The organism is Lactobacillus sp. UMNPBX16, from assembly GCF_002553775.1.
Taxonomy (GTDB): domain Bacteria; phylum Bacillota; class Bacilli; order Lactobacillales; family Lactobacillaceae; genus Lactobacillus; species Lactobacillus crispatus.
In genome coordinates this window covers 1-57,671 of the sequence record NZ_PCYU01000022.1, presented here as the reverse complement: position 1 = coordinate 57,671, position 57,671 = coordinate 1, and the positions used below count along the sequence as shown (strand labels likewise).

The 57,671-nt window shown below is 37.8% G+C and carries 56 protein-coding genes, 1 tRNA gene and 5 pseudogenes; 39 read left to right on the top strand and 23 right to left on the bottom strand.

Features of this window, described 5'->3' with window-relative positions:
* The first annotated feature begins 35 nt into the window (after positions 1-35).
* The 7 genes and pseudogenes from CP367_RS06435 to CP367_RS06400 all read left to right on the top strand — a co-directional run bounded on the left by CP367_RS06435 (position 36) and on the right by CP367_RS06400 (position 5,123).
* Complete coding sequence (locus CP367_RS06435) at positions 36-1,346, top strand: NCS2 family permease (RefSeq protein ID WP_013087079.1); 1,311 nt, start codon at positions 36-38, stop codon at positions 1,344-1,346.
* Positions 1,347-1,512: 166 nt separating this feature from the next.
* Complete coding sequence (locus CP367_RS06430) at positions 1,513-1,779, top strand: type II toxin-antitoxin system RelB/DinJ family antitoxin (RefSeq protein ID WP_005720719.1); 267 nt, start codon at positions 1,513-1,515, stop codon at positions 1,777-1,779.
* Positions 1,769-2,101, top strand: a complete 333-nt coding sequence (locus CP367_RS06425) for a toxin MazF (RefSeq protein ID WP_089145731.1) — start codon at positions 1,769-1,771, stop codon at positions 2,099-2,101. The genes CP367_RS06430 and CP367_RS06425 overlap by 11 nt, the downstream gene beginning before the upstream one ends.
* A gap of 279 nt (positions 2,102-2,380) precedes the next feature.
* Positions 2,381-3,047 (top strand): annotated as a pseudogene (locus CP367_RS10980) (SDR family NAD(P)-dependent oxidoreductase).
* 41 nt (positions 3,048-3,088) lie between these two features.
* Positions 3,089-3,400 carry a hypothetical protein gene (locus tag CP367_RS06410; protein WP_089145732.1) on the top strand — a complete coding sequence of 104 codons (312 nt, stop codon included), beginning with the start codon at positions 3,089-3,091 and terminating at the stop codon, positions 3,398-3,400.
* Positions 3,401-3,403: 3 nt separating this feature from the next.
* The gene (locus tag CP367_RS06405; protein ID WP_089145733.1) at positions 3,404-3,781 is read left to right on the top strand and encodes an AraC family transcriptional regulator; all 378 of its coding nucleotides are present in this window, start codon (positions 3,404-3,406) and stop codon (positions 3,779-3,781) included.
* Between the two features lie 127 nt (positions 3,782-3,908).
* Entirely contained in the window at positions 3,909-5,123 is a 1,215-nt protein-coding gene (locus CP367_RS06400) for an ATP-binding protein (RefSeq protein WP_180706825.1), read from the top strand.
* A gap of 37 nt (positions 5,124-5,160) precedes the next feature.
* Here the strand turns inward: CP367_RS06400 and CP367_RS06395 are convergent, their stop codons facing one another.
* Positions 5,161-5,934 carry a Cof-type HAD-IIB family hydrolase gene (locus tag CP367_RS06395; RefSeq protein ID WP_089145734.1) on the bottom strand — a complete coding sequence of 258 codons (774 nt, stop codon included), beginning with the start codon at positions 5,932-5,934 and terminating at the stop codon, positions 5,161-5,163.
* Positions 5,935-6,086: 152 nt separating this feature from the next.
* Between CP367_RS06395 and CP367_RS06390 the strand changes: the two genes are divergently transcribed.
* From CP367_RS06390 to CP367_RS06355, 8 genes are all read left to right on the top strand, one after another.
* On the top strand, positions 6,087-7,397 hold the full coding sequence (locus CP367_RS06390) for an NCS2 family permease (protein ID WP_089145735.1): 1,311 nt from the start codon (positions 6,087-6,089) through the stop codon (positions 7,395-7,397).
* 126 nt (positions 7,398-7,523) lie between these two features.
* Positions 7,524-7,751, top strand: coding sequence for a hypothetical protein (locus CP367_RS10975; protein WP_233186474.1), 228 nt, complete (start codon positions 7,524-7,526; stop codon positions 7,749-7,751).
* 142 nt (positions 7,752-7,893) lie between these two features.
* Positions 7,894-8,250 carry a helix-turn-helix domain-containing protein gene (locus tag CP367_RS06380; protein ID WP_060462121.1) on the top strand — a complete coding sequence of 119 codons (357 nt, stop codon included), beginning with the start codon at positions 7,894-7,896 and terminating at the stop codon, positions 8,248-8,250.
* A gap of 10 nt (positions 8,251-8,260) precedes the next feature.
* Positions 8,261-8,989, top strand: coding sequence for a DUF4097 family beta strand repeat-containing protein (locus CP367_RS06375; protein WP_089145304.1), 729 nt, complete (start codon positions 8,261-8,263; stop codon positions 8,987-8,989).
* Between the two features lie 116 nt (positions 8,990-9,105).
* Complete coding sequence (locus tag CP367_RS06370; protein ID WP_089145736.1) at positions 9,106-9,546, top strand: CopY/TcrY family copper transport repressor; 441 nt, start codon at positions 9,106-9,108, stop codon at positions 9,544-9,546.
* A gap of 15 nt (positions 9,547-9,561) precedes the next feature.
* On the top strand, positions 9,562-9,939 hold the full coding sequence (locus tag CP367_RS06365; protein WP_089145737.1) for a cupredoxin domain-containing protein: 378 nt from the start codon (positions 9,562-9,564) through the stop codon (positions 9,937-9,939).
* Positions 9,939-10,226 (top strand): cupredoxin domain-containing protein, encoded by a 288-nt coding sequence (locus CP367_RS06360; RefSeq protein ID WP_089145306.1) that lies wholly within the window; start codon positions 9,939-9,941, stop codon positions 10,224-10,226. The genes CP367_RS06365 and CP367_RS06360 overlap by 1 nt, the downstream gene beginning before the upstream one ends.
* Positions 10,226-12,166: a copper-translocating P-type ATPase gene (locus tag CP367_RS06355; RefSeq protein WP_089145738.1), complete on the top strand. Its 1,941-nt coding sequence runs from the start codon at positions 10,226-10,228 to the stop codon at positions 12,164-12,166. The genes CP367_RS06360 and CP367_RS06355 overlap by 1 nt, the downstream gene beginning before the upstream one ends.
* On the opposite strand, the gene CP367_RS06350 is transcribed toward CP367_RS06355, so the two are convergent.
* Entirely contained in the window at positions 12,158-12,802 is a 645-nt protein-coding gene (locus tag CP367_RS06350) for a Crp/Fnr family transcriptional regulator (RefSeq protein WP_005720745.1), read from the bottom strand. The genes CP367_RS06355 and CP367_RS06350 overlap by 9 nt on opposite strands.
* A gap of 92 nt (positions 12,803-12,894) precedes the next feature.
* Between CP367_RS06350 and CP367_RS06345 the strand changes: the two genes are divergently transcribed.
* Complete coding sequence (locus CP367_RS06345; RefSeq protein ID WP_005720746.1) at positions 12,895-13,449, top strand: hypothetical protein; 555 nt, start codon at positions 12,895-12,897, stop codon at positions 13,447-13,449.
* 125 nt (positions 13,450-13,574) lie between these two features.
* Positions 13,575-14,939 carry an MFS transporter gene (locus tag CP367_RS06340; RefSeq protein ID WP_005720747.1) on the top strand — a complete coding sequence of 455 codons (1,365 nt, stop codon included), beginning with the start codon at positions 13,575-13,577 and terminating at the stop codon, positions 14,937-14,939.
* A gap of 56 nt (positions 14,940-14,995) precedes the next feature.
* Here the strand turns inward: CP367_RS06340 and CP367_RS06335 are convergent, their stop codons facing one another.
* The 9 genes and pseudogenes from CP367_RS06335 to CP367_RS06295 form a co-directional block, all read right to left on the bottom strand.
* A complete protein-coding gene (locus CP367_RS06335; RefSeq protein ID WP_003624933.1) occupies positions 14,996-15,148 on the bottom strand; it encodes an SPJ_0845 family protein in 153 nt (50 codons plus the stop codon).
* A 60-nt stretch (positions 15,149-15,208) separates the two neighbouring features.
* Positions 15,209-16,318, bottom strand: coding sequence for a hypothetical protein (locus CP367_RS06330; RefSeq protein WP_013087090.1), 1,110 nt, complete (start codon positions 16,316-16,318; stop codon positions 15,209-15,211).
* 125 nt (positions 16,319-16,443) lie between these two features.
* Positions 16,444-17,213: pseudogene (locus CP367_RS06325) on the bottom strand (IS982 family transposase).
* Positions 17,214-17,292: 79 nt separating this feature from the next.
* Positions 17,293-17,676 carry a cupin domain-containing protein gene (locus CP367_RS06320; protein ID WP_061205015.1) on the bottom strand — a complete coding sequence of 128 codons (384 nt, stop codon included), beginning with the start codon at positions 17,674-17,676 and terminating at the stop codon, positions 17,293-17,295.
* On the bottom strand, positions 17,676-18,581 hold the full coding sequence (locus tag CP367_RS06315; protein ID WP_013682702.1) for an ROK family protein: 906 nt from the start codon (positions 18,579-18,581) through the stop codon (positions 17,676-17,678). Before CP367_RS06315 ends, CP367_RS06320 begins: the two co-directional genes overlap by 1 nt.
* Positions 18,582-18,695: 114 nt before the next feature.
* Positions 18,696-20,054, bottom strand: coding sequence for an MATE family efflux transporter (locus CP367_RS06310; protein WP_012845486.1), 1,359 nt, complete (start codon positions 20,052-20,054; stop codon positions 18,696-18,698).
* 79 nt (positions 20,055-20,133) lie between these two features.
* Positions 20,134-21,474: an MATE family efflux transporter gene (locus CP367_RS06305; RefSeq protein ID WP_089145739.1), complete on the bottom strand. Its 1,341-nt coding sequence runs from the start codon at positions 21,472-21,474 to the stop codon at positions 20,134-20,136.
* 126 nt (positions 21,475-21,600) lie between these two features.
* A pseudogene (locus CP367_RS06300) lies at positions 21,601-21,897 on the bottom strand (helveticin J family class III bacteriocin); the annotation flags it as partial.
* 22 nt (positions 21,898-21,919) lie between these two features.
* A pseudogene (locus CP367_RS06295) lies at positions 21,920-22,553 on the bottom strand (transposase).
* Between the two features lie 183 nt (positions 22,554-22,736).
* Between CP367_RS06295 and CP367_RS06290 the strand changes: the two are divergent.
* A complete protein-coding gene (locus CP367_RS06290) occupies positions 22,737-23,108 on the top strand; it encodes a helix-turn-helix transcriptional regulator (protein WP_005721887.1) in 372 nt (123 codons plus the stop codon).
* Positions 23,086-23,511, top strand: coding sequence for an ImmA/IrrE family metallo-endopeptidase (locus tag CP367_RS06285; protein ID WP_005720757.1), 426 nt, complete (start codon positions 23,086-23,088; stop codon positions 23,509-23,511). The genes CP367_RS06290 and CP367_RS06285 overlap by 23 nt, the downstream gene beginning before the upstream one ends.
* A gap of 109 nt (positions 23,512-23,620) precedes the next feature.
* On the opposite strand, the gene CP367_RS06280 is transcribed toward CP367_RS06285, so the two are convergent.
* The 8 genes from CP367_RS06280 to rpmH form a co-directional block, all read right to left on the bottom strand.
* Positions 23,621-25,180 (bottom strand): ClC family H(+)/Cl(-) exchange transporter, encoded by a 1,560-nt coding sequence (locus tag CP367_RS06280; protein ID WP_013087091.1) that lies wholly within the window; start codon positions 25,178-25,180, stop codon positions 23,621-23,623.
* 101 nt (positions 25,181-25,281) lie between these two features.
* The gene (gene gndA / locus CP367_RS06275) at positions 25,282-26,685 is read right to left on the bottom strand and encodes an NADP-dependent phosphogluconate dehydrogenase (protein ID WP_089145740.1); all 1,404 of its coding nucleotides are present in this window, start codon (positions 26,683-26,685) and stop codon (positions 25,282-25,284) included.
* Positions 26,686-27,470: 785 nt separating this feature from the next.
* Positions 27,471-29,279, bottom strand: a complete 1,809-nt coding sequence (spxB, locus tag CP367_RS06265; protein WP_089145741.1) for a pyruvate oxidase — start codon at positions 29,277-29,279, stop codon at positions 27,471-27,473.
* A gap of 368 nt (positions 29,280-29,647) precedes the next feature.
* Positions 29,648-31,546 carry a tRNA uridine-5-carboxymethylaminomethyl(34) synthesis enzyme MnmG gene (gene mnmG, locus CP367_RS06260; protein ID WP_035442900.1) on the bottom strand — a complete coding sequence of 633 codons (1,899 nt, stop codon included), beginning with the start codon at positions 31,544-31,546 and terminating at the stop codon, positions 29,648-29,650.
* Between the two features lie 7 nt (positions 31,547-31,553).
* A complete protein-coding gene (gene mnmE, locus CP367_RS06255) occupies positions 31,554-32,939 on the bottom strand; it encodes a tRNA uridine-5-carboxymethylaminomethyl(34) synthesis GTPase MnmE (RefSeq protein WP_089145742.1) in 1,386 nt (461 codons plus the stop codon).
* 110 nt (positions 32,940-33,049) lie between these two features.
* Positions 33,050-33,925 carry a membrane protein insertase YidC gene (locus tag CP367_RS06250; protein ID WP_005721891.1) on the bottom strand — a complete coding sequence of 292 codons (876 nt, stop codon included), beginning with the start codon at positions 33,923-33,925 and terminating at the stop codon, positions 33,050-33,052.
* A 1-nt stretch (position 33,926) separates the two neighbouring features.
* Entirely contained in the window at positions 33,927-34,295 is a 369-nt protein-coding gene (rnpA, locus tag CP367_RS06245) for a ribonuclease P protein component (protein WP_005726675.1), read from the bottom strand.
* Positions 34,296-34,346: 51 nt separating this feature from the next.
* A complete protein-coding gene (gene rpmH, locus CP367_RS06240) occupies positions 34,347-34,487 on the bottom strand; it encodes a 50S ribosomal protein L34 (RefSeq protein ID WP_003549412.1) in 141 nt (46 codons plus the stop codon).
* Positions 34,488-34,962: 475 nt separating this feature from the next.
* Between rpmH and dnaA the strand changes: the two genes are divergently transcribed.
* From dnaA to CP367_RS06155, 17 genes are all read left to right on the top strand, one after another.
* Complete coding sequence (gene dnaA / locus CP367_RS06235; protein ID WP_035442826.1) at positions 34,963-36,330, top strand: chromosomal replication initiator protein DnaA; 1,368 nt, start codon at positions 34,963-34,965, stop codon at positions 36,328-36,330.
* 174 nt (positions 36,331-36,504) lie between these two features.
* On the top strand, positions 36,505-37,635 hold the full coding sequence (gene dnaN / locus CP367_RS06230; protein WP_061205007.1) for a DNA polymerase III subunit beta: 1,131 nt from the start codon (positions 36,505-36,507) through the stop codon (positions 37,633-37,635).
* Between the two features lie 216 nt (positions 37,636-37,851).
* Positions 37,852-38,073, top strand: a complete 222-nt coding sequence (gene yaaA / locus CP367_RS06225; protein WP_005721893.1) for a S4 domain-containing protein YaaA — start codon at positions 37,852-37,854, stop codon at positions 38,071-38,073.
* Positions 38,074-38,081: 8 nt separating this feature from the next.
* Positions 38,082-39,209: a DNA replication/repair protein RecF gene (gene recF / locus CP367_RS06220; RefSeq protein WP_013085587.1), complete on the top strand. Its 1,128-nt coding sequence runs from the start codon at positions 38,082-38,084 to the stop codon at positions 39,207-39,209.
* Positions 39,210-41,174 carry a DNA topoisomerase (ATP-hydrolyzing) subunit B gene (gyrB, locus tag CP367_RS06215; protein ID WP_089142923.1) on the top strand — a complete coding sequence of 655 codons (1,965 nt, stop codon included), beginning with the start codon at positions 39,210-39,212 and terminating at the stop codon, positions 41,172-41,174.
* A gap of 9 nt (positions 41,175-41,183) precedes the next feature.
* Positions 41,184-43,664 (top strand): DNA gyrase subunit A, encoded by a 2,481-nt coding sequence (gyrA, locus tag CP367_RS06210; RefSeq protein ID WP_013085588.1) that lies wholly within the window; start codon positions 41,184-41,186, stop codon positions 43,662-43,664.
* Positions 43,665-43,881: 217 nt separating this feature from the next.
* Complete coding sequence (gene rpsF / locus CP367_RS06205) at positions 43,882-44,178, top strand: 30S ribosomal protein S6 (protein WP_005729269.1); 297 nt, start codon at positions 43,882-43,884, stop codon at positions 44,176-44,178.
* 49 nt (positions 44,179-44,227) lie between these two features.
* A complete protein-coding gene (gene ssb / locus CP367_RS06200; protein ID WP_013085589.1) occupies positions 44,228-44,746 on the top strand; it encodes a single-stranded DNA-binding protein in 519 nt (172 codons plus the stop codon).
* Positions 44,747-44,773: 27 nt separating this feature from the next.
* Positions 44,774-45,010 carry a 30S ribosomal protein S18 gene (rpsR, locus tag CP367_RS06195; protein WP_003549366.1) on the top strand — a complete coding sequence of 79 codons (237 nt, stop codon included), beginning with the start codon at positions 44,774-44,776 and terminating at the stop codon, positions 45,008-45,010.
* A 163-nt stretch (positions 45,011-45,173) separates the two neighbouring features.
* Positions 45,174-47,195: a DHH family phosphoesterase gene (locus tag CP367_RS06190; RefSeq protein WP_089145743.1), complete on the top strand. Its 2,022-nt coding sequence runs from the start codon at positions 45,174-45,176 to the stop codon at positions 47,193-47,195.
* Positions 47,196-47,206: 11 nt separating this feature from the next.
* Positions 47,207-47,662, top strand: a complete 456-nt coding sequence (rplI, locus tag CP367_RS06185; protein WP_005721048.1) for a 50S ribosomal protein L9 — start codon at positions 47,207-47,209, stop codon at positions 47,660-47,662.
* 19 nt (positions 47,663-47,681) lie between these two features.
* Positions 47,682-49,073, top strand: a complete 1,392-nt coding sequence (dnaB, locus tag CP367_RS06180) for a replicative DNA helicase (protein WP_005729251.1) — start codon at positions 47,682-47,684, stop codon at positions 49,071-49,073.
* 167 nt (positions 49,074-49,240) lie between these two features.
* Complete coding sequence (locus tag CP367_RS06175) at positions 49,241-50,176, top strand: phosphate/phosphite/phosphonate ABC transporter substrate-binding protein (protein ID WP_013085593.1); 936 nt, start codon at positions 49,241-49,243, stop codon at positions 50,174-50,176.
* Between the two features lie 109 nt (positions 50,177-50,285).
* Positions 50,286-51,215: a DegV family protein gene (locus CP367_RS06170; RefSeq protein ID WP_089142919.1), complete on the top strand. Its 930-nt coding sequence runs from the start codon at positions 50,286-50,288 to the stop codon at positions 51,213-51,215.
* Between the two features lie 115 nt (positions 51,216-51,330).
* Positions 51,331-52,209 carry an ROK family protein gene (locus tag CP367_RS06165; RefSeq protein ID WP_089145744.1) on the top strand — a complete coding sequence of 293 codons (879 nt, stop codon included), beginning with the start codon at positions 51,331-51,333 and terminating at the stop codon, positions 52,207-52,209.
* Between the two features lie 147 nt (positions 52,210-52,356).
* A complete protein-coding gene (locus tag CP367_RS06160; RefSeq protein WP_023487829.1) occupies positions 52,357-52,548 on the top strand; it encodes a CsbD family protein in 192 nt (63 codons plus the stop codon).
* 50 nt (positions 52,549-52,598) lie between these two features.
* Positions 52,599-52,856 (top strand): GlsB/YeaQ/YmgE family stress response membrane protein, encoded by a 258-nt coding sequence (locus CP367_RS06155; protein WP_060462105.1) that lies wholly within the window; start codon positions 52,599-52,601, stop codon positions 52,854-52,856.
* A 59-nt stretch (positions 52,857-52,915) separates the two neighbouring features.
* Here the strand turns inward: CP367_RS06155 and CP367_RS06150 are convergent, their stop codons facing one another.
* Both CP367_RS06150 and CP367_RS06145 read right to left on the bottom strand, forming a co-directional pair.
* On the bottom strand, positions 52,916-54,145 hold the full coding sequence (locus tag CP367_RS06150; RefSeq protein ID WP_089145745.1) for a DUF2974 domain-containing protein: 1,230 nt from the start codon (positions 54,143-54,145) through the stop codon (positions 52,916-52,918).
* 97 nt (positions 54,146-54,242) lie between these two features.
* Positions 54,243-54,944: an MgtC/SapB family protein gene (locus tag CP367_RS06145; RefSeq protein WP_061205003.1), complete on the bottom strand. Its 702-nt coding sequence runs from the start codon at positions 54,942-54,944 to the stop codon at positions 54,243-54,245.
* A 174-nt stretch (positions 54,945-55,118) separates the two neighbouring features.
* Here CP367_RS06145 and CP367_RS06140 point away from each other — a divergent pair.
* Both CP367_RS06140 and CP367_RS06135 read left to right on the top strand, forming a co-directional pair.
* Positions 55,119-55,191 (top strand) — tRNA-Thr (locus CP367_RS06140).
* A 255-nt stretch (positions 55,192-55,446) separates the two neighbouring features.
* Positions 55,447-55,941, top strand: a complete 495-nt coding sequence (locus CP367_RS06135; protein ID WP_089142916.1) for a hypothetical protein — start codon at positions 55,447-55,449, stop codon at positions 55,939-55,941.
* A gap of 312 nt (positions 55,942-56,253) precedes the next feature.
* On the opposite strand, the gene CP367_RS06130 is transcribed toward CP367_RS06135, so the two are convergent.
* Positions 56,254-56,469 (bottom strand): hypothetical protein, encoded by a 216-nt coding sequence (locus tag CP367_RS06130; RefSeq protein ID WP_089142915.1) that lies wholly within the window; start codon positions 56,467-56,469, stop codon positions 56,254-56,256.
* 461 nt (positions 56,470-56,930) lie between these two features.
* Entirely contained in the window at positions 56,931-57,290 is a 360-nt protein-coding gene (locus CP367_RS06125) for a hypothetical protein (RefSeq protein ID WP_089145746.1), read from the bottom strand.
* 220 nt (positions 57,291-57,510) lie between these two features.
* On the opposite strand from CP367_RS06125, the pseudogene CP367_RS06120 reads away from it, so the two are divergent.
* Positions 57,511-57,671 (top strand): annotated as a pseudogene (locus tag CP367_RS06120) (IS256 family transposase); the annotation flags it as partial.

Below are 57,671 nucleotides of genomic sequence, written 5' to 3'. Positions count from 1 at the left end.
TGAATGTTCATATTATACAGACTATGGAGGAATAAATGAATTCTATCAGTAAGTTTTTTCATCTAAAAGAGAACAATACCTCTTTTAAAACAGAATTATTGGCTGGTCTTACTACTTTTGTAAGTATGTCATACATTCTGTTCGTTAACCCAAACGTCCTAGGTGCCAGCGGTATGGATAAAGGTGCTCTATTCACCGTTACTGCATTGTCGGCTGCCTTTACCTGTATCGTAATGGGGCTTATCGCTAACTACCCAATTGCTTCCGCACCAACTTTGGGCTTAAACGCCTTCTTTACCTATACTGTTTGTTTAGGCATGAAGGTTAAGTGGCAAACTGCTTTAGCAGCTGTTTTCGTTGCATCAATTCTGTTCATTTTGTTAACTGTCTTTAAGGTACGTGAAATGATCATTGATGCCATCCCTGCCGATATTAAATATGCTATTTCCGCAGGTATCGGCTTATTCATCGCCTTTATCGGTTTGCAAGGTGGTAAGTTGATTCAAAACAGTGATTCTACCTTAGTTACTATTGGTAGTCTCAACAACCCTACTGTTTGGATCACTATCTTTGGTTTAATCATTACTATTTTCTTAATGATTGCCAGAGTTCCAGGTGCCATCTTCATCGGAATGATCGCCGCTGCTGTTTTTGGCATAGTGACTGGTCAAATTCCCATGCCTAAAGGCGTTATCTCTTCAGTTCCAAGCATTGCTCCAACTTTTGGTCAAGCAGTCTTCCATATTGGCGATATTAATACCGTTCAAATGTGGATCGTTGTCTTTACATTCTTACTTGTTACTTTCTTTGATACCACTGGTACCTTAATTGGTTTGGTTCAACAAGCAGGTCTGATGAAGGACAACAAGATGCCACGTGCTGGTGAAGCTCTAGCAGCTGATTCCAGTGGTATGTTGGTCGGTTCTGTTCTTGGTACCTCACCTGTCGGTGCCTTCGTTGAATCAAGTTCTGGTATCGCTGTTGGTGGTCGTACCGGTTTAACTGCCGTTTGGGTTGGTATTTTCTTCCTTATTTCAACTATCTTCAGTCCAATTTTGAGTGTTTTCACTACCCAAGTTACAGCACCCGCTTTAATTATTGTTGGGGTATTAATGGCCGAAAACTTGGCACACGTTCACTGGACTAATCTTGAAATTGCCATCCCATGTTTCTTAATCGCATTGGGAATGCCTCTTACATACTCTATTTCAGACGGACTTGGCTGGGGTTTGATTGTCTACCCTGTATCAATGATCGCAGCCAAGCGTTTCAAAGAAATCACGCCAATGATGTGGATTTTGTTTATTGTTTTCGTAATCTACTTCGTTGTGCTGAATGTAAAATAATTCTATCTTATAAACCCTATCTTAATTTTACATTAATAGATACCCCCATCTAACCAAGTAGCATGTCTACTTGGTTTTTATTCTAAAAAGATGTCTGTTAATAGTATGGATGATGACAGCAGATTCTATTAGATGATATAATAATCAAAGAAAGGCTGTGACTAAAATGAAATCATATAAAAAAATTCAAGCTAATGTTGACTCCTCACTAGCACTTCAAGCAGAAGGAATTTTTCAAGATATAGGGCTCAATACCACTACCGCAATAAATGTGTTCTTAAAGAAAGTTGTGGCAACTGGTGGTATCCCATTTGAATTAAAAGAAACTCCTGAACAAAAAGCCTCAAGAGAATTAATTCAAAGCATCTCAAAAATCCCCCACAAAGAAGCTAAAACCAAAAAAGAAATTGAGGATTGGCTAGATGAGGACTAATGATATTGTAGATATTTATGTTGCTTACATTGATAAGCCTGGAGGAAAAAATAGGCCTGTATTAATAATTAAATTACTAAACAGTAAAGCTTGGCTGCTAAAAATTACTTCAAAATATAAAGAAAAAAGTGAAAATATCCGAAAGCATTACTTTCCCATTTTTGACTGGAAAAAATATAATTTAGATAAACCATCATACATTGATACTAAAAATTATTTAATAGTTAATATTAGTGATTTAAATATCGAAAAATACCGAGGCCATTTCTCAATAGCAGATTTACGCAAATTAAAAGATTTTATTGACGAAAATTTAAACTAAGAATTAAACTATATGATTTAGTTCCTAAACACAATCTCAAATATGAGATTGTGTTTTTATTTATCCAAATGGCATCTTTTGATAATCATTTGACGCTTTATGATGTTCGGATTCTTCTAAATTGCCGCTATACTATTTTCAACAAATCAAGTTATGAAAGATTTATTTAGGAGGAACAATTATGACAACTCAAGAAGGAAAAACTGCTTTAATTACTGGTTCATACGGTGGGATTGGTAGCCAATTCGTTAACATTCATGCTTCACACGGGGGTGACTAATCCTAGTTGGTCGCAATGCTAAGAAATTAGCCGATCAACAAAAAGAAGCCCGTAGAAAGTACAACGTAACGGCGCATATTATCGATGTTGATCTCTCACAACCAGATGCTGCGCAAAAGATCTATGATACTTGCAAAAAGAACGGTTGGACTATTGACTACTTAATCAACAATGCTGGCTTTGGTGGTCAAGGCGAATTCATTAAAAGAAGTATGGAACAAGACATGTCCATGATCGCCGTTAACATTGAAACGCCTACTCGTTTAACTAAATTATTTTTACCTGACTTCGTAAAACGCGGCCGTTATGCCTGACCCACTTCAAGCCGTTTACTACGCTACTAAAGCATACGCTACAAGCTGGTCAAATGCGTTATGGCATGAAGTACAAGGCACAGGCGTTACGGTAAGCTGCTTAATGCCTGGCGCTATGCAAACCGGTTTTATCAATCGTGGTGATTTGAGTTCAACTCAATTATTCGCCCATGCGGTTAGTCCAGAAGGTGTTGCAAAAGCTGGGTATGAAGGAATGATTGAAGGCAAGCTTAACATTACCGCTGGTTTAACTGCAGCCCAAAAACCATTCATGAAATTAGCACCAATGTTACCTAAGAAGATGCTCATGAACAATGTTTATAAGATGCAAGAACAAGGTAGTAGAAAGTAGTCAACTTATCTTATAATATGGATCAAAAGGATGGTATTTGAATGAATCACTTTATCTTAGATGGTCGCTATGAAGACCTACTCTCTCATTATAAATTTAACGTTGAAGAAGCACTTAAAAAAAGCCAATATTCCCTACCCTCTTTTCTAGTTTTATCAGAATTTGCATTTTTAGTGGGACTTTTGCGCAAGACGACCAAAGAAGCTATTTCCCCGCTGAAGATCACAATGACATCCCCCGTCAATGATGAGCAGGTCATTAACTTCTTTGGCTGCAAAATCGAATCGGGTAAACGCAACACCATCACTTTTGCCAAAAAAGACTTGCAGGTCAATTTTATTAGTTATAACTAAGCAATGTGGGATTATTTCAAGCCTGAATTAACTAAACGCTTATCTGAATTATCCGTTGATGATTCAACTAGTGCTAGAGTACGTAGCATATTGACCGAATTACTCCCTAGTGGTGAATTTACAATTGACGATGTAGCTAAAAAGTTAGGTTATTCTAAACAGACTTTACAGAGAAAGTTGAGTAGCGAAAACACTACTTTTCAAAAACAACTGAACTCCACCCGAGAAGTTTTAGCGCTAAATTATTTACAAAACACCGATATGACAACTAGCGATATTGCTTATCTTCTAGGCTATCAGGAATTTAATTCGTTCTTACGTGCCTTCAGCATCTGGAAAGGCATGAGCATTAGCGAATATCGTGAAAAAATGAATAAATAATAAAAAGCAGATATATTTTCTGTTTTTTTACTTTATAAAGGAAATAATATAAAATTTTTGCTATAATTTACTTTATAAAGGAAATAATATGAAAATTGCTAAAAATTTACTTTATGAAGGAAATAATATGCAGTTAAATTTAATTAACCGCCCACAGTATTTAAATCAATTACTTCAATTTCAAAATACAGAATTCATCAAAGTACTGACGGGAGTACGAAGATCAGGCAAATCTTATATTTTAATGCTTTATCGTGAATATTTACTCAAACACAACATAAATGAAAATCAAATCATTTATATTTCTTTTGAAGACTTTGATAATATAGATCTTTATGAACCTAAAAAGCTTTATTCATACTTAAAAGAACGAATTATTAGTGACCAAAGAATGTACATTCTACTTGATGAAATCCAATATGTATCAGATTGGCAAAAAGTAGTAAATAGCCTTCGACTTAATCCTCTACTTGATATCACAATTACTGGCAGTAATTCCAATCTATTAAGTGGAGAATTAGCAACCTTACTATCAGGAAGATATGTAGAAATACATGTTTATCCTCTTTCTTTTAAAGAAATGCTAGATTTTAAACATATTTCTGAACCATCAGAGCGTCAGATTGATAACTTATATGATGAATACATTAAATATGGTGGTTTCCCCGCGGTAGTGTTAGCAAAAGAAGAATTAAAACAAACTATTCTTTCTGGAATTTACAATACCATTATTGTCAATGATATCGGCTACAAAAATGGATTAAGAGAACCAGAATTAGTTGCATTAGTAGCTAAATATCTAGCAGATTCGATTGGTCAATTAATTAATCCGAACAAGATTGTAAATACACTAAAATCAGCAAATTTTGATATCTCTTATAACGCTGTGCAGCGTTACCTTAAATATTTTGAAGAAGCATATCTTTTTTATAAATCTAGTCGTTATGATATTAGAGGGAGAAAGATTCTTTCTACTCAAGGTAAGTATTACATTGTAGATACTGGTTTGCGTACCCAAGCTTTAGGAGAAAGAAATAATGACCGCGGTAGTGTTTTAGAAAATATAGTTTATGTCGAATTACTTCGCCGGGGCTACACAGTTCAAATTGGTAAATTAGATAATAAAGAAATTGATTTCATCGTTTCCAAGGTAAATGATAAACAATATATTCAAGTAACCTACCAGCTTCCAGAAAATTCTACTAGAGAAACTGATAATTTACTTCAAATTCCAAATAACTACAAAAAAATAGTCATCACTGGCCGATATGAAAATGAAGAAATGATTTCCGGTATTCCAATAATCAATATTAAAGATTGGTTATTAAGCTCTAAAAACTGATCAAAATAGGATCGACTAACTCATGTCGATCCTATTTTTAAATTAAATTATGTTTTTTACAATAAGTAAAAATTCCGTCATCTTGCACGCTGCCACAGATGTCATCAGCAATTTCCTTCACATCGTCTGTTGCGTTCTCCATTGCAACGCCGTGACCAACAGTCTTTAACATTTCAATATCGTTGCCGCCATCACCAAAGGCTATTGCTTCGCTCACAGGGATTTGATAATAATCTAACACTTTTTCAATTGCTACACCCTTACTACCAGTAGCTGGAATAATATCTGCTGCTCTATCCCACCAAGCTGTTACCTTAGCATTTTGCGTATTAGCTACAAGTCTGTCATAATCTTTTTCACGACAGCCTACCATTATTTGATAAACCGTATCCTGATCGACAACCACATCAAAATCTGGCGCCACTTTCAAATCCGTTCCACCAATAGCAAAGTATTCCTTTAAATCCTCATCAACACCATTAGCTGCAATCCGTGTTTTGGTAGCTACAGCTAACGGCCGATTTATTTTCTGAGCATTTTGAATCACCTGCAAGACATCTCCTTGCCTTAACGGATTATCAAAAACAATGTCTTGATCGTTATAGCAGTAAGAACCATTAAAAGTTAAATATGCATCAAAATCTACACCCAACTTAGGCAGTTGCACTGGTGGTCTGCCTGATGCAATACAAATCATAATGCCGTTGTCTTGTAAAGCATGCAGTGTCTCTAGCATTTTAGGTGTAATTGATTTTTTCTTTTCAATTAAAGTACCATCTATATCAAAAAATATTATCTTAGGTTTGCTCATTATTTTTACCTTCTAAAGAATTTTCTACTAATATTATACTTTAACCGATATTTCCCAGGAAATATTAAAATTGAGCTCTCTTCCTCAACATCTGTGCTAAACTAGATTCAATTAGTTTCTTTAAAAGTTAATAGTTACGGAGGAATTTTTAAATGCAGACATTGGAAAAAGTCTTTCATTTACAAGATGCTCATACCACTGTTAAACGTGAGTTAATCGCTGCTTTAACCACTTTTGTCAGTCTCTCCTACATCTTATTCGTTAACCCAAACATTTTGCACGCAGCTGGTATCCCTAAAGGTGCCGCTTTTACTGTAACAGCTCTTGCCACAGCAGTTGGGTGTTTTTTAATGGGTTTTATTGCTAATTATCCGATTGCCTTAGCTCCAACCTTAGGTAGCGGTGCCTTTTTCGCTTATAACGTATGTGTTGGGATGCATATTTCTTGGGAAACAGCTTTGGCTGCAGTCCTTGTTGCTTCAGTTTTATTCATTTTAATTACTGTCTTTAAATTACGCGAATTAGTGGTTAATGCCATTCCACAAGATATGAAGTATGCTATTTCAGCAGGAATTGGGTTATTCATCGCTTTTATCGGTTTAAAAAATGGTCAATTAATTGTTAACAGTGCCTCAACCTTAGTTACTTTAGGAAAATTTAGCACCCCAGCAGTTTGGATCACATTATTTGGCTTAATTTTGACTGTTGTATTAATGGCATTAAACGTGCCTGGTTCTATCTTTATTGGAATGATTGTTACTGCCATCTTCGGTATGATCATTGGTCAAATTCCATTGCCACACAGTATTATCTCTGGTGCACCAAGTATTGCGCCAACTTTTGGTCAAGCTGTCTTCCATATTAAAGATATTAATACAGCCCAACTATGGATGGTTGTACTAACCTTCCTGCTGGTTACTTTCTTTGATACTGCCGGTACTTTAATTGGGATGACTGAACAAGCTGGCATGGTTGATAAGGATGGCAAGATTCCACGGATCGGTCGCGCCTTTTTAGCCGACTCAACTGCCATGGTTGAAGGTGCCGTCTTTGGTACTGCCCCACTTGGAACTTCTGTTGAATCTAGTGCTGGTATCGCTATGGGTGGTAGAACTGGACTTACTGCGATTTTTGTTGGTATTTTCTTCATCATCAGTATGATTTTTAGTCCACTTTTGCAAGTAATTCCAACTACTGTAACGGCTCCTGCTTTAATTATCGTTGGTGTACTGATGGCCAGCAACTTAAAGAAAATCGATTGGGAGAAGTTTGAGATTGCTTTTCCTGCCTTCCTTACTGTGGTGGGGATGCCATTAACCTACAGTATTTCAGATGGTTTGGCATTAGGCTTGATTGCATATCCAATCACAATGATTGCTTCTAAGCGTTATAAAGAAGTTAGTCCTATGATGTATATCCTGTTTGTGGTATTCGTCATCTTCTTCTTGGTTACTAATTTATAACATGATATTACGACTCATTCTTTTAATTAAGAATGAGTTTTTTCTTTATAATAAAATATAGGTAGTTTCACATGAAACACACATACGAGAGGTATAATCATGAAGTTAAACAAAAAAGCACTTTGAATCATCGGAACTTTAATATTATCTGCCATTACTGGTATCTTTTTCTATTTAAATGGACATAGTGCATCTGCCACCGCTATTGGAGTTATCTTAGCGGGAATAACTTTATATTTTCTATTTCAGACTGGTCAATTGTATAAAAAGATCTGGATTAAGATCTTAGTTTATCTTATTGATGCAGTTTGGATTTTAATTGTCTTGCTCACAATTAGCTTATTTATTCATTAACTTCCTTTTTCACCCCCAAAAAATAGCCTAAGTTGACAAAAAGCAAACACCATTTGACAAGATTCAGCCAAGATTTGCTCGACATTTTTAGCTAAAAAAGCCAATATTAAACTATAAATTTTCAAACGAGGAGTGAAAATGAATGATAGATATTCAAGCAATTGGTCAACGCATTAAGAGTTACCGCGAAAATGCTAAGCTAACTCAAGATAATCTTGCACAAAAGTTAAATGTTTCTCGTCAATCAGTTTCTAAATGGGAAAAAGGTGGTTCTTTACCAGATATTGACCGTTTAGTAACTATGAGTGAATTATTTGACATCTCTCTAGATAAGTTGATCTTAGGTAAAGACAAAAATGTTCAAAAAGTCGTTCTGGAAAAATCGCCCTCTACCCATCTTAATTTTTGGGATTTTTTAGCAAAATATTGGTGGATCATTCTTATTCTTTTACCATTAATCGGTGATGCTATTTCTGAAATTATTGAAGCTTTTTCGTAGGAGTTAAAAAATGAAAAAACAAATCTTCTTAATTACCTTATTATTCACAATATTAGTTAGTTTATCTGGCTGTCAATTTATCCCACATCATTACACTAATATCGGACCTACAATCAAGAAAAACATGACTCAACAAAATTTCAATGAGATTGATGCCGATGTAAGTTTATTAGACTTCAATTTACAAGTAAGTGATCATCCTAAGGTCATCTATCATGGTGGTAAAAAAATAATGCCCATAGTTAAAGTTAGAAATGGGAAATTAATTATTCGTGATCACCACCATGTTTTAATTAATATTAACAGCAACGAAAATAACTATTTGACTATCTATCTACCTAAAAAGCAATTAGCTAAAATCAAGATTAATACCGATGATGGCGATATTACTTGTTACGGGCAAGTGAAAACCAAAAAGCTAGCCTTCCATAGTGATGACGGAGACATCAACGCTGACTACTTTAATGTGACAAATGGTTCTGTTAGTTCCGATGATGGTGATATACAAATTAAGGATTTACGTTCACTTGCCGGATTCAAAGCGACATCTAGTGATGGAAATATTTCAATCAAAAAATGTGATGCTTCAGGCGTAGATCTGAATTCCGACGATGGAGATGTTATCTATCATCGTCATAATTATAACAATGATGATGGTGGCTCTTACCAACACAACTTGCATAGTAAAAATGTCTTAATTGCAAATAGCGATGAGGGCGACATTAAAGTAAACAATTAATAATTACGATTCTAAAATGAGAAGCATGGATGAAAACATGCTTTTTTTGTTGCTTTATCGTTTACAACCGTAAATTTAAGTGGTATAGTTACATATGTAAACGATAGGAGGAAAAAATGGTTAAACTGCAAGAAAAAGAGAGCACAATTTCTGACAGTGAGTGGGAAATCATGCGAATTATCTGGACGATAGAACCCGTGAGCTCTACTAAAATAATTCAAGAACTTCAAGCTAAGAAAGATTGGTCTGAATCAACGATCAAAACCCTACTACGCCGTTTAGTTAATAAAAACTTATTGAATACTACTAAGGAAGGTCGTCATTTCGTTTACTCGGCTAAAGTTAATCAGGCGCAAGTAATGACTGAAGCAGCACAAGAATTGTTAGATCGGATGTGCAATATGCATAAAGGAGAAGTTATCCTGCAACTACTTGCAGATTCTCCTATTTCTAAAAGTGATTTAGCTAAAATGAAGCAGATCATTGATCAAAAAGAAAAGACTGCCCCTGAAACGGTGCCATGCAACTGTCTACCAGGGAAAGAGCATCTGTGCTAAAGGAAGGAAAATAAAATGGAAATTTCACAAATTATTACATTAGTTGTAGCCATCCTACTAATTGGTTTTATCCTCTGGTGGTTCTTTGGTAAACATACAGAAGCCGTTGGGACCGCTAATGTAGGTCAAGGCTCGCAAGAAGCAGATATCGTTGTTAAGGGCGGTTACTCTCCTTCAACGATTGTTTTAAAGCAAGGCGTTCCCGCCAAAGTGAACTTCGACATGCAGGACTCAACTGCCTGTTTATCTCATGTCGTCTTTGAACAACTGGGCGTTGATAAAGATTTAACCAAGCAAAAAGTTACTACAATTGATATTCCTACTGATAAAAAAGGCACTTATAATTTTGCCTGCGGAATGGGTATGTTTCATGGAAAGGTTGTTGTTAAATAATGAGTATTTTTTCAAAGAATCAAACTAAAAAAGTTGTTGTTAATGCAGAAAATCATGGTTATAAACCAAACACAGTTACTTTCAAGCAAGGTAAACCAGCTCAATTAAAGTTTATTCCATCAGATAATATGGGCTGCATGAATGAAGTAGTCTCTAAAGATTTAAATCTTGACCAAAAATTAGATGGTAAAAAAGAAGTTACGATTGACATTCCAACTGACAAGCCAGGTACTTACACCTACGCTTGTGGAATGGATATGTTCCGCGGAAAGGTTGTTGTTAAATAATGAAACTTTCAAATATTAAGCGCTTCTGGATTTCATTTATTTTAGCAATTCCAATGCTAATCCAGATGTTTGCCACGCCCTTTCACTGGATGATGCCGGGCTATAATTGGATCGCCTTTATCACGACTACAATCATAATGGCAATTTCTGCTGCGCCTTATTGGAGCAGTGCTTGGTCCGCTTTTAAGCACCATAACGCTAACATGAACACGCTGATAGCCGTTGGTACTTCAATAGCATACTTCTACAGTATCTTCGCCATGTCTACTGGCCGTGAAGTTTATTTTGAAACTGCTGCTTACGTAACCGTCTTCGTTTTACTCGGGGATGCCCTGGAAGAAAAGATGCACAATAACGCTTCAAATGCCTTAGCTAAATTGATTGACCTTCAAGCTAAAGACGCTGAAGTTGAGCGCAATGGCGAGTTTGTTAAGGTACCTCTTGACCAAGTCAAGGTTGGCGATATCATCCGCGTTAAGCCAGGTGAAAAGGTTCCTGTCGATGGTGTAATTGTTAATGGATCATCAACTCTTGATGAATCAATGGTTACTGGTGAAAGTATGCCAGTTACTAAGAAAAAGGGTGACGATGTTGTTGGTTCAACGATCAACACCAATGGTACTTTTACCTTTAAAGCAACTAAGGTTGGTAGCGAGACCATGCTATCTCAGATTGTTGATTTAGTTAAAAAAGCCCAAACCAGTCATGCTCCAATTCAAAATTTGACCGACAAGATCTCTAATATTTTCACACCAGCCGTTTTGATTATTGCTATCCTTACTTTCGTTATCTGGTACATCTTCTTAGGTGCAACGTTAATTAGTGCGATGCTCTTCGCTGTTTCCGTAGTTGTTATTGCTTGTCCTTGTGCTCTTGGGTTAGCCACTCCAACCGCTTTAATGGTTGGTACTGCTCGTAGTGCCAAGATGGGTGTTTTGATTAAAAATGGTGAAGTACTTCAAGAAGTCAGTGACATTAATACCGTTGTTTTCGACAAAACTGGTACGATTACTGTTGGTAAACCGCAAGTTACTAATGTTGTAGGCGATAAAAACAAAGTTTTAGCTATTGCAGCTAGCTTAGAAGAAAATTCCGAACACCCACTAGCAACTGCCGTAGTTAAAACAGCACAAGAAGCCAATATTACAATTAAGCCTGTCAAAAACTTTGCGGCTATCGAAGGCCGCGGGGTTAAGGCTAACTATGATAATCAAGAAGCTTTTGTTGGTAGCGATCGTTTATTAGAAGATATTTCTATTTCCCAGGAAATGAAAGATCAGGCTCTCCAACTTCAAAAAGAAGCAAAAACTGTAGTCTATGTTGGCCTAGGTAATGACATCATTGGCTTAATTGCCATTCAAGATGTACCTAAAGCAAGTTCTAAGCAAGCAATTGCGGAACTTAAAAAGCGTGGTTTAAAGACGGTGATGCTTACCGGTGACAATCAAAATGTTGCCGAAGCTATTGGGCGCGAAGTTGGTATTGATCAAGTTATAGCAGGCGTTTTGCCAACCGAAAAAGCTGCTGAGATTAAGAAATTGCAGGATGAAGGCAATAAAGTAGCCTTTGTTGGTGACGGGATTAATGACGCACCTGCATTGTCTACAGCTGATGTCGGAATTGCTATGGGATCAGGTACCGATATTGCTATTGAATCTGGCGGTATCGTCCTTGTACAGAATGACTTAATGGGCGTAGTTAGAGCGCTTGAGATTTCTAAGAAGACCTTTAACAGAATTAAATTAAACCTCTTCTGGGCTCTGATTTACAACACGATCGGCATTCCCATTGCTGCAGGTTTATTCATGGCCTTTGGCGTGCAGCTTAGTCCTGAACTTGCAGGCTTAGCTATGGCCTTCTCTTCTGTTTCTGTTGTAACTAGTTCACTTTTATTGAATAAAACAAAAATTGCTGGTGAAACAGCTCAAGTTTCAAAGTAAAATAATTCTCCGACCGGATATTTTAATCCGGTTTTCTTTTTGTAAATTTTTCAATTTGCGACTTAAAGTTTCAGCAGTAATACCCAAATATGATGCTAAGTCTTTCTTTTTTAACTTTAATTCCACATTTTTACTCCCCTGTTTTTGAGCTAAGTCTTGCAAATAGGCCATTAAGCGTTCCTGAGCATCCATTGAATTGCGCCGAATAGAGTTAGTTTCGATTGTAACCAGCTGCTCGCCAAAATTATTAAGCAAATTCAATGCTAAATCTGGCGTCTTTTTCAATAACTTTTGAAAATCACGACGCTCAATAGAACAAACATAAGTATCTTGTAAAGCCTGCACAAAGTTTTCCTGGGCATGTTCTTGAAAAAGATTCTGCTGTCCATTAGCATCGCCTTGATTCAGCACACCTAATACGGTCTCTTTACCGTCTTCGTTGAGATTGTAAATCTTGGCACTGCCTTGATCCATAAAAAGCATTCCGTTCTTACCATCACCTGGTTGTCGAATAATACTGCCTTTTGGAAAATATTCTTGATGCGTTGAAATTGGTACTAGTTTTTCTAACATTTCATTTGGCAAATTTTTAAATATGGCTGCTTTGCGAATACAAGCCATGGGTGAATGTTGCATAAAAGCCTCATTTCTTGATCTAAGTCAATTTATTTTTATCTGCATCTTAATACAATGTATTTAACAACTCAAGCAGAAAGGAAATATTAATCATGACTAAATACATCGCACATATTGAGCCTTTAAACGCTGAAAAAATTGGTACCAAGGCACACGGTACTGCCACTTTTGAAGAAAAAGGTGATCAACTACATATTCACGTTGAGATGTTTGATACTCCAGCAAATATTGAACACTGGGAACATTTCCATGGCTTCCCGAATGGTCAAAAAGCTCATGTACCAACTGCAGCTCAAGACGTTAACCATGATGGCTTTATTGATTTACCAGAAACTGAGCCGGTCTCAGGAACTACAATGGTGCCACTTGATGATGCCCCAGAAAACATGAATATTCCTCATGATGGTTATCCTGTTGCCGACAGTAATGGACATTATGAATATGAGATTGATGTCTCATTAACAAAGCTACAAAAGAAATTCAAAGCTGCCTTTGGTAGCGATAAACTACAACTAGACAAGCGTGTAGTTTACGTTCATGGTGTACCTGCAGATCTGGAATTACCTGATACTGTAGGTGGTTGCGTAATGAGTTATGATGCCCATACTACCTTGCCAATCGCAGCTGGTGAAATTGAAAAAGCTTAAGTTAAAAGCCATTCCTTGTGAATGGCTTTTTGCATCCTTTCTTATTTTTTGATAACATAGATATAGATTATGCAAAGTATCTAAGAAAAGGAGATGTTTTATAAGTAGGCTTAGATCCTACTCTTATGGAGAATAACGAAAAAATTATCCAAGAAAAGAAACGCGAAAAATTTATTAAAACTAAAAAGAATTACAAGCGTGCACCACTAATGTCAGTTCACTTAAGAGTGATGATGGCCGTTATCTTAGGTCAAATCGCCTGTGGCTATTCCCTGGGAATTAGTGGTACCGCTCTTTCTAATGCAGCTAAATATATCAACATTAGTGACTTCTGGACTGGATTAATTGGGGCTGGTGCTTTAATTGGCCTTGCTGGTAGTCTTTTGGTCGGTCGACTTTCTGATAAAATCGGTCGCCGTAAACTCTTAATGTGGAATATGTATATATTAGCTGCTTTTTCTTTATTACATCTAATAACCGCTAATTTTAGCTTAACCTTTATCCTCCGTATTGGAATTGGTTTAATGATTGCTGTTGACTATACTGTAGGGAATGCCTTGTTAACCGAATGGCTACCTAAGGGTGAAGACAGCAAGCGCCAGAGTCATTTATTAATCTACTGGACTATTGGTTTTATTTTGTCTTACCTAGCTGGTAGTTTTATCACTGGATTTGATAGTTATACTTGGCAAATAATCTTAGCAACAAGTGCAGTACCTGCACTAGTAACTGCTATCTTCAGAAGTCTTTTCCCACTCCCTGCTTCACCAGGCTGGCTAGCAAGTAAGGGTAAGATTAAGACGGCCAACAAGGTCATTCGTAAGCACATGGGACGCAAATGGAGATTACCTGCCCGCTTTATGAAGCGGAATAAAAAGAAAACGCCTAGAAATATTTCCTGGGCAATTTTATTTTCCAAGCAATATCTGCGACGTACTCTAGTAGGTGGGATTTTCTATGCCTGCCAAGCCTTCTCATTTTTCGGTATTAGTATCTTCTTGCCAATTTTATTACAAAGCATGAATATCACTAGTGGAAATATCTCAGGAATTATCTACAATGGTGGGATGTTCATTGGTGTGCTAATCGGTACCTGGATCTTTAACAAGGTTAGCCGCCGCTTCTATCTTATCAGTAATTTTCTAATCTCAGGTCTGCTAATCGGCATTTTAGCAATAGTACCTAACTTAAATTCAATACTTAAATTAGGTATTTTTACGTTATTTGCGATTATTTTATCAGCTGGTTTGATCCTAGATTATCCTTATCCGACTGAATTATTTGATCTCAAAGTGCGAGCAACTGGTGTAGGAACTTGTATCACAATTAGCCGCATTGGAGCAGCTGCAGGTACTTTTCTTTTGCCTGTTTTAACCAATGTTGGTGGTGCTAGCCTGGCAATGCTAGTTTGTGCGATTGTTTTACTCTTTGCCTTTATCGTTTGCCTCATCTGGGCACCGGAGACCTCACCCCAATTTATGAAAAAATAAAATAATTAATATGCTACACAAAAAGACAGATTACATATGATGCAATCTGTCTTTTCTTATTTCTTATCTTTTTTCTTCTTGTCCTTAGAATCCTTATTTAATAATTCTTCTGGATCCTTATGCTTAGGCGTCTTCTTTGGATCTGGTACAGTCGCAAAGCGATCAAGCATCTTCTGTAAGTTATTAGGGTTGTCAAAAGTTAATCCCATAAAACATCTTCCTTTCGTTTTCTCAATTATATTAAAATTTCAATTCAAATGACAATAATTTTAACCCTCATTATCAATAAATTGTTGCATCTTAATCATTTCTGAACCAGCCAGATCAACACTAATTAAATCACTATAATCATGATCGCTAGTATCTCCTAAACCATATTCAGTTACAATTTTTAGGTCGAAGCCACTATCAGAGCGATCTTCAATTAAGCCTAACCGATCAGGATAATGATAAATTGAATCACTAATTTTCACTATTTGATCTTCGGGCCAATTATCAATAATTTCTGCCGGTGACTGAATTTCATCCCGTAATTTAACTGAACGCTCCAGCCTGTCCGGATCAAAACTGCCATTATTTTTTTGCCATTGAACTAAAAAATTAAAGAAGAGCAAGCGCTCGGAATCTTCAGTAATATGCGTTATATGGCTCCTAGCAATCACTGCAATTGATTCAACCTGCCCTAACTCATTGATGCTCTCGAATACCAGATTATCATCGTCATACTTGAGTACTTTACCAATAGCAAAACTACCATATTGATCATCAAAGGTATAATCAAAATAAATTTCAACCAGATCCAAGTCGTTAGTGAATTCTTGCTTCTGTGATTGCCGCAAATATTGGGTAAATAAGCGATTATCAATGGCATTAGTGTCGACACAAACAATATCGTCAAGTGGTATAACGGTGGCATAATGCTCTAAAGTTAATTCATTGCGTTCTAAAATACGTACCTCTTGCTGATCAAGCTGAGTAATTAAGCCAGTGTAAGTAGCACCTGTATTCACCTCAAAAGTTGTAAAGGGTTGCGCGTCAGCTACGTTAATCAGTAAATCATGCAGATTAGTAAAATCCCAGGCTAACACTGTCTTATTTAATTGCTCTAAGTTAAATGAATCCTTAACTTGGGTAATCATATAATAGCGTAGATTAGGCGTATCGTCTTCAATCTTAGCTACTTGATCTTCTTTAATAAAGACTATTCCACCTAAATTACCGCCTTGATCGACTGATTCAAAGGTAATCCAGCCATGATGTTGCGTGATGATGCGGCCAATATAGTAAGAATTTGCATCAACTACCGTAATACTTGCATCCCCATCTAAGTTATATTTTTCTTGATCAGCCTTAAGCGTGATTTGTACAAGTTTATTCAATTTTTCGCCCCCTCTTTTTTCTTCCGTGAATTTAATTGTCGCCTAATCATTATTTTTCTGCAAGAAAAAAGAAGACGGTATTGCCATCTTCTTTTAGGTAGTTTTTCTAACTAATACGCGTGGTGCTAGTTAAATCGTTCTAGACAATATGCCATATTATAGGTCAAAATGGCTATTTCTAGCCGCTGTTGAAAGCCTGCTAGATTCCTTGCTCGGTTGTTTTCAGTATTGTAATAGCTAAGCAAGAAAAAGTCGCTTTCAATCGTTCTCCTAATTGCCATTAATTAGTGATCGTTATGCTTTTTAGAGCCTTTCATATTTTTGCGATATGGCGTCCAAAGCACATATCCCATACGCTCGTCTCTTTGGCATCATGTACCGACGCCTTAGTAACTGCGTAATCAAGCAGATAGCCATCATCACTCACTATCGCGTGGACCTTGAAGCCATAATAGTAGACTTTTTTGGTGGCTTTATAGCCAATATCGGCTATGCCACGGAAAATTTTAACGCGATAATTGCGAACAGGCTGACAAACTGGAACAGGAAAACTGTCAATAATCAAAAATTCTCCAGCAACCCTTACTTCTTTATTCCAAGCTTGACGGATACAGCGAATTAAAGGCAGGAGCATCCGAGCTCGCCGATTAAAGCGAGAATGAGACAAGCCAACAAAGAATTTACAAAATCTTCGTTGAGACTCAATCCCAATTTCAGTTTGCCAAATGAGCATCGCTAAGATAGAGCTGTCAGAAAGCTTGGTACGATCAACATTTTTGCGATGTTTAAGCTTATCGGGAGCATAGAGTTTATACAGAGAGCGGCAGATTACATTTAAGCGACTAAAACTAACTTGTAAATGGTGAGAGAAACGATTAAGCTTGAGGTAGTTCAATTAGATCAGACTCTTTTCTATTAATTTAAGTTACAGCTTGAGTCTAATCCGATTGGACTTTTTTGATAACTAAAACGATTTAACTAGCACCACGCGTTTGCAGATCAGTAAAACTAGTTGGATCATTGATAGCAATAATCTCCTCACTGATTTGCGGATACAGCCTGCAGACTACACTATACGGAAAAATTATTGATAGAGCTAAATCTTGTTCTCCAGAACGATTTCTAATCGAATGTATTTCCTGAGAATTAACAATAAAGATTTTTCCAGGCTTAGTGTTATATTTTTTACCGCTAATTTGAAAATTATCGATGTTTCCTCTTATCGTATAGCTAAGTTCAATCCCACGATGCCAATGCGGAGCAATATAAAACGGAATTTTATTGTCATGAAAAACGAAATACCATACGTTTAACGGATCGGTAGGAATTACTACTTCGTGAAGATTCTTTTCAGACATTATAGTTTTTCACCATTAACGTGTAGCAACAAGTTGTATAAAGCTCCAAATAAATTTGCATCATTCTTAAATTTAGCTTCAACAATCTTAGGACGAGTCAAAGTCATCTTGTACATTGGCATTTGATCCAAAAATTGATCATATGCACGATTGATTTCTTCAACTAGAATCGGTTGCGCTGAGATTCCACCACCAATCGCAATTGTTGTCAAATCTACTACTGATTGGATATTAACAATGATGCCAACCACATCCCAGCAATAGGAACGTAGTATTTTCAAAGCTTGCTCATTGCCCGAATTGATAGCTTCAAAAGCAGCTAAGCCATCAGTTTCATCCTCATTGCCGATCGCTTTAATGACCTGGCTAACCATGCGAACTGCCGAGCCCATAGTTCCAGCAATATCATCAAAACCCATTTCTTTGGCCATCTTTAAAACCATGAAGCTCAATTCACCGGCTTGGAAGTGAGCACCATTTAATAAGCGACCATTCACAATTATTCCGCCACCTACTCCTGAACCAAGAGTAATAGCAGCACAATTTTGCAAGTCCTTCAAATTTCCTAGCCAATTTTCAGCCAAAACACTAGCCTTGCCATCATTTATTACTGCGACTGGAATGTTGAGATCCTTATATATTTCTGAAAAATCAATCCCATCAAGAAATGGCAATGCGCCACCGAAATGAATCTTCGTGTATTCAATTTTACCTGGTGCACAAAAAGCTAGACCCTTGATATCTTTTTCAGCGTAATTTTTAACTACTTGATCAACTGTCGTCAAGAACTTTTCTTTTTCATGTGGTGATTTTGTTTTGCCCTTTTCAATAATATTGCCGGCATTGTCTAACAAAGCATATTTTAAGTTAGTCCCACCAATATCAATACTTAGATAATTTTTCATCTCATATGTATTCGCTTTCATTATCATTACCACAATTGTACTCAAAGCTCAAAAAGCAAACAAGCCAAATATTGATCATAATTTGGCTTGTTTGACATTATTTAGTTTAAAATTTTACGCTTCTTTTCTAGTTTGTTGGCTGATTAAAGCAAAATCAAGATGACGATAAGCATTCAATAAAACTATGGTACTTAAGAACCAAGTAGCCGGATAAATCCAGTTGGCCATCCGAATATCCTGGAAAAATGGCTTGGTACCTAATAAAACTGCTAACCTTACTACAACCCAGCAAAGCATCATTGCTAACATTGGGATCGTCGCTTTCCCTGCACCACGCATTACTGAAGCAATTAAATGCGTAATCGCAACCAAGAAAAAGAAGAAACCACAAACTCTTGCACGCCCAACACCAAAGGCGACGACCGAAGGCGTCGGATCAAATAGCGCGATCAGTTGCGGCGCAAAGGTAAATACGCTTAAGCCGATTATTTCCGCAATCAGCACTGCCAAAATCACTCCAAACCGAACACCCTCTTTAATTCGCTTAATTTTTCCGGCACCAAGGTTTTGCGCCACAAACGTCGTCAAAGCTAAAGTGAAACTAGTTACTGGTAGAAAAGCAAAACCCTCAACGCGAGTATAGGCCCCGATTCCTGCAACTGCATGTGCACCAAACATGTTGATATATGATTGAATAACCACATTAGACACGGAAATTAACGAATTCTGTAATCCTGATGGTAAACCATAATCAATCGTCAGCTTCAACATCGGCCGATATATTTTAAGATGGCGCAGATCTACCCGACTTGGACCTTTTAGCTTACGCAATTTATTATAAGCAAGACAAGCAGAAAATGTTTGTGCTATTACTGTAGCCAAAGCTGAAAAGCCAACGCTTAAATGAAGCCAATAGATAAAAATAATGTCAAAAGCAATATTTACTACTGATGAGGCAATTAGGTAATACAAAGGACCCTTACTATCACCATTGGCTTGAAGGATACTAATAAAAGTGTTGTACATAACAAAGCCCATTGATCCCAAAAAGTATACTCGTAAGAATTCTACTGATTCAGGCATAATGCTTTTTGGCGTTCCCATTAATATCAGAATTTGTGGAGTCAACACTACACCAATGATTATCAACAAAAAGCCACAAATAAAGCCCACAGCAACCACTGTAGCCACTGCTTCGCGTGTGTGTTGATCAATTTTAGCACCAATACATTGTGCTATTACTACTCCTGCACCCATCGCTAGTCCTTGGAATAACCCGATTAGCAACATGATCAAACTTCCAGACGATGAAACTGCAGCTAAAGCATTCGACCCAATTACATTACCAACTACCAACGAATCGGCAGCACTATACATTTGTTGGAATAAATTTCCCAAAAATAGTGGAATTGCAAATTTAATTATCTGACTTCGATATGAGCCTTCAGTCATTACAATCGCGTCATTATCCACCTAATTCCCCCTTACTTATCCAAACCGTTAAATAAATATCATCTTAACTTATAATTTAATTAAATCACAGGGAAAACAACTATACAAACAGTGACTTGGTTCTCCAAGTACCATGATGCCACCGGTAGATCATCAACATTGCGCGCAAACTTTCATCGATCGCATACGCAATCCATACACCTACTAACCCCATATGAAAGACAATTGCCAATAAATATGAAAATGGCAAGCTAATTAGCCATAGCACAGTTAAACTACATGCAAGCGGAAATCTAACATCCCCACTCGCATTTAATGATCCTACCAAAGTCATATTAACCGCTCTTGCTGCTTCAAGAATAATTTCGACCAAGAAAACCCAGCGTGCCAATTCAATGATTTCAGGTTTATTTGTATAAATATGCATAATTGGCGTAATGAAAATAAAGGTCACGATTGAAATTGAAGTTGAAATTCCCACATTTTGCACCATTGACCGAAAGCCTCTTTGATATGCTCCTTCGAAATCTTTTGCGCCAACAGTACGACCAATAATAATTTGATTTCCTTGACATAAGGCTGAAGCCGTTAAAAATACAAATTGAGTAATCGCTGAAACATACGATTTGGTAATCAATACATTAGTTCCTAAAGTAGCAACAATCATTGTGACTACCACTTGAGCCCCGGAATAAGAGACTGATTCACCTGATGAAGGTAATCCTAACTTAAGAATTTGTTTTAAAAATGGTATCGAAAACCGTTTGAAGTTAACTTTTAACACATTGAGCTTCACATATCGCTTAACTAAATAAATTGCTACAATCCCCGCACAAAATTGGCCAAAGATACCTGAGATTGCAATCCCTCTAACGCCAAAATTAGGTAAGCCGAATGGTGAAAACAGCACCACATAATTCCCACAAACCGCAAGAATATTAGCGATAGTTGGCACAATCAAAGCTTGCAAGGTTAAACCATGCGTTCTCAAGCAGGCTAACATGACAGAATTTAACGCCAAAATAATCGTTCCTGTTCCATACAGCTGCATATAAGGGATCGCAATTGCAATTACATCATCTGGAATGTTCAAGAAGCGTAACAGAGGGTATGGCAAAAGAATAAAAATAGCTCCTAAAAGCAGACCAATTCCAATTGCTCCAAAGATTGCTGTATTCATTACCTTAGGAATCTCTTTGTGTTTTTTGGCACCAAGAAATTGCGCAATCATGATTTGTGTACCTACCGTTACAAACCCATAAACATTATATGACAAGCCAAAAAATTGGTTGCAGGCACCAACAGCAGCTACAGCCACTTCATCAAAGTGAGAAATCATCCATACATTGACGTTTCCCACCATCACATTGAAGAGAAATTCAACAAAAATTGGCCAGCTTAGAATGATTAATTCTTTGTCTGATCGGTTTAAAAACTTCATGGCAATACCGAACCTTACAAAATAAAATTGAAACCGTTTTATTCGATTTGTACATATTTTACTCTATACACATAAAAGGTAAAGACAAAAGCTATACTTTTTTCAATTAATCTTGATATCTGAAATTTAGTCCCAAGCTAATTCATAAACCTTATTTGAAACAGTTTTATTTTTACCGTTAACATTAGCATGGTATGCAACAGTTAAGTAACCGTGATTCTCATCAATGATTTGGATACTTTCAACTTCACTATGTTCACCTGAAATATCTAATCCACCAAATGCACTTAAATTTACATTTTCCCATTGAGATTGGTCATTACGAGCATAAAATGGAATCTTTACAATTTCCTTGTGATAGTATGACCATGAACCATTACTTAAACTTGGTGATTTTTGACTAGTAATATAAATATTACCAGAATTATCTAGATCACGCGTGGTGCTAGTTAAATCGTTCTAGACAATATGCCATATTATAAGCTAAAATAGCTATTTCTAGCCGCTGTTGAAAGCCTACTGGACTTCTTGCTCGATTATTCTCAGCGTTGTAATAACTAAGCAAAGAAAAGTCGCTTTCAATGCTTCTTCTAATTGCCATCATCGCTTACTATTGCGTGGACCTTGAAGCCATAATAATAGACTTTCTTGGTTGCTTTATAACCAATATCAGCTACGCCCCGAAAGATCTTGACACGATAATTGCGAACAGGCTGGCAAACTGGCACTGGGAAACTATCAATAATCAAAAATTCTCCAGCTGTTTTTACTTCTTGATTCCAAGCCTGACGGATACAACGAATTAGAGGCAAGAGCATCCGAGCTCGCCGATTAAAGCGAGAATGAGACAAGCCAACAAAGAATTTACAAAATCTTCGTTGAGACTCAATCCCAATTTCAGTTTGCCAAATGAGCATCGCTAAGATAGAACTATCAGGAAGCTTGGTCTGATCAACATTTTTACGATGTTTAAGTCCATCAGGCGCATAAAGCTTATATAGCGAGCGACAAATCACATTTAACCGATTAAAACTAACTTGTAAATGGTGAGAAAAACGCTTAAGCTTGAGATAGTTCAATTAGATCAGACTCTTTTCTATTTAAATTACTTACAACTTGAGTCTAGTCTAATTGGACTTTTTTATTAACTAAAACGATTTAACTAGCACCACGCGTACTACAAGCTAATTAACTAATTATGTCAACAGCTAAAAGCTAAAAAAGCTAACTTTTTTCGAACAAATATTCATGAAAGGCTTGGTATGATTGAGTTAGAGCGCACAAAAGAATTAGCAAAAAAATACAAAATGAATCTCCGTGAAGTAAATGACAAGGCAGGTTTAGGTAGAAATTCCATCTATAATTGGAAGAATCAAAGACCGGGAATTGATGCACTTAATGCAGTCGCAGATGTACTACATACGTCAGCCGATTATTTAAGTGGTAAGACAAACAATCCTAGCCCGTCACCTAAAGGTGATGAAACTGGTGGTATTTCTATTGATGGTGAAGTACCATATTTCTATCATGGCTACACTATTCCAGAAGACTACCTGAACATAGTTCGTCAACTTATGGAACGTGATATCAAAAAAGGACTTATTAAACGACATGACAACAGCAGATCAGAATAAACAAGAACTCATAGACTGGTTATTAGCCTATGCTAAAAAACGTGATATTATGGTTGAATTAGTTGAAGTAAATCCAACTTACCCATCCATTTCTTTAAAGAACTATAGATTCGCTGTCATTAATACTAATTGGCATCATCAAGAAGAAGTACCATTTTCAATAGGTCATGAGATTGGTCACATTATGCTGACTAATGGTGAAGTAGATTCTCGTCAATATATCACTTTTACAGAACAGAATTCCGAAGAAAGTCCAGCAGACATCTTTTCAATAAAGCTAATCTATAATTACTCCTGCAAAATGGGTGATTGCTTCGAAGATCCAGGTTTATTTATGCAAGCATACGGGATACCAAATCGAGTAGCTGATGCAACTAAAGAGATATTTAAGCGAGCAGCTTAACCATCAACTTCTATATTGATTTGATTACTAAAAGTTTTAGCATTAGTTTTTACACTACTTAAAATCCAATTAAACAAAAAATCGCTACTCAATTGAGTAACGATTTTTTCTATCCATCCAGTTCAACGCCTTGCAAGTCCTTCATCTTGCTATAAACTGCGCCACGTTGACTTGAATCAAACTCCAGAATAAGCATATCTCCGCCGCGAATTACGGTTTGCCCATTTGGTATGATCTCATCCCCATCACGGTGAATAGTTCTCACCCTAGTATCAACCGGCCATTGAACCTCAGAAATAGTTTTATCAACTAGTCTACTGCTCTCATAGACCGGCAGAGCCATTGTATCAGCCTGACCAGTATAGTTAGCCTTATGGTCACTACTCTTGTCCATAGCGGCTGCTAGAAGCCCGTAGATAGGCTTACCGCCAAGAAGTTCATCAACTAATAACGCAATGAAGGCCACCACAGCTAATGGCATCAAGTGAAGTAAGGACCCTACCATCTCAGTAATTAAGATAATTGCCGTAAATGGTGCACGAATGATTGCTGCAAAATATCCTGCCATTGAAAAAATCACTAGGTTAACTACTAAACGCTGCGGTAACAAGCCTAACTGTACCATCATCAGTCCATAAGTTGCACCAATCAAAGCGCCCATTGTCAAAATTGGCAGGAAAATACCACTAGGAAGACCTGAATCATAAGCAACAATGGAGAAAACAATTCTCATGACATAAAAGAATGCCAAAAGGCCGACTAGCCCCCAACCAGTTTTAGTAATCATGTTAGGTAAAGATAAGATTAATCGATTACCTGGACCCGTAATCAGTGGCCAAAAGTAAGCGATCGGAATCAAAATTGCCAAGGGGATCAAACCATGAAGCCAACGGGGCAAAAAGGTGATTTTAGCATAGACCTTCTTTAAACTAAATAAACCAACTTTATATAAATGACCCAATAAGCCTAATAAAATCCCTAAGATAAGCAAGTGCCAGTACAACGAAATCGGAAATGAATAGTTATATTGAATTGCTAGGGCGTGACGAATGCCAAACAAGTTTGAAACGACAAAGTTTGAAGCAATTGCGCCAGCTAAAGCATTCATCCAAACTAATGGTGAAAAGTTATGGAATACTTCTTCTAAGACAAACAAGGCACCACTCAAAGGAGCGCCAAAAGCGGCAGACAAACCACTTGAAGCCCCTGTTGCAAGCAGAATTCTAGTTTTTAATTTGTTCTGCTTGCATCCCTGAGCAACACCTTGACCAATTGTCGAGCCCAGCTGCAATGATGGTCCTTCTGGTCCTAGGAATAGCCCTGTGCCGATAACCAAGATACCACCGATTAATTTCCGCCATAAAATTGGAAACCATTGTAGTGATAGCTTCCCTTGCAGTTGCAATTTTACTTCTGGAATACCAGAACCACCAACATGGGGATATTGTTTAACAAAATAACCAGCAATTACCGCTACCGCAATAAAGCCAATGATAATCGCAATAAACCACAACGGATTCTGGTGCGCTAATTGAAACAAGTATAGCCAAAATCCAGATGTCTTTTCAATTCCAAATCTAAATAAGCCAACTACTACGCCGGTACATATTCCGACAAGTAGTGCTTGGAGCAACAGTTTAATATTAGTTCTGTTTGCCTCGTCTTTCATTACTTTCTCCCTCACAATAAAAAAACGTGTCACAAACTATTGTACAACAAAAAGCCAGCTAGAAATGTTCTAACTGACTTTTTTGTTTCATGTGAAACTAATTATTTTTCTTCATACCATTCGGTGTGGAAGACGCCTTCACGATCATTTCTAAGGTAAGTGTGCGCACCGAAGTAGTCACGTTGGCCTTGGATCATATTAGCTGGCCAGTTTGGATTAAAGATTGATTCCAACCAGTTAAGAGCTGCGCTCAAAGTTGGAGTTGGCACACCACACTTAGTAGCAAACTCAACTGATTTACGAAGCGCTGGCAAGTTTTCTTCCATCAACTTACGGAAGTAATCGTCTTGGAATAAATTCATGAGCTTACCGTTCTTGTCATAGGCTTTTTCAATATCCTTAAGCATTGCGGAACGAATGATACAACCTGCTTCCCAATCTTGAGCAATTGACTTGTATCTTAAGTCCCAATCATAAGCTTCAGCAGCCATAGTCAATTGTTGGAAACCTTGAGCATATGCGACAGCTTGGGCTAATTGCAATGATTTTTCGAACACGTCAACCATATCATCAGGGATTTCACCATTGTATTCAAACTTAGTTGGTTTAACGCCCTTTTCAATTACCAAGTGTGCTTGCTTACTCATGAAACGTGCCATTACAGCCTCGGCTACCACCGTTACAGGAGCGCCAAGTGCAACACCATCTTCGAGCATCCAGTTACCAGTACCTTTGTATGAAGCAACGTTCAAAATGTGATCGATTACGTGATCTGGAGTTAAATCATCTTTTTGTGCCAAAACTTTTGAAGTGATTTCACTAAGGTATGCTTCTACCTTACCGTGATTCCATTTATCAAAAATTGCTGACATCTCATCATCACTCTTGTGAGCAACGTCACGGAGCAAGTTGTAAACTTCTGAGAATTCTTGCATAATTCCGTATTCGATACCATTGTGCACCATTTTTACGTAGTGACCAGCACCTTCAGGACCCATGTAGTATACGCATGGCTTGCCTTCAGTATTCTTAGCAGCAATAGCTTCAAGAATTGGAGCAACTTCCTTATAAGCTGGTTCGTCACCACCTGGCATCAAAGCTGGACCATTTAAAGCACCTTCTTCACCACCGGAAACACCCATACCGATAAAGTGAATCCCATGCTTCTCCATTTCGTGGAAACGACGGTTAGTATCGTGATAATTTGAGTTACCACCATCGATTAAAATATCGCCTTTATCCAAAAGCGGCAGCAATTTTTGCAAAGTTTGGTCCACTGGATCGCCTGCCATAATTTGAATCAAAATCTTGCGTGGCTTTTCAAGTGAGTTTACGAACTCTTCCCAGGTGTAGCAAGGCTTTAATTTATCATCTTCATATTTTGCGAAAGCATCAACTTCTGGCTTGTCGATTGAGAAACCTGAAACGGAAAAGCCGTGGTTTCTAACATTTAAAGCAAGGTTTTTGCCCATAACAGACAAACCAATAACGCCGAATTGTTGCATGTTTAATAATTCCTCCATTAATCAAAGTTCATCAAGTATTATTATACGTTCTAGCACGCAAAAAAGCGAAACCAAAAGGTTCCGCTTTTTAAAATCTAGTTAATAATTTTTTTGTTATTGGGTAAAAGTGTTTCACACACTGCTCGGTAATATTTCCTAGGAAATATTACTTTTATTGATCAATACCCCAAAGTAAAATGTTAAATGCTAATGGTAATGTTAGCTCGGTAATGTATCCATCCTTTTTAGCCTGTTTTAAAGATGCTAGAACAAATTTACGTTGTTGACCCTTTAGCTTTTTGGCTGCTTTAACAGCTAAATTAAAGTCATACTCGTTTTTTCTAATAGCATTTTTTGATAACTATCTTTGCCCACAGAAATAGGTTGAGAATCGGAGTTTACAGTTACAATGTAGCTCCACTTGCTAAGTCGAGGAATATTTTTAATTGTTATAGCTTTATCAAACTTAGCTACTGCAGTTGAATTGCTGTTGTCTGCAGCGTTGGCAGTGACAGACGATGCTGAAGTAAAGCAGTAGCAAGTAAACCAATTAGAGCTTTTTTAGATTTCATAATTTAGCATCTTTTTACACATAGTGCTTATTGGCTAATAAGCATTAATTCATATCCAACACTGTCTATTATAAGCATCTGTATTCTATTTACTAGCCAACAGACTATTTTATATTTGAAATCGTATATAAAATGAGGCTATTTCCCAGGAAATATTTTCCCATACAAAAAAGCGGGACAAACGTCTCGCTTCTTTATAATTACTCAACCAAATTAGTGTTGTGAAGCACCGGAAACTGTATCAGGAGCAGGATCCTCTTCTGGTTCTGATTCTTCATGTTGAGATGCACCTGTTGCAGCGTCAGCTTCTAAGCCGTACTTTTCTGCAAAGTAACTGAATGGCTTCAAGTCTTCAGCTTGATACTTCTTGACAAAGGCTGGGTCATCAAGTGAGTTCAATTCAGTTGAGTAAGGCATTTCGTGAGTGTACTTGACGTCGATCAACATTGGACCGTCCATCTTCTTGAATTCGTCGACAGCATCTTCGAATTCCTTCTTGGTGCGTACAGTAACACCCTTAACATTCATACCTTCAGCAACCTTTGCCCAGTCGTTATCAGGGATAATAACACCAGATAATGGTTGGTTAGATTCATCTTCTTGTTCTGCTTGGATGTAACCCAAAGTTTCATTAGTGAAGACGATGTTCAAAATATGCATGTTGTAACGAGCCATAGTAAGAAGTTCTTGGTTCATCATAGCAAAACCACCGTCACCAGCTAATTGCCATATTTCACGGTCTGGGTAAACAGTTGCTGCAGTAAGAGCAGCTGGAGCACCATAACCCATAGTTGCGTGCAAGCCTGAAGTAGTCCACTTTTGATCATCATGCAAGTTCAAAAGACGGCATGAGTCAACGTTAACGTTACCAACATCAATAGCAAAGATGGCATTGTCATCAGCCTTCTTGTTGATAACATCCCAGATTGGTTCAGGACGTACAGGCATTTCATCTGAGTTCTTAAAGCTTGCTTGCCATGCATCCCAGTTCTCACGGTCTGCAATAGCAGCCTTGTAAAGTGGTGATTCGCTACGTTCTTCACCAGCGTCAATAATTGCTCTCAAAGCCTTCTTAGCATCTGCAAGCATTGAGACATCAGTTGAGTGACGCTTACCAAACTTGGCTGAATCAACATCAATTTGAATAACCTTAGCATCCTTAGGGAACCATAAAACTGAGAATGGTGAGTTGTTACCTACCCAAACAACTAAGTCAGTTGCGCTTTGGACTTCTTGAGCAGCCTTAGGTCCGATACGGCCGATAGTACCCATGTATGCTGGGAATTTGTCTTCTACTACACCCTTGCCCAAGTATGATGACATAATAGGGGTCTTGAACTTTTCAGCAAATTCCTTAACTTCTTCACCAGCATCCTTTGCACCTAAACCAATGTACATGGTTGGGTTCTTAGCTTCTTTCAAAAGCTTAACAGCTTCTTCAACTGAAGCCTTAGTTGGTGCTGGATAATTGTCTGCTGGATGAGCATCCTTGTTTACACGGAAGGTGTCATCAATCTTTTGCCAACCGTAGTCCTTAGGAATAATGATAACTGCAGGACCCTTTCTTGCGTAGGCTTGACGGATAGCTTCATCAGTTAAAATTGGAATTTGTTCAGCGGTCTTAGCTTGGCGGCACCAAACACTAGCGTTCAAGAACCACTTGTCTTCATCAAAAGCTTGGAAGAAGTCAATATCTTGACGGCTAGTTGGAACGTTAGCAACAATTGCTACCATTGGAGTCTTGTCAAACTTAGCATCATACAAACCATTGAATAAGTGGGCAGCACCAGGACCAGCTGAACCGAAACATACACCCAACTTACCAGTTAACTTATATTCTGCAGAAGCAGCTAAAGCACCAGCTTCTTCGTGACGTACTTCAATAAATTTCATCTTATCTCTAAAGTCATAGATAGCGTTCATACTTGAGTCGAATGAACCACCTGGGAAACCGTAGATATGATCAATTCCCCAATCGTAAATAACTTTAAGCATTGCATCAGAACCATTAATTTTTGTCATATAAGTGCATCTCCTTAACTTTTGTTCTTTCATAATGTATTAAAACACTTTTTTTCACATTTGCAAACCGATAAAATCACCGTTATTACGCAAATGAAAACGCTTTTGTAATAATAATCACTTCACAAGCTTTACCAAATTCAATATCTCAAAAAGCTGAATGGTAGCGTTTTATATTGTGATTTGATGAACATTATTATACTAAATTTCACTTATTTTATGTATATTCATTGTTACTTATAGTAAAAATTTAAGAAAAAATTTTTTACAATTTATTTCATAGCTATCCAATTTAGAAAAACGTTATTTTATAATTTTGCGCATAAAAATAACGTAGAATACTATTCCTACGCTATTTTTGTGCTATTCTACTTTTTCACTCTAGAGTAACGCCCATTTTGAATGTAAACACTCAAAATTGCCAAATCAGCTGGGTTAACTCCTGAAATTCGTTCTGCTTGAGCTAAAGTTTCAGGACGAATTTTTTCAAATTTTTGCCGTGCCTCAGTAGCTAAACCTTCGATTTGGTCATAATCAATATCTGCTGGGATTTTTTTGGCTTCTTGTCTCTTTAAGCGAGCAATTCTGGTTTCTTCTTTCTTGATATAGCCAGCATACTTGATACCAATCTCAACTTGTTCTTTAACGTAACGATCGCCTGGAACTTTTTCACCAGTTAACCGTTCAATATCAGCAATAGTAACATTAGGGCGACGCAAGAAAACATCGGCCTTAACACCGGCCTTCATCGGTTCCTGACCAATACTTTGCAAAAATTCCTGCACTTCATCAGTTAAATGAACCGTAATTTCATGCAGTCTCGTCTTTGCATCTTCAATCGCATGCTTCTTTTCTTCAAATCGTGCGAAGCGTTCGTCAGAAATTAAGCCCAGATCATGACCATATTCAGTCAAACGCAAGTCTGCGTTATCATTGCGTAAAATCAAACGATATTCTGCTCTACTAGTAAGTAGACGATATGGTTCATTCGTCCCTTTGGTTACCAAGTCATCGATTAACACGCCAATGTAAGCATCGTTACGGCCTAAGGTAAATCCTGGCTTATCTTGAGCAGATAATGCCGCATTAATTCCTGCAATTAAACCTTGACCAGCTGCTTCTTCATAACCTGATGTTCCATTCATCTGGCCTGCAGTAAATAAATGCTTTACGTTTTTGGTTTCCAAAGTATGCTTCAATTGCCATGGTTCAACCACATCGTATTCAATTGCATATCCTGGTCGCATCATTTCCGCATGTTCTAATCCCGCAACAGAATGAATCATCTTTAATTGAATTTCTTCTGGCATTGAAGTTGAAAAGTCGCCTACATAAACTTCCTTGGTAGTCTTTCCTTCTGGTTCAAGGAAAATTTGGTGGCGATCCTTATCTGCAAAGCGGACAACTTTGTCTTCAATTGAAGGACAATAACGTGGGCCTACACCCTTGATAATTCCAGAAAACATCGGTGCACGGTCAAGATTGTTTCTAATAATCGTGTGTGTGGTTGGATTAGTATAAGTCATCCAACAAGAAATTTGTTTTTGTAAATAATCTTCATCACGACTTTCATATGAAAAGTGCCGTGGGGTTTTATCACCAGGTTCTTCCTCAGTTTTAGAATAGTCAATTGTATTGCCGTTAACACGTGGAGGAGTACCGGTTTTAAAACGACGCAGCTTAAAACCTAACTTTTCTAGATTTTCCGACAGCTTAATTGAAGGAGTAGTGTTATTTGGACCTGAAGAATAAGTCAATTCCCCAATAATAATTTTACCGCGAGCCGCTGTACCTGTAGTCAAAACAACGCTTTTAGCATGATACTTCGCACCAGTATTGGTAATCACACCTTTGCAGACGCCATCTTCAACTACCAATTCATCCACGATAGCCTGACGCAAGGTCAAGTTGGGCGTATTTTCGATCGTATCCTTCATGTGTTCATGATATTGCCACTTATCAGCTTGAGCACGTAGCGCACGCACAGCTGGCCCCTTACCCGTATTTAACATCCGCATTTGGATATAGGTAGCATCAATGTTCTTTCCCATTTGACCACCTAAAGCATCAATCTCACGGACAACTGTCCCTTTAGCTGGTCCACCAACAGATGGATTACATGGCATAAAGGCCACCATATCCAAACCAATCGTAACCAGCAAAGTTTTTTGTCCCATGTGGGCACTTGCCAACGCAGCTTCACATCCAGCATGCCCAGCACCGACAACGATTACATCATATTCATTTGAATCATATGTTTTAACCATTTTCATCCTACTTTCCTAAACAGAATTGACTAAATAATTGCGTGATTAATTCATCTGGGGCACTTTCACCAGTGATTTCACCTAAAGTATCCCAAGCACCAGTAAAATCAATTTGTGCAATATCAACAGGGACACCATCTTCAACTGCTTGAATTACATCTTCCAATTCTTTCTTAGCCTTATGCAATAAGGAAGCTTGGCGTTGATTGGTTACCATAATTTGATCATTAGAATTTTCAATCCCAGCAAAAAATAGCTTATTAATCAATTCTTCAAGCGTATCTAAGTTTTGTTCTTTCAAAATCGAAGTTGAAATAACATCACTACCCGTTAGTTTCTCCATCTCAGTAGTTGTTATTTTTTGACCTAAATCCGACTTATTTAAGATCACGATTCGCTTCTTGTCCTTTGTCGCTTCAATTAAGGCTTGATCTTCAGCTGTTAATGCTTGACTAGCATCGATTAACAACAAGACCAGATCTGCTCGCTCCAAGGCCTTTTTTGATCTTTCTACACCAATTTTTTCCACCTTATCTTCAGTGTGGTGGATTCCAGCAGTATCAATTAGCTCTAGCGGTACTCCTTTTACAGACACATATTCTTCTAGCGTATCACGCGTTGTTCCAGCCACATCGGTCACAATCGCTTTGTCGCTTTGAGTCAGATAATTCAATAAAGAAGACTTTCCCACATTAGGACGACCAACAATTGCAGTAGCCAAACCATTGCGCAAGATTTTTCCTTCTTGTGCTGTCTTCAATAAGCGATTAATTTTATCAATTACTGATCTAGATGTGTCTGCCATCTGTTTTGCGGTAACAGTATCTGCATCATACTCTGGATAATCGATATTAACCTCAACGTTAGCCAAAGTATTCAGAATTTCCTGCCGCATTGCCTGAATCTTGTGTAACAATCCACCAGCTAATTGACCAACAGCCACTTGTCGTGCCTTATCCGTCTTGGCCCGAACGATATCCATCACACTCTCAGCTTGAGTTAAGTCAATTCGTCCGTTCACAAAAGCACGTTTAGTAAATTCACCAGGATCAGCCATTCGCGCACCGTGACTCAGCAACAATTGTAAAATATGATTAGTTACCACGATTCCGCCATGGCAATTGATTTCTACAATATCTTCACGTGTAAAGGTCTTGGGCGCACGCAGCACTGTCACCATTGCTTCATCAATCGTTTTCCCAGTATCCGGATCGATAATATGACCATAGTGAATAGTATGTGTCGGCACCTTGCTTAGATCTTCGCCTTTAAAAACCTCATCAGCAATCTTAATTGCATCCTCACCAGACATTCTTACGATTGAAATTCCGCCTTCACCGATGGGGGTTGAAATTGCTGCAATAGTATCGAACTCTGTCAAAGTTTGAGCCATAATTCTTCCCTTTTCTCAATAAAAAAAGCGCATTATACCACCACGAATAACCATGATGGATAAAGCACTTTGACTACTTTATCTAAAAATCATTTTAGACTAATATTCTTTTATTTCTTTTTGCGTCCTAAACGCTTGTAAGCCCTTCTTAGTTTACGTTTGCGTTCACGCTCAGCCTCAGCCTTTGCTTCTTGCTCTCTTCTATATTTAATAGGATTTTGCAAGATAAAGGTTTGAAGCGCCTGGAACAAGTTGGAAATTACCCAGTAAAGTGTAATAGCTGACTGGAAGTTTAAGGCCATCACACCAACCATGATAGACATTCCGTACATCATTACTTTGGTCATTCCATTTTGCGATGATTTTGGCGTCGATAATTGACTAATATACGTCGATAAGAACGTAAAGATCATTGCTAAAATAGGCATGATGTAATATGGATCGGGCTTGCTTAAATCCATCCATAAGAAGCGCCCAGTTTGTAACTGCGGTGTACGTAAAATCGCACCATACAGTGCATACATAACTGGCAACTGGATCAGGACAGGCAAACATCCAGTATAAGGATTTACGCCTGCTTCTTTATAAAGCTTGTTAGTTTCTTGTTGTAATAATGTTCTTGATTCAGTGTCACGTCCTGGATATTTCTTACGCAACTCATTAATTTGTGGTTGGATGCTTTGCATCTTAGTAGTACTTCGAATTGAAATAGCATTCAAAGGTACTAAGATGACACGAACAATGACGGTGAAGACAATAATTGCCCAGCCATAACTGTTCCCCATTAACTTAGCTAGCCACAAAATAAAAGCTGACATGTAATAAACGATCCAACGGTCCCACCAATTACCACTTGTATGTGAGATTGGCGTTGCTTGACCATTTGCTCCCGTAGTAGCACATCCTGTCAATACAACAGCAAGTATTGCTACTGCTAAGACTGCAAGAAGACGTTTGACATTTCTCTTGGTCAGAATGTCCTTCAATCTATTTTTCCTCAACTTTATCTGGCATTTCTTCAATAATATGAGCTAACGATAATGCGTGAAGCAAGTTTTTACGCACCTGAGCCATATTAAAATCGCGAGCATAAGGTCGCGTAATGATTAAAAAATCAACATGCGGATTAATCTGCAATTTTTCTTCATCAATCACGGCCCGAATATAACGCTTGAGTCGATTACGTGCGACTGCGGTATGACCAACCTTTTTGCCCACAGAAATTCCTACTCGAAAGTGTTTATTTTCTGTTTTTTCTACCTTATAAATGACAAAAGCTCGGTTAGCGACTGAGTCGCCAGATTCGAAAACTTGCTGGAAATCTTTTTCAGATTTTACTCGATAAGACTTTCTCAAAACGTTTCATTCCACTCTAGTAGACTAAAAAAACCACTGGGATTCAGTGGTTTAAGCAGATAAGACTTTTCTACCTTTTGCACGGCGTCTTGCTAAAACCTTACGGCCATTTGATGTGCTCATACGCTTCATAAAACCGTGAACACGTGAACGGTGACGCTTCTTAGGTTGGTAAGTTCTCTTAGTTGTCATATTAAACTGCACCTCCATAAATTTTTGTGCCAATTGCACAATTTCTTATTAAGGATAGCACGAAAAGCCATAAAAACCAAGTATTTTAAGAAAAAAAGACTTTTAAATCCCGTGAATATTTTCTAAAAATTCATTGTTTTTCATGTGGATAAAAAATAAAATATTTTTCTTACGTATAATTTCCACAAGATAATTCCCAACGTTTTCCACAACTCACATGGTGTTAAAAACTTAATTCACACCATGTGGATAACGCATATGGTATTTTACCTCAAGTATTGATAGAATAATATCCATAATTCACAGCTGTACTGTGCATAAATTAACAGTTTTGCTCTTATCATGTCAAAATGTGCATATCACTTTAATAGTTATCAACAGGCTGTGTACTTTGTTGATTTCTTTTTCACCTGTGGAAAACCAGTTAAGTAAATGGTAAAATAAATTTGCTTTTTACTAACTGGGGGAATGTACATTGTTCGACATTAATAAATTTTGGGAACACTTTAATGACGAGATGCGTGCTCGTTTCAACGAAGTTGCCTACAATGCATGGTTCAAAAATACTAAACCTATTTCATATAATGGAAAAACACATGAATTAAAAATTTTAGTTCAAAATCCTGTTTCTAAAGGTTACTGGGAAAAGAATCTATCTTCTCAATTGATTCAATCTGCCTACGGTTATGCCGACATCGAGATCTTACCTGTATTTAAAATATCTGAAGATGCGGATATTACAGAAAGGATCGTAACACCTGCGCCAAAGCGTGAAGCGCAAGTTCAACAGCCTAATTTGCCAGAAAAAGAATTCACTAAAGACTTGAAGTTAAACGAAAAATACACTTTTGATAACTTCGTTCAAGGTGAGGGAAACAAGTTGGCCGCCGGTGCTGCACTTGCTGTAGCCGACAGTCCTGGTAGTTTTTACAATCCTTTATTTATTTTTGGTGGCGTTGGTTTAGGTAAAACACACCTGATGCAAGCTGTTGGGCATCAAATGCTAGCAGAGCGACCTAACGCAAAAGTTGTCTATATACAGAGTGAAACTTTTGTTAATGACTTCATTAATTCCATCAAAAATAAAACGCAGGACAAATTCCGCGAAAAATACAGAACTTGTGACCTGCTTTTAGTTGATGATATTCAATTTTTTGCCAAAAAAGAGGGGATTCAAGAGGAATTCTTCCATACTTTTGAGACACTTTATAACGATCAAAAACAGATCGTAATGACTAGCGATCGGTTGCCTACAGAAATCCCAGATCTATCAGAGCGTTTAGTTTCTCGATTTACATGGGGCTTGCAAGTCGAAATTACGCCTCCCGATTTGGAAACCAGAATCGCTATTTTGCGACGCAAAGCTGAAACAGAAGGTTTGACTATCGATGATGGTACGCTTAACTATATTGCATCTCAAGTTGATACTAACATTAGAGAACTTGAAGGGGCTTTAGTTAAAGTTCAAGCTTATGCCACAATTGAAAAAGCAGATATTGACGTTAACCTTGCGCGTGAAGCATTAGTTGACCTCAAATTAGTTCAAAAAAATCGTGGATTACAAATCTCTAAAATACAGGAGGTTGTCGCAAACTATTTCCAAACTTCAACTGCTGAATTAAAGGGTAAAAAGCGTGTACGGCAGATTGTAGTTCCTCGGCAAATAGCAATGTATCTTTCTCGTGAATTAACAGATGCCAGTTTGCCAAAAATTGGTCAAGAATTTGGGGGAAAAGATCATACCACTGTCATGCATGCTTATGATAAAATCGACAAGCAGATGAAACTTGATTCTGATATCAAAACTGCTGTCTTTGACCTAAAGCAAATTTTGGAGCACTAAAAGTTATCCACTGTGGAAAAATAAACAAGTTTTACACAAGTTTTTAACCGTAACAAGTCCGTTATTTTAGGCTTCTTATGAGTTTTCAACAGAACTCACAGGCCCTACTACTACTAATTAATTATATAATTACTAATAAAGAGAAATCACACAGCTATTCTTGGGAGGAAAAACATGAAGTTTACAATTAATCGCAATCTGTTTATCGAAAACCTCAATAATGTAATGCGGGCCATCTCATCAAGAGCTACTATTCCAATTCTTAGTGGAATTAAGTTAGACTTAACAGAAGATGAACTTACGCTAACCGGTAGTGATACAGATATTTCAATTGAAATTCAAATTCCAGTCAATGATGATTTAAATGTGGAATCTACAGGTTCTATTGTTTTACCAGCTAGATTCTTTAGTGAGATCGTAAAAAAATTGCCTGGTAAAGACTTCTCATTTGAAGTAAAAGAAAGTTTTCAAACTCAGATCATATCTGAAAATAGTGAATTTACAATTAATGGTTTAGATGCTAATAACTATCCACGTTTACCAGAAATTTCAGATGCTGCTTCATTCACTATTTCTGGTAAAACTTTCCGTGAAATCATTAATGAAACGCAATTTGCTACTTCCAATGATCAAACACGAGCAATTTTAACTGGGGTACGTTTCTTCTTTAGTCCAGATAAAATTAAAGCTGTCGCAACTGATTCCCACCGTTTATCTCAAAGAACAATTGCTTTAGAAAACGGACCTCAAGCTGAAACTGATTTGATTATTCCTGGTAAAAGTTTGCAGGAATTAGCTAGAATCATTGGTGAAGCTGATCCAGAAGTTAAAGTTTGCCCAGGTGATAACCAAGCTTTATTTGTAATTGGCAACTTGTCCTTCTATTCACGTCTTTTGGACGGAAATTATCCAGACACTGATCGCTTGATTCCGACTGAAAAGACCACTAGTGTTGAATTTGACATTTCCGAATTATCTAGTGCCCTTGAACGTGCCAGTTTGTTAACTCATGCTGGCCGTAACAACGTGGTTACTTTGACTTTAGATATAGAAAATCAATCAGCTAAGTTATCAGGTAAATCTGCGGAAATTGGTAATGTTGAAGAAGATGTTAGCTTCAGAAATCTTGAAGGAAACAATTTAGAGATTTCCTTCAACCCTGACTATATGCGTGATGCGTTAAGAGCTTCAGTAACAGATTCTGTAATTATGAGTTTTACTAAGCCACTTCGTCCATTTATCATTAATCCAGATAAAGAAGACATTGAATTTGTGCAATTAATTACGCCAGTTAGAACATATTAATCAAGTACACAATATTTAGGTCATAAAAAGTCGTCAAATAAGGCGACTTTTTATTTTGCTTTTAAACGAAAACGCAAAATATTGGCGTATATTTATTTTTTTACCGTGCTAGTGTGATTAGGTTATTTTGAAAAAAAGCTCTGAAAAGGCTTATAAGAGCGATTTAGTTTGTTATTTGGGTTGAAAACTAATATAATTATATAGGTATAAAGCGTATTGAAGGTGAGCATTATTAAGTATTTTAAAGTTGACGGCGATCATATTACTTTGGGGCAATTCCTGAAGGAAGAGAGCATTATTTCATCAGGTGGACAAGCTAAATGGTACTTAAAAGATAATCCAGTAACTTTAAATGGTGAACTTGAAGATCGAAGAGGCAAAAAGATGCATGTTGGTGATCATGTAGTGGTTAATGGCCAAGAATATGAGTTTCGGTAGGGAAGTCAATGTATCTTGATCATTTTACTGTACAGAATTTTCGTAATTTAAAAAAGCTTGACGTAAATTTTGATTCAAACGTCAATATTTTTATTGGCAAAAATGCTCAGGGCAAGACCAATTTGCTAGAGGCAATCTATTTTTTAGCATTAACACGTTCACATAGGACCAATAATGATAAAGATTTAATTGGTTTCGGCGGTGAGTTTACCAATTTACTTGGGCATGTACATAAAAGCCAGGTGGAGCTTGATTTACGTGTTTTGATCACCCAAAAAGGTAAAAAAGTATGGATTAATCGAGTTGAGCAGGCGAAGTTGTCTAAATACGTAGGTCAGCTGAATGCGATTTTATTTTCACCGGAAGACCTCGAGTTGATCAAGGGTGCACCAGCACTACGGCGGAGATTTATGGATCAAGAATTTGGTCAAATAAATGCAGAGTATTTATACTTCGCAAGTAAGTATCGGCAAGTTTTAATTCAAAAGAATAATTATCTGAAGCAGCTAGCTAAAGGTAAGGCAAAGGATCAGGTCTTTTTAGATGTACTTTCAGATCAACTAGCTGGTATCGCCGCTGAAGTTGTCTTTCGACGATTTAAATTTCTTAAGTATCTTAGTCACTATGCTAGCGATGCTTATGCACATATTAGTTTGGGCAGTGAGCAGCTTTCAATTGCTTATCATCCATCAGTGGCTGACATCCAAGCTGATGACAGTACAGAAGAAATTTATCAAAAGATTTTAGCAAGTTATGCACGAAATAAGGCAAGTGAAATTCGCAAGGGGACAACTACTTCTGGGCCGCACCGTGATGATATTGAATTTAAACTTGATGGTCAAAATGCACATCTTTATGCTTCGCAAGGGCAGCAGCGTTCAATTGCACTTAGCGTCAAGCTGGCGGAAATTCAATTGGTGCATCAACTAACAGATGAGTATCCTTTACTCTTGCTGGATGATGTAATGAGCGAGTTAGATCATGGTCGACAAAGTGCGCTACTTAATTATATTCATGGGAAAACGCAAACCTTTATTACTACGACTGACTTAGAGGGGATTTCCTGGGAAATAATTAAAAAGCCGCGTGTGTATCACATTCAATCAGGCAAAATTAGTTTGGAGAAGGAGAATTAAATGGCTGATAATTCAAAAGAAAATCTTGAAAAGGTCAAAAAATATGAAAAAGAGGCTGACAAGTATAATGCCAGTCAAATTCAGGTTCTTGGCGGTCTAGAAGCTGTACGTAAGCGGCCAGGTATGTATATCGGTTCGACTAGTTCTCAGGGATTGCACCACTTAGTGTGGGAAATTATTGATAACAGTATTGATGAACGACTTGCTGGTTTTGCGACCAAGATTGAAGTTACGATTAACGAAGATGGTAGTGTCACCGTTCAAGATGATGGACGTGGGATTCCTGTAGATATTCAAGAAAAAACAGGTCGTCCTGCATTAGAGACTGTATTTACTGTACTTCACGCCGGTGGTAAATTCGGCGGTGGTGGATATAAGGTTTCTGGTGGTTTGCACGGAGTTGGGGCTTCAGTAGTTAACGCTCTGTCCACTAAACTTGATGTTACCGTAATGCGTGATGGCAAAAAGTACTTTATCGATTTCGATCATGGCCGTGTTAAGGATGAGATGAAACAAATTGGCACGGTTCCACTTGATGAACATGGGACGATTGTTCACTTCTATCCAGATCCAGATATTTTCACAGAAACTATTGTTTTTGATGACAAGATCTTGAAGAACAGAATCCGTGAATTGGCCTTTTTGAACAAGGGATTAACTTTAACCTTTACTGACAAGCGTAAAGACACTGCCGAAACAGATGTGTATAAGTTTGAAGGTGGGATTAAGGAATACGTTGCCTTTTTGAACAAGAGACAAGAAGTATTATTTGATGATCCAATTTATGTTGAAAGCACCTATAATGGCATTGATGTTGAAGTGGCTTTGCAATATACAAATGGCTATAAGACTACTTTGATGACTTTTGCCAATAATATTCACACCTATGAAGGTGGGATGCACGAGGCTGGTTTTAAGACTGCGTTAACACGTGTGGTTAATGACTATGCACATAAGTCTAAGATCTTGAAAGATAAGGACGATAATCTTTCCGGTGAAGACATTCGTGAAGGAATGACAGCTATTGTCTCAGTTAAGCACCCTAGTCCGCAATTTGAAGGTCAGACTAAGACCAAGTTAGGTAATTCGGATGCTAGAACTGCTGTAGATAAGGCTTTTTCAGAAACCTTTAGTCGTTTCTTGATGGAAAATCCTTCAGTTGGGCGCAAGATTGTAGAAAAGGGTCAATTAGCCGAACGAGCTAGAACTGCTGCCAAGCGTGCACGTGAAGTAACAAGAAAGAAATCTGGTCTGGAAATTGCTAATTTACCAGGTAAGTTAGCCGACAATACAAGTAACGATCCAAGTATTTCAGAACTGTTTATCGTCGAGGGTAACTCAGCCGGCGGTTCTGCTAAGCAAGGTAGATCACGTTTAACACAGGCTATTTTGCCAATCAGAGGTAAGATTTTAAATGTTGAAAAAGCTTCGATGGATCGAATCTTGGCTAACCAAGAAATTAGATCTTTATTCACAGCTTTAGGAACAGGCTTTGGTGCTGACTTTGACGTTTCAAAAGCACGTTATCACAAATTGATTATCATGACTGATGCCGATGTCGATGGTGCCCACATTAGAACCCTGCTGTTGACCTTGTTCTATAACTATATGCGCCCAATGATCGACAAGGGCTATGTTTATATCGCCAAGCCACCTCTATACCAAGTTCGTCAGGGGAAAGTGGTCAGATATCTTGATACTGACGAAGAATTGCATGATTACTTAGGTAGCTTGCAACCAAGTCCCAAGCCTACTGTGCAACGTTACAAGGGGTTAGGTGAAATGGACCCAGAGCAGTTGTGGGAAACTACTATGAATCCAGAAAATAGAAGACTGGATCGGGTAAGTCCTGAGTATGCTAAAGATGCTGACGCAGTCTTTGAGCTCTTAATGGGAAATGAAGTTTCACCAAGACGTGACTTTATTCAAAAGAATGCTAAATATGTTGAAAACTTGGATGCATAGGAGGATTAGATGGACGAGAATCAAACTCAAGATCATAGAATTAAAAACGTCGATCTAACTAGCATGATGCGTAGTTCATTTTTGGATTACGCAATGTCAGTTATTGTTGCACGTGCTTTACCTGATGTTCGTGATGGCTTAAAGCCCGTACAACGTCGTATTCTTTACGGTATGAGCGAGTTGGGTGTAACGCCTGATAAACCATACAAGAAGAGTGCCAGAATTGTTGGGGAAGTTATGGGTAAGTTCCACCCCCATGGTGATTCCTCAATCTATCTTGCTATGGCACACATGGCACAAGATTTCTCATACCGTTACATGTTAGTCGATGGTCACGGTAACTTCGGTTCTGTCGATGGTGATGAGCCAGCCGCAATGCGTTATACCGAAGCAAGAATGAGTAAAATTGCTGTGGAAATGTTGCGCGATATCAACAAAAACACCATTGATTGGCAAAGAAACTATGATGATACCGAAAATGAACCGGTTGTCTTACCTGCTAGAATTCCTAACTTGCTTGTTAACGGTGCTAACGGGATTGCCGTTGGGATGACAACAAATATCCCGCCACATAACTTGACTGAAGTTATTAGTGGTTTGCACATGTTAATGAAAAATCCTGATGCTACAACCAAGGACTTGATGAAAGTTATCCCAGGTCCCGATTTTCCAACTGGCGGAATTATTATGGGACGTGGTGGTATCTACCGTGCTTATGAGAGTGGTAAGGGTAACATTGTTGTTCGCGCCAAAACCAATATTGAGACTGAAAAGAGCGGCCGCGAGCGCATAATTGTGAGCGAAATTCCATTTATGGTAAACAAGGCTGAATTGGTGAAGAAAATTGCTGATTTGGCTCGAGAAAAGACTATCGATGGAATTACTGGTGTGCGTGATGAATCAGACCAGACAGGGATGCGGATTACCATTGATATTCGCCGTGATGCTAGTGCTAGCGTTGTTTTGAATAATTTATTCAAGCAAACTCAAATGCAGGCTAACTTTGGTATGAATATGGTGGCTATTGTTGATGGTGCGCCACACTTTTTAACCCTGAAGCAAATGCTGCAATATTACTTGGATCACCAAGAAGATGTTGTAACTCGCAGAACAAGATTCGAGTTAGCTAAGGCAGAGGCAAGAGCCCACATCCTTGAAGGGTTAAGAATCGCTCTGGACAATATTGATGAAATTGTCCACATTATCCGCAATAGTCAATCAAGTGACATTGCTAAAGCAACTTTGATTAGCCGCTTTGGCCTTGATGATAAGCAATCTCAGGCTATCTTAGATATGCGTTTGGTTCGCTTGACTGGCTTGGAGCGCGATAAGGTAGAAGCTGAATACAAGGAATTACAAGCTAAAATTGCTGACTACAAAGATATTTTGGCTAAGCCTGAGAGAATTGACCAAATTATCTATGACGAATTGCTTGATATTCAAAAACGATTCGGTGATAAGCGAAGAACCGAAATTGGTGCTAGCGAAGTCGTTTCAATTGAAGATGAAGATTTGATTGAAAAGCAAAATATTCTGTTGACGGTTACCCATAATGGCTATATTAAGAGAATGCCAATTCAGGAATTTAAGACTCAAAACCGTGGTGGTAAAGGTATCAAGGGAATGGGTGTACAAGATGGCGACTTTATTGAGCATTTGATTTACTCAAGTACGCACGATCTATTACTCTTCTTCACCAATGCCGGCAAGGTTTACTCTAAGAAGGCCTATGAAATTCCTGAATATGGCCGTATGGCTAAAGGCTTACCAGTAGTAAATCTTTTGCAATTGGAAAAGGGAGAAAAGGTTCAAACAGTCATTAACATTCCAGAAAATGCGGATGACAATTACTTGTTCTTTATTACCAAGATGGGTACCGTTAAACGGACACACGTTAGCGAATTTTCTAATATTAGAAATAGTGGTCTAATTGCCTTAACCTTGAAGGATGGCGACGAATTGAGTAATGTTTTGACTACTGATGGTAAGCAAAATATCTTGATCGGAACGCATTTAGGTTATGCGGTAACCTTTAGTGAAAACGATGTCCGGGCAATGGGTAGAACTGCTGCGGGTGTTCGCGGAATCAATTTAAGAGAGAATGACTATGTAGTTGGATCTGGCGTTTTAGGTGCTGATGATCAAGTCTTGGTAATCTCTGAAAAGGGCTATGGCAAACGGACGCCAGCCGCAGAATATCCAGTTAAAGGCCGTGGCGGTAAAGGCATTAAGACTGCCAATATTACTGAAAAGAATGGTCCTTTGGCCGGCGTAACAATCATCAATTCAAATAATGATGTTATGGTAATTACTACTGATGGGATTATGATTCGCTTCAAGATTGAGGATGTTTCTCAAACTGGTCGTAGTACAATGGGCGTTCGCTTAATTAAAGTCAATGACGGCAGTCAGGTTGCAAGCTTAACTATTGTTCCGACTGAAGAAGAACAAGATCAAACTGGTGACGATGACGAGCCCAAAAATGAATAATTAATTAAGAAAAACAAAAATTTTGAACTTTTAAAAAAATTATCAAACTTTTTTGCGTAATAAATAATGAGCAGTAAAAAAACTGTTAGGATCACGTGAAAACTGTTTGGTAATTTTTTGTTTATATGCTAAAATTAGAAATTGCGAGTAATATTCCATTACTCCTTGTTCTTGATTTTAGCAAGAACCATATAGTCCAAAAGGAGGTGCAATAGTCATGGCAACTACAAAGTACGAAGTAACTTACATCATCAAGCCAGATGTTGACGAAGACAACAAGAAGGCAGTTGTAGAAAACTACGACAAGGTTATCGCTGATAACGGTGGTACTATGGTAGAATCCAAAGACTGGGGCAAGCGTCGTTTCGCATATGAAATTGATAAGTATCGTGAAGGTACTTACCACATTATGACTTTCACTGCTGACAACGCTGACGCAGTTAACGAATTTAGCCGTTTGTCAAAGATTGACAACGCTATCTTACGTTCAATGACCGTTAAGTTAGATAAGTAATTTTAATTTATTATCCGTTATGTGATTTAGGAAAGGAAGGTACATGAGTATGATTAATAGAGTTGTACTTGTTGGCCGTTTAACACGTGATCCTGAATTACGTACTACTGGGAGTGGAATCTCGGTTGCTACGTTTACTCTTGCTGTTGACCGTCAATTTACAAATAGCCAAGGTGAGAGAGGCGCAGATTTCGTCAGCTGTGTAATTTGGAGAAAGTCAGCAGAAAACTTCTGCAACTTTACTTCAAAGGGTTCATTAGTTGGAATTGATGGCCGAATTCAAACCAGAAGTTATGATAATAAAGATGGGCAAAGGGTATATGTAACCGAAGTTGTTGTTGATAACTTCGCATTGCTCGAATCACGCAAGGATCGTGAAGCCCGCGGTCAAAATGGTGGTTATACACCAAATAGTGGAAATGCTGGCAGTCAACCTGCTAACAATTTCCCAAATAATGGCGGATCACAAGGTAATTCACAGACTAATAACAATCAAAATAATTCACAAGATCCATTTAGTGGCTCAGGTGATACGATTGATATTTCTGATGACGATCTACCATTTTAAACTAAATTAAAGAAAGGATTCTAGAACATGGCTCAACAAAGAAGAGGTGGCCGTCGTCGTCGTAAGGTTGACTACATCGCAGCTAACCACATCGACTACGTTGACTACAAGGATGTCGATCTGTTGAAACGTTTTATCTCAGAAAGAGGTAAGATTTTACCACGTCGTGTTACTGGCACTAGTGCTAAGAACCAACGTAAGGTAGCTAATGCAATTAAGAGAGCTCGTATCATGGGCTTGTTACCATTCGTTGCTGAAGACTAATTTAGATCGAAATAAACCAAAAGGACAGGACACAAGGTTCTGTCCTTTTTTCGTATAATAATTAAAAAAATTCTCTCTTCGTATTGTACCTACTGTTTTCAATCATGAGCCGGAATAAGGTATAATTAACACTGATATACTATATCTATTAGGAAGGATCTTCATGAAGGATTTTTTACGTAAGCTAGAATTGCCTGAATTTATTAAGGATTCACGGCTGACAGCTTCTATAATCATTGCACTTTCTCTTTCATTATTGGGAAGCATTATTGCGATGATTATGAATCCATTGTTTGGTTTGGCAATGCTTTTAGTCTTTATTTTGACCGTTGCCTTTGCCATCTATGGGACCTATATTTTAGCGGGTAATGCAAATAGCTTTGCGGTTAATTTGTCTTACCGGATAAAGCGTAGTGAACAAGAAGCAATGATTAAGATGCCGTTGGGAATTTTGCTTTATGATTCGGATCACCAAATTCAGTGGGTTAATCCATATCTGCAATTATATTTAAAGAGTACAGATTTAGTGGGGCACACAATTGAATCAGTTGACCCTGATCTGAATAAGCTACTTAATGAAGCAATTGAGGCAAAAACAGCAGAAAATCATCTGGTTGATTGGGATGGTCACCGATTTGAAATGGTGGTCCAAAATAATTTAGGCGTAATATATTTATTGGATATTACGCGCTATGCCAAAATTGAAGATAAATATAAAGCTGAACGATTGGCGATTGGTCAAATTTTCATCGATAATTATGATGAGCTAAGTGAAGCAATGCATGATCAAGAATTGACCAGCATGAGTTCATATGTGCAAAATACATTGAGTGATTATGCGAAAAAGTTTAACGCATATTTAAAACGGATTGATGAAGACCATTTCTTGATCTTGATCCATATGCAAGAATTAGCTGAGATGGAGAAGGACAAATTCTCTGTTTTAGATAAGGTGCGTCAAGAAACGAGTAGAAACAATAGGCCACTTACTTTATCTATGGGAATTGCTTTTGGGAGTGATTCTTTGTCTGAAATTGCCAACCAGGCTCAATCTAACTTGGATTTGGCCCTAGGTCGAGGTGGAGACCAGGTTGTCTTACGTCAACCCGGTAAAGACGCCCGCTTTTATGGCGGTAAGTCTAATCCGATGGAAAAGCGGACTAGAGTTAGAGCAAGAATGGTTTCACAAGCAATTAGTGAACTATTTAAAGATGCCGATCAAGTTTTTGTTGTTGGTCATCAGCGTCCTGACATGGACTCAGTCGGTAGTGGGATTGGCGTAGTAAAATTAGCTCGTCTTCACGGAGTTAAAGCTAATTTTGTTTTAGATACTAATAAGACAAACTATGATGTTGGTCGCTTGGTCACCTTAATGCAACAGAAAAATCAGGATAAGGATATTTTTATTAACCCTGATGTAGCTTTAGCTCAAGTTACTGACAAGTCAATGTTGGTAATGGTTGATCATTCGAAGTATTCAATTACTTACTCACGGTCACTTTATGATCGTTTGAAGAATCGAATCATCGTTATTGATCACCATAGACGAGGCGAGGAATTCCCTGAAAATCCAATGTTAACCTATGTTGAACCATATGCTTCTTCGGCTTGTGAATTGGTCACTGAAATGATTGAATATCAGCAGCCAGCTAACGGTAAGCGAGTTTTGACCGATATTGAAGCTACAGCAATGTTAGCCGGGATTGTGGTCGACTCCAAGGAATTCTCGTTGAGAACAGGAACTAGAACCTTCGATGCGGCTAGTTACTTACGTTCAATCGGGGCTGACTCAGCAGTTGTAAGCATGCTCTTGAAAGAGGACATTGATAGTTTCCTCGAACGGACGCATTTAGTAGCCACTTTGAAGATGGTGAAGCCACATATGGCCGTATTATGTGGACCTGATGATAAGATTATAGATCCGATCATTACAGCGCAGGCGGCTGATACTGCACTTGATTTGGAAAATGTGGGTGCTAGTTTCGCAATTACGCGGCGCAGTGATAATACGATTGGTATTTCAGCTAGATCAATGGGTAAGATCAACGTTCAAATTATTATGGAAAAATTGGGCGGTGGTGGACATCTTTCTAATGCGGCAACACAGATTAAAGATGTTACTATTGAAGAAGCAAAACAAAAATTGCTTGATGCAATTGATGAATATGAAAAAGAAAATGATTAGGAAGGACAAATATGAAAGTTATTTTTACTCAAGATGTTAGAGGTCGAGGTAAGCGTGGACAAGTTAAGGACGTACCTGATGGATACGCACAAAATTACTTGATTAAGCGAGGCTTGGCTAAAGAAGCTACTAAAGGTAACATGAATACCTTGAAGCGTGTAGAAGCTAATGAAAAGGCTGCTTATGAAGCAGAAAAGGCCGAAGCAGAAAAGATCAAGGCAGAACTTGAAAAAGACGATACCGTTGTTAACTTCAAATCTAAGGCTGGTACTGACTCACGTTTGTTTGGTTCAATCTCAAGTAAGAAGATTGTGGAAGGCCTTGAAAAGCAATACGGTATCAAGGTTGATAAACGCAAGCTTAACTTGCCAGAACCAATTAAGACTTTGGGCTATACTAATGTTCATGCCAAATTATTTAAGGGTGTAGAAGCTACTATTCGCGTTCACGTTACTGAACAAGACTAATAAAAAGTGGTTGTGATTGATGGATAATATCGTTTCTCAACAAATTCCGCATGATCGCGATGCCGAAAGGGCAGTTCTGGGTGCGATTTTTATCGATCCTGAAGCCATTGCGGATGCTAGTGCGGTAGTTCAGCCTGAAGATTTCTATGAGCGGGCTAATCAAATTGTCTTTCAAGCGATGTTGGACTTGTCTGATCGCGGGGATGCAATTGATACGCTGACCTTGCAGGATGAATTAAACAAAAGAAATCAGTTAGAAGATATTGGTGGTATCGGTTATGTTTCTGAATTAGCGATGGCCACACCGACAGCAGCGCATGTTACCTATTATGCCAAAATTGTGCATAGGAAGGCGCTGCTTCGTCGTTTAATCTCTGCTAGTCAGAAGATTATCTCTAATGCAATCGATGGCTCTGACGATGTAACAGACATTCTAGATGACGCTGAAAGTGAAATTATGAATGTTTCGTCAGAGAATAGCACAGGCGGCTTTAGGACCATTAAAGAGATCGTTAATTCAGCGATTAATGATATTAATAATATTCCGGATGACGGAAATATGGTTACTGGCTTGCCGACTGGTTTTGCGGAATTAGATAAGATGACAACTGGTTTTCACGATGATGAATTGATCATTGTAGCTGCTCGTCCTGGTGTGGGTAAGACTTCATTTGCCTTAAATATTGCGCAAAATGTAGGGCTACACACTGAAAAAAGTGTAGCTATGTTCTCACTAGAAATGAGTGGAGAGCAACTGGTTCAGAGAATGTTAGCTTCTGAAGGACTGATTAATTCACAGCACTTGAGAACTGGCCAGCTTGATGAAGAAGAATGGCGTAAATTGGTAGTGGCTTCTGGGTCACTAGCAGGTGCGCAAATCTTTATCGATGATACGCCCGGAATCAAGATGAGTGAAATTCGTGCTAAATCACGGCGATTAGCTAAGGAAAAGGGCAATCTTGGTCTTATTGTAATTGACTACTTGCAGCTGATTGAAGGGCCACGCAGTGAATCACGGCAACAAGAAGTTTCTGCTATTTCAAGACAGTTAAAAAAGCTAGCTAAAGAGTTGCACGTGCCTGTTATTGCCCTTTCGCAGTTATCACGGTCAGTTGAACAAAGACAAGATAAACGGCCTGTATTATCTGATATTCGTGAATCTGGGTCAATTGAACAGGATGCCGACATTGTTTCTTTCTTATATCGAGATGATTATTATCGCGATGAGCCTAAAGATGGCGAAAGTAGTGGCAGTCAAGATGAAGTTGGCGCAGAAGACGATAACGGTGAAGTAGAAGTCATTATTGAAAAGAACCGTTCTGGTAGTCGGGGGACAGTTAAATTAATGTTCTCTAAGCCGTTTAACCGGTTTTCAAATTTGGATTATGCGCATGATCCTAATGGTAATTAGAAAAAGCACTCGATGAGTGCTTTTTCTATGTTTGAATATAATACGAATAATATTTACATTTATAATGGAAATTGTTTATATTTGGCGTTGAAATGATACCATAAGTTTGCTATAACTATTACTGAAAAGAGTAATAACGAATATACTCATGGAGGAATAGCAAATTTATGAAATTTAAGAAGATTTTGCTTGGTGCATGTGCAGTTTTAGCAGCTGTGTCATTAGCAGCCTGCTCAAATAGTAAGAAGAGTTCATCTTCATCGAATGAACCTAAGGAATTGAACGTTGAATTTGTACCAAGTACCCAAGCAAATAAGATGGAAGCTAAGGCAAAGCCTTTAGGCACATTATTGCAGAAGCAATTACACATTCCAGTTCATGTAACAGTTTCTACTGACTATAGTGGTTTAGTTGAAGCAATGTCATCTAAGAAAGTGGATGTTGGTTTTATGCCGCCATATTCTTACATATTAGCTCATAAAAAGGGAATTGCTGATGTTTTATTGCAAGCCGAACGTTACGGCTATGATGAACCATCCGGTAAGATGAATCATACCTTAATGCATAAGTATCGTGGTATGATCGTGGTTAAGAAGGGCTCAAAGATCAAATCTTGGAAAGACTTAAAGGGTAAAAAGATTGCGATTGGCGATCCTAGTTCTTCATCGGGCTATGTTTATCCAGTTGCGGAACTTTACAAAAAGGGTTTGAATGTAACCAAGGACTGCAAATTAGTTAATGTTAAGGGTGACGATCAAGAAGTGTTATCCGTTTTGAATGGGGATGTTGATGCCGCATTCGTCTTCTCAGATGCACGTAATATTGCCGCTAAGGATGACAAGAAAGCAATGACCGATGTTGTGCCAATCTACTTTACCAAGTGGATTCCAAACGATACTATTGCGGTTAGAAAAGATATGCCTAAAAAATTCAGAGTTAAGTTAGCTAAGGCTTTCAAGAATATTGCTAAGTCTAAGAAGGGTAAGCAAATTATCGAAAGCATTTATAACCATTATGGTTACGTTGAAGCTAAGGATTCCGACTTTGATGGCTTACGTCAATACCAAAAGATCGTTAACAAAGCTACTGGTGGCAGTAACTAAAATAGAATAATTTAATTGAAAGGGCTCACCATTACGGGTGAGTTCTTTTTGTTTCTATATAATATATCAGTTAAAATAGACATAAAAGAAATGAAGAAAGAAGAAAAATATGAAAATTGCGGTTTTGACTGATAGCTCGGCTTATTTGACTAAAGAGCAACAAGAAAAATATCAGATTGATGTTCTGCCTATCCCGATTATTTGGGGGAAGAAAGTTTACCATGATTTAGTTGATATTGGCTATGAAGAGTTTTATCAAAAATTAAGTGAAGAAAAAGAATTACCAACAACTTCTCAACCTTCAATCGGTGACTTAAAAGAAAAAATTAATGAATATGTTGAGCAGGGATATACAGATGTGATTGTGATTACTCTTTCAAGTGGTATCTCCAGCTATTTTTCAACGGTTCAAAGTGTTACTGCAGAGGAAGATCGTATCAAGGTTCATCCATTTGATAGTAAGATTACTTGTGCAGGTGAAGCAGATTATGCCATGCTAGCAGGGCGACTAGTGCAGGCAGGAGCCAATATTGATTTAATTATGCATGATCTCAAGGACTTGCAAAAAACAATGGATGTGCGCTTCATGGTGGACGATTTGAGCCATTTAAAGCGGACTGGACGTTTATCTAATGCGGCTAGCTTTGTTGGTACGTTGTTCAAGATTAAGCCGATTTTATCGATGGATGTGCAAAATGAAGGCCATATTTCAGCGATTGCGAAAGAGCGTCAATATAAACGTGCATACAAGCATGTGCAAAATGATTTTGATAATTTGACTAAAAATATGCCGTATAAGATTCAGGACACAATTTTTGATTCACTTGATCCTGAGAAAAAGCAAGAGTGGCTGGAAGATTACCAAGCAAAGTTTCCTAAGTATAAGTTCGATACCAGCATTATCGGACCAGTTGTTGGCGTGCACGTGGGACAAGGAACAATGTCGATGATTTGGTGCCGCGATTTGGATACTTATTTTGATGAAAATGGGCGACCAATTGAAGGAATTGAGTCAAAAGTGGTTGAAGATCCAGCGTAAATCAACAAAAATAATTACATACATATGAAAGCCTTTACACATAAAGGCTTTTTTCTTTATAATATTAGCAGCATAAAAACTTTTTAGAGATAAATTTACAGAAAAGGATGAGAATATGTCAGAGAAGAAATATGTTGGTAGTATCGAAGCAGGCGGTACTAAATTTATCGTAGCTGTGCAAGATGTAGAAACGGGTGAAGAGGTTGCTCGTGACCGAATTCCTACCACAACTAATAAGGAAACCCTTGAAAAGACAGCTGAATTCTTTAAAAAGCATCCCGTTGATGCTTTAGGTATTGGTACTTTTGGTCCGATCGATATTAACCCCAACTCTCGTACTTACGGCTATATTTTGGATACGCCAAAGCCAGGTTGGTCAGGAACTAATGTGAAGGGCTTCTTTGAAAGAGAATTAGGTATTCCAGTTGCCATGACGACTGACGTTAACGCATCATGTTATGGTGAATATGTTGCTCGCGGTCGCGATGATTCTAAGAGCTACTTCTATGCAACAGTTGGTACTGGCGTTGGAGCTGGAATTGTGCAAGCGGGTAAGTTGCTCGGTTTGAATAACCATCCAGAAATGGGGCACATGTTGGTTCGTCGTTATCCTGGTGATGATTATGAAGGCCATTGCCCATTCCATAATGATGCTTGTGTTGAAGGCATGTCTGCCGGTCCAAGTCTTGAGGGCAGAACTGGTATCCCTGGTGAAAAATTGTCTCGCGATAACAAGGTCTTCACTTATTCTGCATATTACATTGCTCAAATGCTCTTCAATGTTTATATGGCTGCTCGTCCAGATGTAATGATTGTTGGCGGTTCAGTTTTAAATGAAGATGATTTGGTTAAGGTAAGAAAGTTCTTTGATGAATTTAACAACAATTACATTGCCACACCCGATTTGAATGAATTAATTGTGCGTCCTGCTGTGGCTCACAACGGGTCTGCAACTCTTGGCGATTTTGAATTAGCTAAGAATTTGCTCAAATAAAAAAGCATAGATAAATTGAATAAGCAATAAAAAGGCTCAACTCGTTAAGAAAGACGTAAGGCGAGCCTTTTTTGACGTAATTTGACCTAAATGCGAGTAATATTAATTCTAGAAACGTAACCGGTTTATTAAGAAAGGAGCCCAACTATGAACAAATCAGATAGTGGCTTAAAAGACAAAGTTATCGGTAAAGTGAAAGAAGTCGAAGGTAAAATTACCGGCGATAAATCACGCGAAGTCCAAGGAAAAGCTCAACAAGCCAAGGGCAAAATTAAGGACAAAGCCAAAAAATTAAAGGATGATCTGGAAAAAGACCATCAAATAGACGAAGATTGTTAAAGACTCAGGTCGACTAGCAATAGCTAAATAGAAAGCAAATAGGTGATCCTATGTTATCATGGATCTGGGTTTTAATCGTTGGCGCTATAATAGGTCTAATAGCTGGTTTCATAACCGGCAAGGGTGGATCAATGGGATTTATAGCTAATTTAATAGCAGGGCTGGTTGGTTCAACCTTAGGCCAAGCAATCTTTGGTTCGTGGGGGCCGCAAATGGCTGGGATGGCAATCGTACCATCAATATTGGGAGCAGTCATCTTGGTACTAGTGGTTTCCTTTGTACTAGGGATGCTTAGAAGAACTGAATAAAAATAGAATAAGAGAAAAAAGACATGCTTAGCATGTCTTTTTTTGTGTTTCATGTGAAACTATTTTAGCTTTTTTCGTTCATTTTCTTTCTCAGCTAAAAAACGTTGCTTAATTTCTTCAGGCAAAAGACTAGGGACCGTTTTGTCATAAAATTCAAAGAATATGGGTGCCTTGTTAGAGTCATTGCTCTTGGGATATAAGGCAAAGTCACTTTCGCTAAACGGTAAGCTGATATTACCACGTAAAGCATTGATAATCTCACCGAACATATGCAAAACATAACGGCGCGTCTCAGGCTCTAATGACATGATTACGCGACTGAAACGGACAGTGCCTAATAATTTATTGGCTGTAATCTGGAACACATCGGTAATGTTCAATTCATCAAAAGCTTGAAAGAGGGCATCCCAGAGTTCGCCGCGTTGTTTTTCAGGAATGCTGTGATTGAAATCGATGAGCGAGTGGCGCAATGAGCGAGCACCTGAAGTTAAACTTTCAGCTAAAACAAAACTGTCACGCCCCACGGCCCAGCGGCGAGGATCATGTTGTTGGACCATCGGTGCAGTGCTTTTGACGATTAAAACGTGTTCAGGATGATCAAGCATGGTGCCAATGATTGAAGCTTCTGGGAGGTAGGTCTTCATCTTGGGTAATGCACGTACAAAGCCAGGTGCTTTCCAGACCTGGCGGAAAAAGCCGGGGCCGTCAAAGCTAAAGGCTTTGATAATGCGGTCTTGCAATTTTGGCTCGGCTACGCTTAAAGCATATTCAGCGTAATTGCCGCCCTTAGAATGCCCTGCTAAATAAATTTTGTCATGGGGAAAGGCGGCAGCCATTTCTTTGAGATAATTGGCAGCAACATCTTGACCATAAACTTTGGGCATGTAGTTCATATTCATGTCTTCGTTCCAGCCGATGATTGAGTTGTCGGTTCCGCGGTAAACGATGATAATTGTATTATCGGTTAGGCGAAAAGTAGCCGCGGTAAATTGAAGTGGATAAGGATCCTTTTCCAGCCGATTGGTCCAATTAAGGATTTTGATGTCGCCTAGACGAGGTGATTTAGGTAAAAGAAGAATTTGATCGCCAGCTAAATCTTTCATTTGTACTTGAAATGAAGGAAGGACGTGTAATTTTTCTGCGACTTCACTTAAGGTATGTTCCTTAGCAGATTTGTCGACGGGTAAGTAGATGATTGAGGCGAAGAGGGATGCGTCCACGCTATTAAAAGGCCGTTCTTTAAAAGAAAGATCTCCCCGCCAACGTAAATAATCAAGTGTTCCAGCCATAATCTCATCCTTTCATTAATTAGGCAATATTACTATTTTACTAAATTGTCGCGCCAAAATAAAAATCTCAAGCTAATGCTTGAGATTTAAAATGATTTTACATACCACCACGGGTATAACTAATACGGGTAATATCAGGATATTTACGTAGATTCATGACAATAGAATTCTCATCCATTTTATTATTAATGATTCCGTCAACGTAGAAAACAATGTGGTCATCACTCACGTCGAGAATTTTAACAGTAACATTTTCGACGTGATTATCTGCTAGTTCTTGCCTGATTTTAGATAAAATATGATGCTGATTAATAGCCACAATTTGAATATTAAAACGAACATGTGGCGTTATTTTGTTGATAATGACATCATCGTGAAAGATCATTTGAATGATAAACAATAGGGCGGTTGATAGGATACCGATGAAATACATGCCAGCACCAACAGCCATCCCGATGGCGGCAGTTGCCCAAACTCCAGCGGCAGTAGTTAAGCCTGAGACCTGTTCTTTTCTAACTAGGATTGTACCCGCACCAATGAAGGAAATTCCTGTAACGATCTGGGCCGCAATTCTTGATGGATCTAGTGCAATGTCATGCATGCTTAATAGATCGGTAAATCCATATTTAGATACGATCATGAATAAAGCAGAAGCAATCGCAACTACGATATGAGTTCTCACACCCGCGCTTTTTCTCTGAATCGCCCGCTCATAGCCGATTAATGCGCCACAAAAAGCTGCGACAACAATTCTAAGTAGCCAATCTAATTCGGTTGTAATTGGAGCTAAAGTTTGCATTATTTAGTCCTCATCCTTTGTATAATCAACAATTATTATCATTTCTATTTTAACGTAAATGCAGAAAAATTATAGTCTGGGGAATTTTTTTGAACTTTTTTCAAAAAAAGACTTGCACAGTTTCCATCTATATGGTTTAATAAATACTGTTGTCGGGTAAGACAACGAAGAGTTGCTGACTTAGCTCAGTTGGCAGAGCACCTCACTAGTAATGAGGAGGTCGGAGGTTCGAACCCTCTAGTCAGCATTAGAAAGATTCATTTTTAATGATTAACCTTTATTTATCAACGTTTTACGAAGATAAGTTAAGGTTAATTTTTTTGTATAAAGAAAAATAATGCACATAATCTGCACACGTTTTAGAGTGTGTGCATTGAATGAACTCAGAGCGTAGAATAAAGGTTATAATGACGGGCTTTAAGCCCGTTTTTTTGTGTGCACAGCATGAACACGGAGTATAATTAAATTAATTAGAAACAATGAAGATTAAATAGGTGAAAAAATGAGTTATACGATTTATACCAAAGGAATAACTAGTAATTTCTTCGATAAAGATGGATATAAAATTGGTTTTTGGTGTTATTACTTACGTACTGAAAATACTACTGAATTAAAGTGTAAAGTAGTTAAAAGTGAAGATGCTAAAAAATTAACTGCTCCAAGAATGCAATTAAAATCAATAATTGAAGCTTTAAAGTTTTGTGAGAATGATAGTTTCGTAGATTCTATAAAGTTATATACTAACAATCAACAATATTTTAAACAGTGTTTTGAAAATGAAAAAAGCCGAAAGAAAAATAAAGATCTTTGGGCTCAAATAAATAAACTGAAACTGGATAAGGGCTTAATTATTTTCCCTGAGGATAAAGATAATGCTGTTAAGCAAAGTCGTGGAATGAAGATACTAGAAGCCGCTATAAGGGATACACAGGCTCATAATAATGACTGGGAGGAACATACCGCCCATCCTAGTTTAAACAAGGAAATGGAAGATTAGATAGGAAGAAGAGCAACTTACGTTGCTCTTCTTTGTTTCGGATAAATATTAACTATATCCTTTGTGTGGCACCAAAATTATATTTGCTTAACAATGGATTATCAAGTTCTTTTAACTGATCTGATGATATTAATTGAAGAAAGCACGTTGAAGCTCGTTGATTTTGGACTTTTTCAACGAGCTAAACATTTTTAAACACGCCATTCGAGAGACAGGCAAGGCGGGCTTGCCCGCCGCAGGCTGGGTCTCGTGTATACGTGTGCTGGAGTTTTGCGAGATTTACGAGATTTACGTGGAACGTTGAGATATTCGTTAGCAAAGTGTTAGTCCATAAAAGCCTAATCCGATTGTAATAGCAAACATTAATAGCGAACCTATAGTGGCCCATCTAAGTTTAATTTTATTACGCTCGTATTTTTGTTGATAATTTTCTTTGGTTAAACTCATCACATATCCCATCCAGCAATAAGTAATAATTGCACATAAAACTAAAAGTAATAAATCTATCCATGTAATAATTTCAACCATTTTTATTTTCCTTTCTAAATAATACAAAAAGACAAGTTAGCTTTAATGAAAATTACCCGGAAATCTCCCTATTTTAATAGGGAGATGGATAGGGCTTACTTAGTAGCCTCTACAAAGTAAATCAGTAATAAAAATTACTGTGTGTGTCCTTCGCCAATGTTATCCGGCAGTTCAACCTTTCGACTGCTTAAAGAAACTTTAAGTGCTGATACAATCACTAAGCCTACCAATCAGCTTTGTTTAGATTGTATCCGTAGAGCCTGGAATTAGGACGGCGTTCCAGGGTACCTATCTAAATTATTAACTAAGCATCAGTGTTACCTGCTGTAGCATGACTAATAATTCATTTGTCGGTAACGTAGTAACTTAATACTTAGGCTAATCAACCTGGCTCATAGATAATATGTTATCTACAAGCCACGGACTTTAGTCCGTGGTAGTTGACAATAATAACTATAATACTATTCTTTTGGATTTTTATTTTCATTACTCCGATCATGATATTGTTTCAAATATTTATTCGCAAGAATTATCATTACAAAAAGTATCACAATAGATAACATATGTGACATGTCATGAATTGGTGTATGACTAATATTAAAAAGTTTGGCATAAGCACTATTTGTTTCTGATAAATATAATAAGAAGAAACTAGGTGCTAAAACAATTGCTTCAGCTATTGCTAAACTCAAATATTTTAGCATTGTAGGTGTGGATTTAGGACTAAATATAACTTTTTCCCAGATACAAGTGATAAAGAGACTGAGATTTTCACTTAATAAAATGATCGTTTGAAGATCGGAAAATGATAATTTTAGCATAAAACTTTACACTCTTTCTATAATTGTATGTTTTTATAAAATTAAAAAGACAAGTTAGATTAACTCTAGCTTGTCTTTTTAATTTACATGGAGACTGTAAAATAGTTTGTGTAAGGATGAATGATTCCTTAAATTTATTTCTTTAAACATTAGAAAAAGGAGTTCCTTTCTCGTATGATTGGTTTGAACAAAAAAAACATACAGAAAGAAGAACTCCTTCATGAATGATTTTACCAAAGATTTTGCTCAAGCTCTATTCAATCCAGACAAAATAAATGATTTATTGCGCAAAGAGCTACAACAGGCTGTTAATGACTTGCTAGAAGCTGAGTTGACTGCCTTTCTGGGCTATGATCCCTATGCCAGAAATGGCTGGAATAC

What these genes read in the sequence shown, in the direction of transcription:
- CP367_RS06280 (WP_013087091.1), bottom strand. Translation starts at nt 25,180, where the DNA reads ATGAAAGACGAGGCAAACAGAACTAATATTAAACTGTTGCTCCAAGCA.
- CP367_RS06170 (WP_089142919.1), top strand. Translation starts at nt 50,286, where the DNA reads ATGAAAATTGCGGTTTTGACTGATAGCTCGGCTTATTTGACTAAAGAG.
- gyrB (WP_089142923.1), top strand. Translation starts at nt 39,210, where the DNA reads ATGGCTGATAATTCAAAAGAAAATCTTGAAAAGGTCAAAAAATATGAA.
- CP367_RS06425 (WP_089145731.1), top strand. Translation starts at nt 1,769, where the DNA reads ATGAGGACTAATGATATTGTAGATATTTATGTTGCTTACATTGATAAG.
- CP367_RS06285 (WP_005720757.1), top strand. Translation starts at nt 23,086, where the DNA reads ATGACAACAGCAGATCAGAATAAACAAGAACTCATAGACTGGTTATTA.
- CP367_RS06175 (WP_013085593.1), top strand. Translation starts at nt 49,241, where the DNA reads ATGAAATTTAAGAAGATTTTGCTTGGTGCATGTGCAGTTTTAGCAGCT.
- CP367_RS06340 (WP_005720747.1), top strand. Translation starts at nt 13,575, where the DNA reads ATGGAGAATAACGAAAAAATTATCCAAGAAAAGAAACGCGAAAAATTT.
- CP367_RS06320 (WP_061205015.1), bottom strand. Translation starts at nt 17,676, where the DNA reads ATGTCTGAAAAGAATCTTCACGAAGTAGTAATTCCTACCGATCCGTTA.
- rpmH (WP_003549412.1), bottom strand. Translation starts at nt 34,487, where the DNA reads ATGACAACTAAGAGAACTTACCAACCTAAGAAGCGTCACCGTTCACGT.
- CP367_RS06125 (WP_089145746.1), bottom strand. Translation starts at nt 57,290, where the DNA reads ATGCTAAAATTATCATTTTCCGATCTTCAAACGATCATTTTATTAAGT.
- rpsR (WP_003549366.1), top strand. Translation starts at nt 44,774, where the DNA reads ATGGCTCAACAAAGAAGAGGTGGCCGTCGTCGTCGTAAGGTTGACTAC.
- CP367_RS06155 (WP_060462105.1), top strand. Translation starts at nt 52,599, where the DNA reads ATGTTATCATGGATCTGGGTTTTAATCGTTGGCGCTATAATAGGTCTA.
- CP367_RS06430 (WP_005720719.1), top strand. Translation starts at nt 1,513, where the DNA reads ATGAAATCATATAAAAAAATTCAAGCTAATGTTGACTCCTCACTAGCA.
- ssb (WP_013085589.1), top strand. Translation starts at nt 44,228, where the DNA reads ATGATTAATAGAGTTGTACTTGTTGGCCGTTTAACACGTGATCCTGAA.
- spxB (WP_089145741.1), bottom strand. Translation starts at nt 29,279, where the DNA reads ATGACAAAAATTAATGGTTCTGATGCAATGCTTAAAGTTATTTACGAT.
- CP367_RS06395 (WP_089145734.1), bottom strand. Translation starts at nt 5,934, where the DNA reads ATGAGCAAACCTAAGATAATATTTTTTGATATAGATGGTACTTTAATT.
- mnmG (WP_035442900.1), bottom strand. Translation starts at nt 31,546, where the DNA reads ATGGTTAAAACATATGATTCAAATGAATATGATGTAATCGTTGTCGGT.
- CP367_RS06355 (WP_089145738.1), top strand. Translation starts at nt 10,226, where the DNA reads ATGAAACTTTCAAATATTAAGCGCTTCTGGATTTCATTTATTTTAGCA.
- rpsF (WP_005729269.1), top strand. Translation starts at nt 43,882, where the DNA reads ATGGCAACTACAAAGTACGAAGTAACTTACATCATCAAGCCAGATGTT.
- CP367_RS06130 (WP_089142915.1), bottom strand. Translation starts at nt 56,469, where the DNA reads ATGGTTGAAATTATTACATGGATAGATTTATTACTTTTAGTTTTATGT.
- CP367_RS06405 (WP_089145733.1), top strand. Translation starts at nt 3,404, where the DNA reads ATGTGGGATTATTTCAAGCCTGAATTAACTAAACGCTTATCTGAATTA.
- CP367_RS06410 (WP_089145732.1), top strand. Translation starts at nt 3,089, where the DNA reads ATGAATCACTTTATCTTAGATGGTCGCTATGAAGACCTACTCTCTCAT.
- CP367_RS06400 (WP_180706825.1), top strand. Translation starts at nt 3,909, where the DNA reads ATGCAGTTAAATTTAATTAACCGCCCACAGTATTTAAATCAATTACTT.
- CP367_RS06390 (WP_089145735.1), top strand. Translation starts at nt 6,087, where the DNA reads ATGCAGACATTGGAAAAAGTCTTTCATTTACAAGATGCTCATACCACT.
- CP367_RS06150 (WP_089145745.1), bottom strand. Translation starts at nt 54,145, where the DNA reads ATGGCTGGAACACTTGATTATTTACGTTGGCGGGGAGATCTTTCTTTT.
- CP367_RS06375 (WP_089145304.1), top strand. Translation starts at nt 8,261, where the DNA reads ATGAAAAAACAAATCTTCTTAATTACCTTATTATTCACAATATTAGTT.
- CP367_RS06360 (WP_089145306.1), top strand. Translation starts at nt 9,939, where the DNA reads ATGAGTATTTTTTCAAAGAATCAAACTAAAAAAGTTGTTGTTAATGCA.
- CP367_RS06160 (WP_023487829.1), top strand. Translation starts at nt 52,357, where the DNA reads ATGAACAAATCAGATAGTGGCTTAAAAGACAAAGTTATCGGTAAAGTG.
- rplI (WP_005721048.1), top strand. Translation starts at nt 47,207, where the DNA reads ATGAAAGTTATTTTTACTCAAGATGTTAGAGGTCGAGGTAAGCGTGGA.
- dnaN (WP_061205007.1), top strand. Translation starts at nt 36,505, where the DNA reads ATGAAGTTTACAATTAATCGCAATCTGTTTATCGAAAACCTCAATAAT.
- CP367_RS06350 (WP_005720745.1), bottom strand. Translation starts at nt 12,802, where the DNA reads ATGCAACATTCACCCATGGCTTGTATTCGCAAAGCAGCCATATTTAAA.
- gyrA (WP_013085588.1), top strand. Translation starts at nt 41,184, where the DNA reads ATGGACGAGAATCAAACTCAAGATCATAGAATTAAAAACGTCGATCTA.
- CP367_RS06365 (WP_089145737.1), top strand. Translation starts at nt 9,562, where the DNA reads ATGGAAATTTCACAAATTATTACATTAGTTGTAGCCATCCTACTAATT.
- CP367_RS06135 (WP_089142916.1), top strand. Translation starts at nt 55,447, where the DNA reads ATGAGTTATACGATTTATACCAAAGGAATAACTAGTAATTTCTTCGAT.
- gndA (WP_089145740.1), bottom strand. Translation starts at nt 26,685, where the DNA reads ATGCAACAATTCGGCGTTATTGGTTTGTCTGTTATGGGCAAAAACCTT.
- mnmE (WP_089145742.1), bottom strand. Translation starts at nt 32,939, where the DNA reads ATGGCTCAAACTTTGACAGAGTTCGATACTATTGCAGCAATTTCAACC.
- CP367_RS06145 (WP_061205003.1), bottom strand. Translation starts at nt 54,944, where the DNA reads ATGCAAACTTTAGCTCCAATTACAACCGAATTAGATTGGCTACTTAGA.
- CP367_RS06335 (WP_003624933.1), bottom strand. Translation starts at nt 15,148, where the DNA reads ATGGGATTAACTTTTGACAACCCTAATAACTTACAGAAGATGCTTGAT.
- recF (WP_013085587.1), top strand. Translation starts at nt 38,082, where the DNA reads ATGTATCTTGATCATTTTACTGTACAGAATTTTCGTAATTTAAAAAAG.
- CP367_RS06315 (WP_013682702.1), bottom strand. Translation starts at nt 18,581, where the DNA reads ATGAAAAATTATCTAAGTATTGATATTGGTGGGACTAACTTAAAATAT.
- CP367_RS06370 (WP_089145736.1), top strand. Translation starts at nt 9,106, where the DNA reads ATGGTTAAACTGCAAGAAAAAGAGAGCACAATTTCTGACAGTGAGTGG.
- CP367_RS06380 (WP_060462121.1), top strand. Translation starts at nt 7,894, where the DNA reads ATGATAGATATTCAAGCAATTGGTCAACGCATTAAGAGTTACCGCGAA.
- CP367_RS06435 (WP_013087079.1), top strand. Translation starts at nt 36, where the DNA reads ATGAATTCTATCAGTAAGTTTTTTCATCTAAAAGAGAACAATACCTCT.
- CP367_RS06190 (WP_089145743.1), top strand. Translation starts at nt 45,174, where the DNA reads ATGAAGGATTTTTTACGTAAGCTAGAATTGCCTGAATTTATTAAGGAT.
- dnaB (WP_005729251.1), top strand. Translation starts at nt 47,682, where the DNA reads ATGGATAATATCGTTTCTCAACAAATTCCGCATGATCGCGATGCCGAA.
- CP367_RS06165 (WP_089145744.1), top strand. Translation starts at nt 51,331, where the DNA reads ATGTCAGAGAAGAAATATGTTGGTAGTATCGAAGCAGGCGGTACTAAA.
- CP367_RS06345 (WP_005720746.1), top strand. Translation starts at nt 12,895, where the DNA reads ATGACTAAATACATCGCACATATTGAGCCTTTAAACGCTGAAAAAATT.
- CP367_RS06290 (WP_005721887.1), top strand. Translation starts at nt 22,737, where the DNA reads ATGATTGAGTTAGAGCGCACAAAAGAATTAGCAAAAAAATACAAAATG.
- CP367_RS06305 (WP_089145739.1), bottom strand. Translation starts at nt 21,474, where the DNA reads ATGAAGTTTTTAAACCGATCAGACAAAGAATTAATCATTCTAAGCTGG.